General features: G+C 42.0%; 53 protein-coding genes and 1 pseudogene (2 of these 54 cut by a window edge). 20 read left to right on the forward strand and 34 right to left on the reverse strand.

Translation table 11 applies throughout. The features are described from left to right. The 11 genes from fliP to fliF all read right to left on the reverse strand — a co-directional run. Nucleotides 1–418, reverse strand: the 5' portion of a protein-coding gene (gene fliP / locus PR833_RS13865) for a flagellar type III secretion system pore protein FliP (RefSeq protein WP_014658072.1). It extends 326 nt beyond the left edge of the window; only the first 418 of its 744 coding nucleotides appear in the window; it begins with the start codon at nucleotides 416–418; its stop codon lies off the left edge, out of view. Between the two features lie 12 nt (nucleotides 419–430). Further along, the gene (fliO, locus tag PR833_RS13870) at nucleotides 431–859 is read right to left on the reverse strand and encodes a flagellar biosynthetic protein FliO (protein WP_272526224.1); all 429 of its coding nucleotides are present in this window, start codon (nucleotides 857–859) and stop codon (nucleotides 431–433) included. 24 nt (nucleotides 860–883) lie between these two features. Further along, complete coding sequence (gene fliN, locus PR833_RS13875; RefSeq protein ID WP_004918665.1) at nucleotides 884–1,300, reverse strand: flagellar motor switch protein FliN; 417 nt, start codon at nucleotides 1,298–1,300, stop codon at nucleotides 884–886. Further along, nucleotides 1,293–2,300, reverse strand: a complete 1,008-nt coding sequence (gene fliM / locus PR833_RS13880) for a flagellar motor switch protein FliM (RefSeq protein WP_004918669.1) — start codon at nucleotides 2,298–2,300, stop codon at nucleotides 1,293–1,295. The genes fliN and fliM overlap by 8 nt, the downstream gene beginning before the upstream one ends. A 5-nt stretch (nucleotides 2,301–2,305) precedes the next feature. Next, complete coding sequence (gene fliL / locus PR833_RS13885) at nucleotides 2,306–2,788, reverse strand: flagellar basal body-associated protein FliL (RefSeq protein ID WP_004918672.1); 483 nt, start codon at nucleotides 2,786–2,788, stop codon at nucleotides 2,306–2,308. Between the two features lie 165 nt (nucleotides 2,789–2,953). Further along, nucleotides 2,954–4,315 carry a flagellar hook-length control protein FliK gene (locus tag PR833_RS13890; RefSeq protein WP_272526226.1) on the reverse strand — a complete coding sequence of 454 codons (1,362 nt, stop codon included), beginning with the start codon at nucleotides 4,313–4,315 and terminating at the stop codon, nucleotides 2,954–2,956. Further along, nucleotides 4,316–4,759, reverse strand: coding sequence for a flagellar export protein FliJ (fliJ, locus tag PR833_RS13895; protein ID WP_004918676.1), 444 nt, complete (start codon nucleotides 4,757–4,759; stop codon nucleotides 4,316–4,318). A 10-nt stretch (nucleotides 4,760–4,769) separates the two neighbouring features. After that, entirely contained in the window at nucleotides 4,770–6,134 is a 1,365-nt protein-coding gene (fliI, locus tag PR833_RS13900) for a flagellar protein export ATPase FliI (protein ID WP_004918680.1), read from the reverse strand. Continuing rightward, nucleotides 6,131–6,862, reverse strand: a complete 732-nt coding sequence (fliH, locus tag PR833_RS13905) for a flagellar assembly protein FliH (protein WP_014658075.1) — start codon at nucleotides 6,860–6,862, stop codon at nucleotides 6,131–6,133. The genes fliI and fliH overlap by 4 nt, the downstream gene beginning before the upstream one ends. Next, a complete protein-coding gene (fliG, locus tag PR833_RS13910; RefSeq protein WP_036944176.1) occupies nucleotides 6,855–7,847 on the reverse strand; it encodes a flagellar motor switch protein FliG in 993 nt (330 codons plus the stop codon). The genes fliH and fliG overlap by 8 nt, the downstream gene beginning before the upstream one ends. Further along, nucleotides 7,844–9,532, reverse strand: coding sequence for a flagellar basal-body MS-ring/collar protein FliF (gene fliF / locus PR833_RS13915; RefSeq protein WP_004918690.1), 1,689 nt, complete (start codon nucleotides 9,530–9,532; stop codon nucleotides 7,844–7,846). Before fliF ends, fliG begins: the two co-directional genes overlap by 4 nt. Before the next feature lie 238 nt (nucleotides 9,533–9,770). Here fliF and fliE point away from each other — a divergent pair, with 238 nt between their 5' ends. Together fliE and PR833_RS13925 are read left to right on the forward strand one after the other, a co-directional pair. Continuing rightward, a complete protein-coding gene (gene fliE / locus PR833_RS13920; protein ID WP_014658077.1) occupies nucleotides 9,771–10,082 on the forward strand; it encodes a flagellar hook-basal body complex protein FliE in 312 nt (103 codons plus the stop codon). A gap of 675 nt (nucleotides 10,083–10,757) precedes the next feature. Next, nucleotides 10,758–10,876 (forward strand): annotated as a pseudogene (locus PR833_RS13925) (IS200/IS605 family transposase); the annotation flags it as partial. Nucleotides 10,877–11,011: 135 nt separating this feature from the next. On the opposite strand, the gene PR833_RS13930 reads toward PR833_RS13925, so the two are convergent. Further along, entirely contained in the window at nucleotides 11,012–11,731 is a 720-nt protein-coding gene (locus tag PR833_RS13930; protein WP_014658078.1) for a YadA-like family protein, read from the reverse strand. Between the two features lie 597 nt (nucleotides 11,732–12,328). On the opposite strand from PR833_RS13930, the gene def reads away from it, so the two are divergent. Continuing rightward, a complete protein-coding gene (def, locus tag PR833_RS13935) occupies nucleotides 12,329–12,832 on the forward strand; it encodes a peptide deformylase (protein ID WP_060561345.1) in 504 nt (167 codons plus the stop codon). Between the two features lie 40 nt (nucleotides 12,833–12,872). Here def and fliT read toward each other — a convergent pair whose 3' ends face one another. Genes fliT through fliD form a run of 3 tightly spaced genes read right to left on the reverse strand, consistent with a single transcriptional unit; the run spans nucleotide 12,873 to nucleotide 15,083 of the window. Continuing rightward, nucleotides 12,873–13,262, reverse strand: coding sequence for a flagellar protein FliT (gene fliT, locus PR833_RS13940; protein WP_004918700.1), 390 nt, complete (start codon nucleotides 13,260–13,262; stop codon nucleotides 12,873–12,875). Then, nucleotides 13,252–13,650 carry a flagellar export chaperone FliS gene (gene fliS / locus PR833_RS13945; RefSeq protein ID WP_004918702.1) on the reverse strand — a complete coding sequence of 133 codons (399 nt, stop codon included), beginning with the start codon at nucleotides 13,648–13,650 and terminating at the stop codon, nucleotides 13,252–13,254. The genes fliT and fliS overlap by 11 nt, the downstream gene beginning before the upstream one ends. Nucleotides 13,651–13,655: 5 nt before the next feature. Continuing rightward, complete coding sequence (gene fliD, locus PR833_RS13950) at nucleotides 13,656–15,083, reverse strand: flagellar filament capping protein FliD (protein WP_004918704.1); 1,428 nt, start codon at nucleotides 15,081–15,083, stop codon at nucleotides 13,656–13,658. A 349-nt stretch (nucleotides 15,084–15,432) separates the two neighbouring features. Between fliD and PR833_RS13955 the strand changes: the two genes are divergently transcribed. After that, nucleotides 15,433–16,515, forward strand: a complete 1,083-nt coding sequence (locus PR833_RS13955) for a FliC/FljB family flagellin (protein WP_104873398.1) — start codon at nucleotides 15,433–15,435, stop codon at nucleotides 16,513–16,515. Nucleotides 16,516–16,737: 222 nt separating this feature from the next. Then, a complete protein-coding gene (locus PR833_RS13960) occupies nucleotides 16,738–17,466 on the forward strand; it encodes an RNA polymerase sigma factor FliA (protein WP_042116490.1) in 729 nt (242 codons plus the stop codon). A 152-nt stretch (nucleotides 17,467–17,618) separates the two neighbouring features. Here PR833_RS13960 and PR833_RS13965 read toward each other — a convergent pair whose 3' ends face one another. Continuing rightward, nucleotides 17,619–18,236, reverse strand: a complete 618-nt coding sequence (locus PR833_RS13965; RefSeq protein ID WP_061064150.1) for a bifunctional 4-hydroxy-2-oxoglutarate aldolase/2-dehydro-3-deoxy-phosphogluconate aldolase — start codon at nucleotides 18,234–18,236, stop codon at nucleotides 17,619–17,621. Between the two features lie 2 nt (nucleotides 18,237–18,238). Continuing rightward, nucleotides 18,239–19,192 (reverse strand): sugar kinase, encoded by a 954-nt coding sequence (locus PR833_RS13970; RefSeq protein WP_104873399.1) that lies wholly within the window; start codon nucleotides 19,190–19,192, stop codon nucleotides 18,239–18,241. 239 nt (nucleotides 19,193–19,431) lie between these two features. Here PR833_RS13970 and kdgR point away from each other — a divergent pair, with 239 nt between their 5' ends. Further along, nucleotides 19,432–20,217 (forward strand): DNA-binding transcriptional regulator KdgR, encoded by a 786-nt coding sequence (gene kdgR / locus PR833_RS13975; RefSeq protein ID WP_272526228.1) that lies wholly within the window; start codon nucleotides 19,432–19,434, stop codon nucleotides 20,215–20,217. A 203-nt stretch (nucleotides 20,218–20,420) separates the two neighbouring features. Continuing rightward, complete coding sequence (locus PR833_RS13980; protein WP_272526230.1) at nucleotides 20,421–20,780, forward strand: hypothetical protein; 360 nt, start codon at nucleotides 20,421–20,423, stop codon at nucleotides 20,778–20,780. Between the two features lie 32 nt (nucleotides 20,781–20,812). On the opposite strand, the gene PR833_RS13985 is transcribed toward PR833_RS13980, so the two are convergent. After that, on the reverse strand, nucleotides 20,813–21,763 hold the full coding sequence (locus PR833_RS13985) for a chitinase (protein ID WP_272526231.1): 951 nt from the start codon (nucleotides 21,761–21,763) through the stop codon (nucleotides 20,813–20,815). A gap of 148 nt (nucleotides 21,764–21,911) precedes the next feature. Continuing rightward, the gene (locus PR833_RS13990; protein ID WP_004918722.1) at nucleotides 21,912–23,954 is read right to left on the reverse strand and encodes a choline transporter; all 2,043 of its coding nucleotides are present in this window, start codon (nucleotides 23,952–23,954) and stop codon (nucleotides 21,912–21,914) included. Nucleotides 23,955–24,165: 211 nt separating this feature from the next. Here PR833_RS13990 and betI point away from each other — a divergent pair, with 211 nt between their 5' ends. The 3 genes from betI to betA are packed head-to-tail and all read left to right on the forward strand — an operon-like array spanning nucleotide 24,166 to nucleotide 27,982. Beyond that, nucleotides 24,166–24,762 (forward strand): transcriptional regulator BetI, encoded by a 597-nt coding sequence (gene betI, locus PR833_RS13995; RefSeq protein WP_004918724.1) that lies wholly within the window; start codon nucleotides 24,166–24,168, stop codon nucleotides 24,760–24,762. Between the two features lie 34 nt (nucleotides 24,763–24,796). Next, on the forward strand, nucleotides 24,797–26,275 hold the full coding sequence (gene betB, locus PR833_RS14000; protein ID WP_004918726.1) for a betaine-aldehyde dehydrogenase: 1,479 nt from the start codon (nucleotides 24,797–24,799) through the stop codon (nucleotides 26,273–26,275). Between the two features lie 39 nt (nucleotides 26,276–26,314). Continuing rightward, complete coding sequence (betA, locus tag PR833_RS14005; RefSeq protein WP_004918727.1) at nucleotides 26,315–27,982, forward strand: choline dehydrogenase; 1,668 nt, start codon at nucleotides 26,315–26,317, stop codon at nucleotides 27,980–27,982. Nucleotides 27,983–28,213: 231 nt separating this feature from the next. On the opposite strand, the gene cutA is transcribed toward betA, so the two are convergent. Further along, nucleotides 28,214–28,561 (reverse strand): divalent-cation tolerance protein CutA, encoded by a 348-nt coding sequence (gene cutA / locus PR833_RS14010; RefSeq protein ID WP_004918729.1) that lies wholly within the window; start codon nucleotides 28,559–28,561, stop codon nucleotides 28,214–28,216. A 677-nt stretch (nucleotides 28,562–29,238) separates the two neighbouring features. On the opposite strand from cutA, the gene PR833_RS14015 reads away from it, so the two are divergent. Then, a complete protein-coding gene (locus tag PR833_RS14015) occupies nucleotides 29,239–30,711 on the forward strand; it encodes a DASS family sodium-coupled anion symporter (RefSeq protein ID WP_014658088.1) in 1,473 nt (490 codons plus the stop codon). A 56-nt stretch (nucleotides 30,712–30,767) separates the two neighbouring features. On the opposite strand, the gene PR833_RS14020 is transcribed toward PR833_RS14015, so the two are convergent. Beyond that, nucleotides 30,768–30,977: a hypothetical protein gene (locus tag PR833_RS14020; protein WP_053110736.1), complete on the reverse strand. Its 210-nt coding sequence runs from the start codon at nucleotides 30,975–30,977 to the stop codon at nucleotides 30,768–30,770. Between the two features lie 325 nt (nucleotides 30,978–31,302). On the opposite strand from PR833_RS14020, the gene PR833_RS14025 reads away from it, so the two are divergent. Further along, nucleotides 31,303–32,175, forward strand: a complete 873-nt coding sequence (locus PR833_RS14025; protein ID WP_272526233.1) for a DMT family transporter — start codon at nucleotides 31,303–31,305, stop codon at nucleotides 32,173–32,175. Nucleotides 32,176–32,335: 160 nt separating this feature from the next. Next, nucleotides 32,336–32,656 (forward strand): hypothetical protein, encoded by a 321-nt coding sequence (locus tag PR833_RS14030; protein WP_004918736.1) that lies wholly within the window; start codon nucleotides 32,336–32,338, stop codon nucleotides 32,654–32,656. A 48-nt stretch (nucleotides 32,657–32,704) separates the two neighbouring features. On the opposite strand, the gene PR833_RS14035 is transcribed toward PR833_RS14030, so the two are convergent. Beyond that, nucleotides 32,705–33,799, reverse strand: coding sequence for an NADH:flavin oxidoreductase/NADH oxidase (locus tag PR833_RS14035; RefSeq protein ID WP_040133020.1), 1,095 nt, complete (start codon nucleotides 33,797–33,799; stop codon nucleotides 32,705–32,707). A 596-nt stretch (nucleotides 33,800–34,395) separates the two neighbouring features. Here PR833_RS14035 and PR833_RS14040 point away from each other — a divergent pair. From PR833_RS14040 to PR833_RS14050, 3 genes are all read left to right on the forward strand, one after another. Then, nucleotides 34,396–35,712: a CitMHS family transporter gene (locus PR833_RS14040; RefSeq protein WP_272526235.1), complete on the forward strand. Its 1,317-nt coding sequence runs from the start codon at nucleotides 34,396–34,398 to the stop codon at nucleotides 35,710–35,712. Nucleotides 35,713–36,083: 371 nt separating this feature from the next. Further along, nucleotides 36,084–36,794 (forward strand): RNA ligase family protein, encoded by a 711-nt coding sequence (locus PR833_RS14045; RefSeq protein ID WP_014658091.1) that lies wholly within the window; start codon nucleotides 36,084–36,086, stop codon nucleotides 36,792–36,794. Continuing rightward, nucleotides 36,791–37,918, forward strand: coding sequence for an AAA family ATPase (locus PR833_RS14050; RefSeq protein ID WP_272526237.1), 1,128 nt, complete (start codon nucleotides 36,791–36,793; stop codon nucleotides 37,916–37,918). Before PR833_RS14045 ends, PR833_RS14050 begins: the two co-directional genes overlap by 4 nt. Nucleotides 37,919–37,974: 56 nt before the next feature. Here PR833_RS14050 and PR833_RS14055 read toward each other — a convergent pair whose 3' ends face one another. The 8 genes from PR833_RS14055 to citC form a co-directional block, all read right to left on the reverse strand. Further along, nucleotides 37,975–39,030: a 4-oxalomesaconate tautomerase gene (locus tag PR833_RS14055; protein ID WP_272526238.1), complete on the reverse strand. Its 1,056-nt coding sequence runs from the start codon at nucleotides 39,028–39,030 to the stop codon at nucleotides 37,975–37,977. A 177-nt stretch (nucleotides 39,031–39,207) separates the two neighbouring features. Beyond that, the gene (locus tag PR833_RS14060; protein WP_004918749.1) at nucleotides 39,208–40,641 is read right to left on the reverse strand and encodes an anion permease; all 1,434 of its coding nucleotides are present in this window, start codon (nucleotides 40,639–40,641) and stop codon (nucleotides 39,208–39,210) included. A 236-nt stretch (nucleotides 40,642–40,877) separates the two neighbouring features. Continuing rightward, nucleotides 40,878–41,783: a triphosphoribosyl-dephospho-CoA synthase CitG gene (citG, locus tag PR833_RS14065; protein ID WP_014658094.1), complete on the reverse strand. Its 906-nt coding sequence runs from the start codon at nucleotides 41,781–41,783 to the stop codon at nucleotides 40,878–40,880. After that, complete coding sequence (citX, locus tag PR833_RS14070) at nucleotides 41,764–42,309, reverse strand: citrate lyase holo-[acyl-carrier protein] synthase (RefSeq protein ID WP_272526240.1); 546 nt, start codon at nucleotides 42,307–42,309, stop codon at nucleotides 41,764–41,766. The genes citG and citX overlap by 20 nt, the downstream gene beginning before the upstream one ends. Nucleotides 42,310–42,313: 4 nt before the next feature. Continuing rightward, nucleotides 42,314–43,840 carry a citrate lyase subunit alpha gene (citF, locus tag PR833_RS14075; protein ID WP_004918753.1) on the reverse strand — a complete coding sequence of 509 codons (1,527 nt, stop codon included), beginning with the start codon at nucleotides 43,838–43,840 and terminating at the stop codon, nucleotides 42,314–42,316. 10 nt (nucleotides 43,841–43,850) lie between these two features. Next, entirely contained in the window at nucleotides 43,851–44,747 is an 897-nt protein-coding gene (gene citE, locus PR833_RS14080; protein ID WP_004918754.1) for a citrate (pro-3S)-lyase subunit beta, read from the reverse strand. Beyond that, nucleotides 44,747–45,043 carry a citrate lyase acyl carrier protein gene (citD, locus tag PR833_RS14085; RefSeq protein ID WP_004918755.1) on the reverse strand — a complete coding sequence of 99 codons (297 nt, stop codon included), beginning with the start codon at nucleotides 45,041–45,043 and terminating at the stop codon, nucleotides 44,747–44,749. Before citD ends, citE begins: the two co-directional genes overlap by 1 nt. Continuing rightward, nucleotides 45,040–46,116 (reverse strand): [citrate (pro-3S)-lyase] ligase, encoded by a 1,077-nt coding sequence (gene citC / locus PR833_RS14090; RefSeq protein ID WP_036943776.1) that lies wholly within the window; start codon nucleotides 46,114–46,116, stop codon nucleotides 45,040–45,042. The genes citD and citC overlap by 4 nt, the downstream gene beginning before the upstream one ends. A gap of 371 nt (nucleotides 46,117–46,487) precedes the next feature. Between citC and dpiB the strand changes: the two genes are divergently transcribed. Next, nucleotides 46,488–48,125, forward strand: a complete 1,638-nt coding sequence (dpiB, locus tag PR833_RS14095) for a sensor histidine kinase DpiB (protein WP_014658097.1) — start codon at nucleotides 46,488–46,490, stop codon at nucleotides 48,123–48,125. Then, the gene (gene dpiA, locus PR833_RS14100; RefSeq protein ID WP_272526242.1) at nucleotides 48,118–48,801 is read left to right on the forward strand and encodes a two-component response regulator DpiA; all 684 of its coding nucleotides are present in this window, start codon (nucleotides 48,118–48,120) and stop codon (nucleotides 48,799–48,801) included. Before dpiB ends, dpiA begins: the two co-directional genes overlap by 8 nt. A 65-nt stretch (nucleotides 48,802–48,866) precedes the next feature. On the opposite strand, the gene PR833_RS14105 is transcribed toward dpiA, so the two are convergent. Continuing rightward, entirely contained in the window at nucleotides 48,867–49,898 is a 1,032-nt protein-coding gene (locus PR833_RS14105) for an SEL1-like repeat protein (RefSeq protein WP_040133023.1), read from the reverse strand. 1,037 nt (nucleotides 49,899–50,935) lie between these two features. Here PR833_RS14105 and dtpA point away from each other — a divergent pair. Beyond that, nucleotides 50,936–52,411: a dipeptide/tripeptide permease DtpA gene (gene dtpA / locus PR833_RS14110; protein WP_004918766.1), complete on the forward strand. Its 1,476-nt coding sequence runs from the start codon at nucleotides 50,936–50,938 to the stop codon at nucleotides 52,409–52,411. 140 nt (nucleotides 52,412–52,551) lie between these two features. Here dtpA and PR833_RS14115 read toward each other — a convergent pair whose 3' ends face one another. The 3 genes from PR833_RS14115 to PR833_RS14125 form a co-directional block, all read right to left on the reverse strand. Then, nucleotides 52,552–53,040 (reverse strand): DUF4822 domain-containing protein, encoded by a 489-nt coding sequence (locus PR833_RS14115; protein ID WP_014658099.1) that lies wholly within the window; start codon nucleotides 53,038–53,040, stop codon nucleotides 52,552–52,554. A 180-nt stretch (nucleotides 53,041–53,220) separates the two neighbouring features. Then, on the reverse strand, nucleotides 53,221–54,204 hold the full coding sequence (gene glpX, locus PR833_RS14120) for a class II fructose-bisphosphatase (RefSeq protein WP_036943782.1): 984 nt from the start codon (nucleotides 54,202–54,204) through the stop codon (nucleotides 53,221–53,223). Nucleotides 54,205–54,331: 127 nt separating this feature from the next. Then, a complete protein-coding gene (locus PR833_RS14125) occupies nucleotides 54,332–55,255 on the reverse strand; it encodes an AEC family transporter (protein ID WP_040133024.1) in 924 nt (307 codons plus the stop codon). A 556-nt stretch (nucleotides 55,256–55,811) separates the two neighbouring features. Between PR833_RS14125 and PR833_RS14130 the strand changes: the two genes are divergently transcribed. Beyond that, nucleotides 55,812–57,671 carry the 5' portion of a DUF2339 domain-containing protein gene (locus PR833_RS14130; RefSeq protein ID WP_213537941.1) on the forward strand. Its footprint extends 930 nt past the window's final position, so only the first 1,860 of its 2,790 coding nucleotides appear in the window; it begins with the start codon at nucleotides 55,812–55,814; its stop codon lies off the right edge, out of view.

A 57,671-nucleotide genomic window follows, 5' to 3' on the forward strand; every position in this document is an offset into this window, starting at 1 on the left:
TAAAAGTACGAAAGGGGGCTGTGCCGCGTTCTAAAGCGGTTTCTAAACTGATTTTATCTTCACTAAATGGCTGATAAGCTTCACGATAGGCTTGGTCGGCAACAGGCGACATCACAAAAAATGTGAGAAATAACGCAAGGCCTAATAATACTTGGTTTGGTGGCGCAGAAGGGGTTCCAAGCGCATTACGCAGCAAGCCTAGCACAATGATAATGCGCGTAAAACTTGTCATCATCAATAACAGTGCAGGGATAAAACCCAGCAATGTTAGAAAAAGTAAGGTTTGGACAGGTAACGACCAACTTTGCCCACCATCGGGTAATGTTCGACTGATTACAGGCGGTAATGATGCTAGAGCTTGCATAGGCAGCATCAATAATAACGAAGCGATCATTGCTGGGGATTTCACAGAAAACATGAGCGCTTCCAGTTAGTTATAATTAGAGAGATTTGAAGCCGCATGGTTGGCGGCATCTTGTTTTTTCTTTAGGATAGACTGAAATGTGAGTGGCTCAGTCACTGAAGTGAGTGCAGTTTCATTTTTAGCTGGGCATTGATGGAGTAAATTAACAGATTGTGCCGTGACACCAAGCACCAGCCATTCGTTATTCATTTCAACCACAATAACACGCTCTTTATTGCCTAGTGAGCAACTCGATTTGACTTTTATTAATGAGGGTTTACCTAAATTTCTAGGCGCAAAACCAAGTTTTTTCACTAGCCAAGCACCGGCCAATATCAACAAAATGATGCCACCTAACGCCCCTGAAACTTGCACTAAACTATCGCTATTGCTAATCGCAGGGGATATTTGGCTGCTAGGTTGTTCGGTCTGGCTGATAAAAGGTGTTGTTTTCATTTCAGTCTAGTCTCCGCTGTCTTATTAACGACTTAAACGGCGCATACGCTCTGAAGGTGTAATGATGTCCGTGATACGGATACCGTAATTATCAGAAACGACTACAACTTCACCTTGTGCAATTAAGTAACCATTAATGAGAATATCCAATGGCTCACCGGCTAATCCATCGAGAGAAACGACAGAGCCTTGTGACAAACTTAATAGCTTTTTAATCGTCATTTTTGTGCGCCCCAGTTCGACAGAGAGGCGAACGGGGATATCCATAATAAGATTGATATCAGAAAGCTGATTGAGTGCATTTTGCCCATCAAGATTTGCAAACGCCTGTGCACCGGCAGAGGCGGATTCCGCTTTCTTTTGTTGCTCCAGTGCCTCAGCCCATAAGTCCTCACTGTCGTGATTGGTTGATGCATCAGGAGAATTCTTCGCCTCACTCATTGGTACTTTCCTCATCTAGAGTGTTTAAAACAGGGTTAATCAAATGTTCTACACGCAATGCATATTGGCCATTTTGGGTTCCGTATTGACTGGTCAACACAGGCACGCCATCAACACTAACGATGAGGCGATCTGGCTTCTCAATAGGGATAACATCCCCTTTTTGCAATTGCAGTAAGCGAGATATCCGCAGTGGAATATCGACAAAATTTGCGACTAGCTCTAACTCTGAGCGCTTGACTTGGGTGACTAAATTACTCACCCAAGCTTCATTTTCTTGATGTCCTTGCTCCACAGGTGGGTTAATCAACCGTTCACGTAACGGTTCAATCATGGCAATAGGGATACAGATACTGAATTCACCAATGGTATTTCCTATCTCGACTAAGAAAGGTGTCGTGACCACGATGTCATTAGGCGATGTCGTAATATTGGTAAACTTCACCTGCATTTCGGAACGAACATATTCCACATCAATATCAGCGATAGGCCTCCAAGCATCACGGTAAGCGCTTAAAGCCAATTTCAGCATACGATGAATAATGCGCTGCTCAGTATTGGTAAATTCCTTGCCTTCTGAGCGAACAGGAAAACGTCCATCGCCACCAAATAAGTTATCGACCGCGATATACACCAGCGCAGGTTCGAATGTGAATAATGCCGTGCCGCGTAACGGTGGCATATGAATAAGGTTCAAGTTTGTAGGAACAGGTAAGTTACGAGCAAATTCATGATAAGGCTCGATTTTTATGCCACCAACAGTAATGTCAGGGCTACGGCGTAACATATTAAACAACCCCATACGGAATTGGCGTGCAAACCGCTCGTTAATAATTTCGAGTGATTGCATCCGCTCCCGAATAACACGACGTTGGGTATTCGGGTCGTAAGGGCGAACCTGCTCTTTGTCTTTAGGTTGTGTCGCTGATTCATTTGACGATGGTGCGTCATCATTGAGCAACGCATCGATTTCAGCCTGAGATAAAATATTATCGCTCATCTGAATTACCGCAAAATAAATGTCGTAAATAACACGTCGGTGATCTCCTGATCGTTTTCGCCGGGGATCACAGTTGGAGACAAAGTTTTTTTAATGGCTTGCATTAATTGCAATTTACCGTCATGAGTACTGAGTGCTTTCGGCTTCTGCTCTGATAGCAATAACAACAAACGGCTACGGACTTCAGGTAGAAAATCATGCAGTTGCTTGCGTGATTTCTCATTTGCTAATCGTAACGTGATATTGATATACAGAACCCGATCGGGGGATTCGTTCAGTCCCGGAAGGTTGACGGTAAAAGGTTCTAAATCCATAAAAATAGGTTGGGATAGCTTAGGTGATTTCTCTTCCTCATTAACTGAATTTGCCGTCTGTTGCGTTGTCCACCATGTATAACCACCAAAACCCGCACCGGCAATGGCGAGAAGGGCGAACAGCACGAGCAACCCTTTGTTTGAATTCTTAGATGTATTGCTTGAAGACGACATGTTAGCAAAATTCCTATTTATGAAGACCAAACCCACCTCGGGGTTTTTTACTTTGTTATCTTTAGCATTATGGCTTGATTGAGCCAGACTAAAGGGGGGAAAAACGAAACAAAAAGGGGGTAACTCGGCGCTTTAATTACGAAATCACCACCTCTCGTTTAAAAATTAAGCGAATGTATCGATCCCACCTCGTGTGCGAATGGTGGAAGTCGTCGGTGACACTGCCGCCATCTCAGTACTTGTCACGCTGCTAAGCGTTTGTCCGCCATACAGATTTTTTTCGTGACCTTGCTCTGAGTGCGTATCCGCATTCGATTGACCACTAAAGTTATCTTGCCCAACCGAGCCTTGAGCCAAATGGATGCCACTTTCTTGTAACGCATTACGTAAGATTGGCATCATGGTTTCCATCGCGGCACGTACTTGACTGTGAGGCGACACAAAATGCATAACGGCTTGGTTATCTTCAATGCGTAGGTGAACATTTAACGAGCCAAGCTCTTCCGGATGTAAGCGAATTTGTGCATGTGAGACCCCTTGGCGTGAGAAAAACAGCATATGTTGGTTCAATTGCTGTTGCCAGGCTTCACTGCCTAATGGTACTCCCGGCTGCATGGGGATAACGGGCACATTCGTCGAAACTATTTGAGAACTGTTAGGCAGCGGCGTTAAGCTGACCGTTTGAGTGGGTGATGAAGGTGCCATTTGAATGGCATCACTGCCCGTTGTCGGGGTAAATGCCCCTTTAATTAGGGCGCCGTTATCTGCCGTCGCAAAGGTAGGTACGATGGAGCTTGGTGCCTCTTTATCCGCCAGTTTTTTATTTAATGGCATAAAGTCTGAGGATAAGTTTTTGGTTAAGCTCTCGCGGCCTTCATTGAGTGAGAAAAGTGGTTGATCTTTACGCGGCTCTCGCTCATTTTTAATGAAAGCCCCTAATGATGGCGATTCTTCTTCGCCGGCTAATTGCATTTGAGCACTTAGGTCAATTGGCTCATCCATTGTTGCCATCGCCACCAACGAGTCATTTAAAGGTTGAGTTTTTTGGGCAAATGGCACTAAAGCCGCTCGCTGACCATCAGCAAATTTTGTTGTTGCTGACGACAGGGTTTGCTGATCAACGGCATTTTTCAGGTTAGCTAACCACACTTGCTCAACAGCGTCTGATTGCGCCAATAATTGCAATTGTAAAGCAGGTTGCTCGCTACCGTTGCGTAAGTGGCGGCTATAATTTAGTTGCTCAATTGCCTGCTCTGCCTGTTCCTTTTCTTTTCCCGTGGATGGCTCATGGGCTTTGGTTGTTAAACGCTCATCAGCACTTGCAGGTTTTTGATTAGCCTGCTTGTCCATCGTTGGTTCAGACGTAGACGCTTTTTGTGGCGTGGGTTGCTGGCTTTCCAACGCGGCTTGAAAAGGCACCACCGCCTCTTGGTTATCATCAGCACGTGATTGATTTGGCTGCGTATGGCCGTTTTTAGCGCCATTTGCTGCCGTAATGGCTGGAGAGCCTGTATTATTGACGTCCATTTATTGATTTCTCCGTAACATTGCGCGCTGAGCATATTCATCCATCTGCTTTTGCTCTAGGCGGTTTAAACGTTGGTTTTTAGTTTGCTCAGCACGTTGAATTAAAGTGTCGAATGCATTGACGCGTTGCTGTTTTTCTTGCCAATGGCGGTTAGCTTCGCTAACACGTTGCTCCCATAATGAAAGCTGTTGCTGCTGTTGCTCAATGGTGAGTTCTAATGTGACTAAAAACTGCTGGTAGTTTTGCCATTTATCAGCATCTATCCCACTGTGCAGTGTTTGGTTTAATTTTTGTCGATATTCAGCCTGATAGTTCTCTAACATATTGAGTTGTTGAGTCATTTGTACCTGCGTTTGTCGAACTTGGGCCAACACCTTTGCGGCTTCTTCAGAGGCCTCAACGGCTAAACTCAATAATGTATCTAACGCATTGTTTTTACTCATTTAACCCTCATTACTCATTTGGAACAGCATGCACCAATTGTTCGCAAGCACTTTGATAATCGCAGCGCTCATCAATGTCTTGTTGTAAAAACTTCGACATACGGGGGTAATATTGGATTGCCATATCTAACAGCGGATCACTGCCTGTTGCATACGCACCCACATTAATCAGATCGCGGTTGCGTTGATAACTGGAGGTGAGCTGCTTGAAGCGTTGGATTTGGCGATAATGTTGTTTATCAATTAACTCTGTCATCGCTCGGCTGATTGATGCCTCAATATCGATAGCCGGATAGTGGCCTGATTCCGCCAGTGATCTTGATAGCACGATATGCCCATCGAGAATGGCGCGGGCAGAATCTGCGATAGGATCCTGTTGGTCATCCCCTTCGGTTAATACGGTATAAAAAGCGGTAATAGAGCCACCATTTTTGCCGTTACCTGCCCGTTCGACTAATGCAGGTAATTTGGCAAAAACAGAAGGTGGATAACCTTTTGTTGCAGGAGGTTCACCGATGGCTAAGGCAATTTCTCGTTGAGCCATACTGTAACGGGTGAGGGAATCCATGATCAGCAATACGTTTTTTCCTAGGTCACGGAAGTACTCGGCAATCCGTGTCGCATAAGAAGCCCCTTGCATACGTAATAGTGGCGAGACATCGGCAGGTGCCGCAACCACAACGGCACGTTTTAAGCCCTCGGCCCCTAAAATATTTTCGATAAAATCTTTGACCTCACGACCACGCTCACCAATCAAGCCAACCACAATAATGTCCGCCTGAGTGAAACGCGCCATCATGCCGAGTAAAACACTTTTTCCGACCCCTGAACCTGCAAATAGCCCCATGCGTTGGCCTCGCCCAACGGTCAGTAAGGCGTTAATGGCGCGTACGCCCACATCCAAAACACTATGGATAGGCGTGCGTTCTAATGGGTTAATAGGAGGCGTGATCAATGGCGCCCGTTGCTTGGCGTCTAATGGGCCTTTTCCATCGAGCGGTGTACCTTGCGCATCAAGAATGCGTCCTAATAGTTCATCCCCTAATGGCAACAAACGACTGGTTTGTCCATCATCACCGTTAGTTTGTGCATAGACGCGCGCGCCCGGCGCAATACCTTCTAGGTCAGCAAGTGGCATCAATAGCATGCGTGGGCCATTAAAACCGACAACTTCACAAACTACTTCGTCATGGCGATCGTTAATGGCTCGTTCGACAAAGCAGGTGGCGCCTAATGGCATCTTGATCCCTTCTGCCTCCATGACTAACCCGGTTATTTTTGTCAGTCGTCCATAGCGGCGTATCATTGGGATCCCTTTCATTCGGGATTCAAAACCTTCAAGTGCAGCAATCCAGCGACTCATTCGTACGGTCATGAGAGTGTCTCCGGTGCGTAGAGGCGGCATAGCTCTTGCCAGCGTGTTGCCACTGTCATATCGATTTCGCCATCTTCAGCGACGACACGACAACCACCAAGATGCAGCTTCGGATCGCCAACTAAGCGCCAGCCATTCAAATTCAGCAGCGAGCCTAAATGTTGCTCGATCAATGCTGTGTGAGCTGGGTTAACGTGTAGTTCAGGTTGCCCAGAAAACAGCGGTTTTTGCTGTAACAAATGGCTGATCTCTTCCAGCAAGGCCGTGCCATCACAAATGGTGGATTGACCGAGCACTTGTTTTGCGGCAGTTAAAGCAATTTGTAAAAGCTTAGTGGTGATCACCGTATCGAAACTATCTAATGAATAATGAAATTCAGATAGCAGCTTTTGCCATGTATCAATAATTGGTTGCTCTTGAGCCAGTGCTTGCTGGCGGCCTTGCTCTGTACCTTCTCGTTGACCTTGTTCAAAACCAGCTTGATAGCCTTCTTTTTTACCTAGCTCATAACCTTGTTGGAAACCTGTTCGTTGAGCTTCTTCTTTTAAGTTATCAAGAATATTAATTTGTTCGAGTACCTCTTGGGGTTCAAGACATGGTACTGCTGGTTTGGTTGGCTCAGGGAGTTCCTCCGGTGAAGAGACACCGGAGGCGTTGAGATCCCATTGATTCAGTTCGCGCAACTGCCAAGGTTGCCATGCTTCTGGATTAATCGGGGATTTAGACATAGACATCGTCTCCACCACCGATGGTGATCTCGCCTTTTTCTGCTAGGCGACGGACAACCATAAGAATAGCTTTCTGCTCGTTTTCCACTTGAGACATGCGTACTGGTGAACGGGATTCCAAATCATCGCGCACAATTTCAGCCGCACGAACAGCCATATTGTTGAGGAAGTGGTCGCGTAGAGCTTGATTGCAGCCTTTGAGCGCAATAACCAGAGAGTCGTTGGAGATCTCTTGTAGGATGCGTTGAATACTGCGATTGTCGACTTCGATAAGGTTTTCAAATAGGAACATTTCATCAATAATGCGTTGTGCCAATTCACCATCGTAATCGCGCATTGCGTTGATAACGCTTTCTTCTTGCTGATTTTTCATTAAGTTAATAATTTCAGCCGCTGTTCTTACGCCACCCATTTTGCTGCGTTTGAGATTTTGTCCATCAAGCAGATTATTGAGGACTTCCGTCAGCTCTGCTAAAGCAGCAGGTTGCACACCACCAAAGGTTGCGATACGCAACATAATGTCATTGCGTTGACGCTCTTCGAACAGTTCTAAAACATCGGCCGCAAGGTTACGCTTAAGGTGAACTAATATGGTTGCGATAATTTGTGGATGCTCATCACGAATAATATCGGCCACAGTTTGTGGCTCCATATAGTTAAGACTTTCAATACCTGATGTGCTCTCTTGCTTATCGAAAATATCTTCAAGTAGGCTAGCTGCACGCTCTTCACCCAGCGCTTTAACCAGTACCGAACGGAGATAATCATTGGTATTGATATTTAATGCCGCAAATTGAATCGCCGATTCTTCAAACTCAGTGAGCACTTCTGCTAACTCATTGTTAGAGATTTGGCGCATGTTTGAAACAGCCATACTTAGTTGCTGCACTTCTTTTGGGTTCAAATGCTTAAAGACCTCAGCGGCCTGATCTTCGCCGAGAGTCATTAGCATCACGGCACTTTTTTCGGTTCCACTTAACATTATTGTGCTTTTCCTAACCACTGACGGATAACCATTGCCACGACTTGTGGATCTTTTTCAGCCATTTCACGAATACGCTGACTTTGGATCTCTGCACTCACACGTTGGCGAGTTAAGCGACGACGGGTTTGTTCGTCCATATCTTCATTAATTTCTTCATCGACCACGAGAGGGGTTTTAGGCTGAGCCGCCACAAACACTTCTGCCGCCGATTGGGCTTGTTGAGTTTGACGATATTTCACCCATTGTGGTTTGACGCCGAAACGCCACATCAACCAAGCAATGATGGCTATCAAGATGATTTTGCCGTAATCCAACACTTGAGCGATAAATTGAGGGTTTTCAAGCATGGATGGTTGTTCTTCAACGACAGTATCGTTGGTAAACAATGAGTTAGTGATACTCAGTGAATCGCCGCGTGTGCTGGAATAGCCCATCGCTTCACGGGTTAACGACTCAATTTGCTGCATCATTTCTGGTGATAATGGTTTCATCTGTTGTGTGCCATCTTCACCATCTTGCGGTAAATAGTTGATGATCACAGCTACGGATAGTCTGTCGATAACGCCAATTTGACGTTGGGTATGGCTAATTTTGCGATCGACTTCGTAGTTTGTGGTTTCATCACTTTGTGAAAGGCTAGAGCCATTATTAGAAGGGCTATTTTGTGCCGAATTTGCACCTTTATTATCGGTAGAAATAGGGGCACTTGGCGCACTTGGTGGCTGATTAGATAGCGCACCTGGCACACCACCTACACCACTGGTATTGTTTTGCGAGCTTTGGCTATTTTGGCGAGAGCGTACGGCTGCGCTATTTGGCGTTTGATTAGGCTTATACTCTTCGGAGGTTTGTTCAACCTTCGAAAAATCCATTTGTGCCGTGACTTGGGCATGCACATTAGCGCGCCCCACTAAAGGCGAAATGATGTCTTCAATGCGCTGTTTTAGATGGGATTCCATCTCTTTGGTCATTTTAATTTGCGCATTGTTGGCAGATTGTTGGCTATTATCATTATTTGTGAGCAAGCGACCCGTTTGATCAACGATGGTCACGTTAGCCGCCGTTAGGCCAGAGACACTGCTTGATACCATATGGACAATTGCCGTGATTTGTCCTTCGTCTAGCATGCGTCCGGGCAATAAGCCGACGGTCACCGAAGCGGTGGGGAGTTTCTGTTCACGGACAAATAATGTCGGTTTGGGGATAGCTAAATGCACTCGTGCATTTTGAACAGGACTGAGTGATTCAATCGTGCGTGATAATTCACCTTCTAATGCACGTTGATAGTTAACTTGCTCACTAAATTGGCTAATCCCAAACTGCTCTTTATCTAATAGTTCAAAGCCTGTATTGCCACCTTTAGGTAATCCTGATTGTGCCAATTTCAGACGAAGTTCATGAACTTTTTCGGCGGGTACTAAAATTGCACTGCCGTTATCCGCAATTTGATACGGTACGTTCATTTGGGTTAATTGGCTGACAATATCACCGCCATCTTTTGCGCTGAGATTGCTTAACAATACACGATAATCCGGACTGCGTAGCCAAAGAAGTAGGGCGACAACGACGGCAATCGCTGCGGCGCCAGCAATCATTAATGGGATTTTTGGGGATGCTTTGAAGCGTGCTGCAATAGATGCAAACCCTTTTGAAGCTTCTCCCGTCTCTTTCGATGCGGCACTCATAGATATTCCCTGCCTTGCAGAATCAACAGATGAAAACACTTTTGGCGAAACAATGTTATTCCCTCTTCGTAACGTCACTTTTTTACGCTGCTATTATTGATGACTCTGATAAATCTAATGACGGAATCAGCCTATCATTTTGGTGTTATTTATCGGCTTCAAGTTAAAAAGGCTGTGTTAGGGTATGCAGCTATATAAAACAGCGATGGTTGTTCGCACAGACATTGAAGAGAAGAAAATGACAATCCAAGCAATTGAAGGGGTGTTGTCGCAGCTACAGACAACGGCATTACAGGCCGCAAACCATCAAAAACCGGTGGTTGAACCCGTTGGATTTGCCGATCATCTGGTTTCAGCGGTTAATCAAATCAATACCGTGAGAAACCAATCGGCAAAACAGATAGAAGACTTTACATTAGGTAAAAGTAATGTCTCGTTAAATGATGTTATGGTGGATATGCAAAAAGCCAGCTTGAGCCTACAAATGGGGATCCAAGTGCGTAATAAGTTGGTTGCGGCGTATCAAGAGGTGATGTCGATTCCTGTTTAGCTGTCGCCCTCGCTCGTCACCTTTTTCACCTAACGGTGTTGTCCACACTCGTTCGCCCTAGTGACATGCTTATGTATGCTCCTAGGGTTTCTTGCCTTTGCTATTTTGTCGTAACACTTATGTTATAGCGCTAGCTCCTCACTGTTTGCACCCTCGTGTGTTGGCGACGCTCGCTCGCCCTCGTTACATACTTGTGTATGCTCTAGAGTCTCTTTCTTTTATTACTTTGTTGGAGCACAAAAGTCATAGAGCTAGATATTGGGTCAATTATACCTTGCAAAAGAAGGCACAGAGGTATTGGCTCCGCGAGTGAAAAACTTAAATGAAACGCTACATTAATAAATTAAAGATAAGCTATGTCATCATATATTGGGTTGAGGGATTAATTTACGTGTTTTTTTAGACAACTACTCTGTTGATTAAATTGTTTTGAACATTTTTGGGGTGGATAAATAAATATTTTAACTGTTTCTTTTTACTTTCAATTGAAGCAGAAAGTTGAGAAGGCGCTCAGTAAATGGAAACAGTTCATTGTATATAGAAAACCCCAGCTAGGCTGGGGGGCCGTAAAGCTTTCAGTTTTGAATAAGATATAAAAACCCCTTTTGATTTGTTAAAACATCTTGCGGCCTGGCAACGGGAAGAGTCAAATAAGAAATCAAAAGGGGGGTTCCAATGGGAGACGAAAAGAGCTTAGCGCATACACGATGGAATTTGCACCCAAATATAGAAGACAAGTTTTTCACGGTGAAAAACGTAGAGCGGTAGGCAGTATTTTAAGAAAGTTATGTGAGTAGAAGAATGTCAGAGCCGTTGTGCGCCTGTTAGGGCGCGGTAGGTAACAAAGCCTTATCGGCGCATATTAAAAACCTCCGGCTACGCCGGAGGATATTTTTTACTTAAGCATAAATATCATCAAAAATGATGAGTTACCAACCAATGGCGATACCTGCACCAACAACCGCACTATCGGCATTATTCCATGCGATAGAGCTACGCAGATTCAGATCCTTTTTTAATTGGTATTGTGCTCCAGCAGCAATAGCATTGCCATTACGGTAATGACCCAAGCCAATGCCAGCACTAAAACGTGTATTTAACGAATAAGGGATATTAGACATAGCTGCCACAGAAGCGATACCTGAGTTGGCCTGTTTTTCCATTTTAGTGATTTTTTTATCTAGCTGGGTAAAACGTACTTTATTGAAGGCTTGTGTGTTATCGAGATTTTGCTGGAAATGGGCAAACCTATTTTGATTTTCAGCTTGGATTGTACTGTGTTGTGAATCGAGTAACTCAAGCTTATTGTCTAAATCACGGTGATGCTCAATCAATCGGTTATCAATATAATCATTGTTAATATTAATCGACTGTTGGATCTTTTCATCAATCTCCGTGATCGTCGGCGTCACTTTTTTATCTTGTTTGATGAGTTGTTGATACACTAACTCTTCTAGGGTAGGTATTTCGATATTTTTTGCTTGTTCTGCCCTGTAATGTTTGAATAATTCAGCGGCTTTTTGGAACTCAGCTAGTGACTCAGCGACATCGAAGGCAACCTCTGTTGCGCTCGGAAATAGGGGGGCCGCCTGTGCTGAATGTGAAAGTGCTAATACCGCCATTGAACTCGCCAATAACGTTTTTTTCATGTTGATATCCTTATTAATGAAATAAACGCCTCTAATTTTTGCTTTTATTACATTCAAAAAGAGGCATTAATTTATATTAGAGTTAATGGCCACTTTTGAATATTCTAATATTACTCTCAATGATATCGTAAAAAGTGATTTGGTATGAATTAAGCGCGGTTTTATACACTTTATAAATGATAAAATAAAAGCAATATGCCATGATATTTTAATTTTACTATTATCATAAATAACGGAGATTAAAATATTAGCATTTTGAATGTATTTTCTGAGATAACGATTTTTATTAATTTATATTATTAATTAATCATATGGTTAAAACCTTAGCATAGTTAGGGTTGCTAAGCTGCGATGGGGCGACGATAAACGATGTAGCAATAAAAATAAGCGGCTATTATTTTTAGTGTTTTTTTCTAGATAACATGTTATTTTTCTGTGAAATTATAGGGTGTTTTATTTTTAGGTTAACCTAGTTGATCTTGATGTGATTTTTTTAGCTAGTGGGTAATGCCATTTTTTGCATCTTATCGTCAATTTAAAAAGACGATAATGCGTAATAGTTTGAATAAAGAGTATGACAGATAGGATTTTTGAGATATGGCAGTAAGAGCTATTATTGAGATACCCGATGAGCGGTTACGCGTTAAATGTGACCCAGTCACCGACATTGCGGCAGTACAGCCATTAATTGATGATTTATTGGATACCATGTACAGCACCGATAATGGTATTGGCTTAGCAGCGACGCAAATTGGCGCAACATTATCGGTGATGGTGATTGATATTTCTGAAAACCGTGATCAGCCTATGGTATTTGTTAACCCTGAAATTATTGAAAGTGAAGGGGAAACGAGCTACCAAGAAGGTTGTTTATCCGTGCCTGAAATTTATGCTGATGTGGCACGTTTTAAGCGCGTAAAAGTTAAGGCGCTAGATAGAGACGGGAAGGCGTTTATCACCGATTCTGATGAATTTTTGGCGATTGTAATGCAGCATGAAATTGACCATTTGCATGGAAAGGTTTTTCTTGATCATTTATCGACCTTAAAACGCAATATGCTGTTGAAAAAACTAAAGAAACAGCAGCGTTTAAGACAGTAATCGATCCATAAGTGTCAGGTAGGCCGCCTGACACACATGGCTATTCAATGGGTTTTATTGTTATTGGCGTATCTGGCTCATTAAATTGGCCGTAGCTATTATTGAGTGCTCGTTTTTGGTCCAGTTGCTTCATTTCTTTACTTAAAAAATCTAAGTGCTGTTGTAAATGCGTTTTCGTGATCTGCTCGTTCTCAATAATTTGATGTAATAACCTAACCAACTCATCGGTGATGGGTTGGTGTGCTTCAAACTCATGAGTTAGCTGCGTTAAATTTTCGACGGCATAAACATATTCTGTTTCGTGGGCAACTAACTGTTCCCACTGTTGTGCTTCTGCGAGTGCGACTAAATTTTCACTTAATGCTAAGACATCACGATAGATTTCATATAAATCGGTAGGTTTTTTATTATTCACCTGGTTATCTTTCATCCACATTTGCCCCGATCTGTTGCCAAGCTGACGCGATATCGGAGAGTAATTGGTAAACTTCTTGGATATAAGCCACATTATTTTCAAGATTAGCATTTAATAGGCGCATGATCATATAGTCATAAAGACTTGCAAGATTATCGGCGATTTCACCTCCGGCCTCATGGTTGAGCGCCTGTTTTAGACCTGTGTCAATAATATCGATTGCTTTAGAAAGTTCTTTGCCTTTTGCAGCGATATTATTTTGTTGCATAAAAATTTCAGCACGTTTGAGGGCGCTTAACGCCCCTCGATAGAGAATGCTAATCAGTTGGTATGGGGTCGCATTGGCAATTTCACTTTCCAAATCGACTTGTTGGTAGGCTTGTTTTGCTTTTTGCTGATACATAATTATTAACCTAACAGTCTGCCTAATGAGTTACTGGTGCTATTGAGTGAATTCATCATTTTATCTAAATTTTGGAATTGGCGGCGGTATAAATCCATGGTGTTTTCAATCTGCTTATTAGTTTGTTCAATACGCTTATCAAGGCTTTTCTTTTTCTTTTGTACGCCATCAGTCGCGTTATGCAGTGTGCCTTCGCGGGCATCGAGGGTATCTTTTAAGAAATTAAAGTTCTCGGTTGCAAAGCCCGTCTCTTTACCATCCCCCATAAAGAAACTTTTGACGCTACCAGGATTCTCTTTTAACGCTTTTTCGAACTTTTTATCTTCTATCTCTAATGTGCCATCAACTTTTTGTGTGATCCCCATTTTATTTAATAAATTAATTTCACCACTATCTTGTGCTGAACGTATTTGAGTACGTAATTGGCTTTGAATTGTGCGTAATGTCGAATCACCGATGAGTGGGCCATTGGTTTTATCTGGGGCGGTTCCTTTCGTTGTTGGCGTATATTTGGTCAATTCTTTGGCTAAATTCTGGAATTCGTTATAGGCGTCTACCCACGCTTTAATTTTTGCTTTAGCGGGCTCAATATCTTCAGAAATGATCAAATGGTCAGGTTTTTTGTCTTCACTCTCTTTTTTCAATGTCAAAGTGAGCCCAGGAAAGAGATCTTTTGCTTCATTGCTTTGTGATTCAAGTTCAAAACCATCAATATTTAGCAAGGCATTTTGCGGGGGAACTTTTTGCTCCATGCCGATGTTTTCTTTATCTTTTAAAACGACATTTCCACCACTGTCTAGTTCAGACTCAACATTCAGTATTTTAGCGAGCTCGTCATCACCTTCAACTTTGATATTAATACGGTGTTCAGTACCTTCTTTTTTGGAGGTAACGACAAGATGATAACGATTACTTTTATCTTTGATCACCGCGGCGGTGACCGTTTTATCTGTTTTATTGATAGCATCAGCGATTTCAACCAAAGAGGTGTGTTCATTATCAAGTTTGATAATAATGGGATCTTCTTCAGCAGGCTGAGTGATAGTGATAGTTCGCTCTGCGTTACCGTTACCTAATAATTTTTTATTATCATCATGGCCTTTAGTCGCAATAGTTTGTGCTTTCGCAAGTTGAGTGACTAGGACATCATGAACCCCAGCTACGGCCTTGCCATCTGTTTTAACGTCGAAGCTTTTATATTCACCGTTCACTTTGGTGGTGCTGATATCATTGTATTTTTTAAGATCTTCCGCCGCTTTTTTTAATTTTTCTAGAGATGACTGCATCTTACCAAAAGCGCTAATCTGTGCATCATAGCTGGCTTTTTGTGCCGTTAATGGCTCAAGGCGACGTTTTTCCATCGCTTCAAGTTGGTCCATTTGGTTATTTAAGTCTAAGTTTGCCCCGATACCGAGTGTCGATATACCAGCCATTGTTCTCTCCTAAAAAATTATTCTCATTTACAGGGTTATCGGCGAGAAGAACGGAAATCTTAGACTAAGTCGATAAATAATGATGGCAGGAGTTGACCCTACAAAACAGGGTATTTATCTCTATTGATAATCAATAATTTAAAATTTGCGGTTTATAAATTTATTTTGACAAAATAATTTACCGCTTGGAGCGGGGCGGTAGCTGGGTTTCTCGCTTTGAGATAAAAAATTTTTGTCGAAATCCCTAAAGCCCTTTTTTATGCCGCCGATAATGGTATTGCTGGCAACAAACTGTAAAGCCTAACAGATTGGCTAACTTTATTATTACGGAATAACAAGGACATATATTATGGCACAGGTTATCAACACTAACATCCTGTCTCTGACAACTCAGAACAACCTAAACCGTTCACAAAGCGTACTGGGTACTGCAATTGAGCGTCTATCTTCAGGTTCACGTATCAATAGCGCAAAAGACGACGCAGCAGGTCAAGCGATTGCTAACCGTTTCACTGCTAACATCAAAGGGTTGACCCAAGCTTCTCGTAATGCGAGCGACGGTATTTCAATGGCGCAAGTTGCTGAAGGCGCAGTTAACGAAATCAACGAAAACTTGCAACGTATCCGTGAACTGACTGTTCAAGCAGCTAACGGCAGTAACTCTGACAGCGATATCACTTCAATTCGTGATGAAGTACAACAACGTCTGGATGAAATCGACCGTATCTATCAACACACTGAATTTAACGGAACACAAATTCTAAATGGTGACACTGTTTCTTACCAAGTGGGTGCGAAAGATGGTCAAACTATCAGCATGGAAATGCAAAAAATGGATCTTGATACACTAGGTATCAAAGATTTCAAAGACAAAGTTGAGAAGGTTTCTGCGGCTGCAGCTGGTCCAAAAGAGCCAGCAGGTAAAGGCACTGCAATCACCGTAGATGCTGATAGCTATGCTGTTGGAACCGCTGGCGGCGCAAAAATTGGCACTGCTGAAATTTATGCAGATAAAACAGATCCTGCTAAATTCTATATCAAAGATACAACAGATAATAAATGGTACGCAGCGACTAAAGACACAACAACTACTCCAAGTAAAACTGAATATGTGAAAGGTGCTGAGATCACTGGTCTAGGTGGTGGTACTGCTGCAAAATCTGACGCATTAGATACTTTAGATACTGCACTGAAAAATGTGGATTCATACCGTTCTAAACTGGGTGCATTCCAAAACCGTATGCAATCTACTATCAATAACCTGAACAACTCAGTCAACAACTTGAGTGCGGCACGTAGCCGTATCCAAGACGCTGACTTTGCAACAGAAGTGTCTAACATGAGCCGTGGTCAAATCCTGCAACAAGCAGGTACTTCAGTTCTGGCACAAGCAAACCAAGTTCCACAAGGTGTTCTGAGCCTGTTACGTTAATTCGTCACGGATTAATATCAGTGATTGAAGGCCAGACGTTGTTCTGGCCTTTTTGTTTATCATTCAGGCATCACATTATATATTCACAGTGTAATTGTCTTCGCTAAATTTATTTAGGTTAGGATAAATAGCACTAATTTACCTCATTACTCTACGGATTGAATTATTGTGCAGCTAGCATAATGAATACCTTTATATAAGTTTTAAAGGGTGATTCCGGTTGTGAGTGATTTGTATACTGCCGAAGGTGTAATTAATAAAAATAGCCTATGGGAGCGTTATTATCCCTTAATACGACATGAGGCCCTAAAATTACAAGTGAGATTGCCTGCGAGCGTCGATATTGATGATCTTATTCAAGCTGGCGGTATCGGGTTATTGCATGCGTTAGAGCGCTTCGATGCTTCTCAAGGAGCATCATTTGCCACTTATGCAGTGCAGCGTATTCGCGGCTCCATGCTAGATGAATTGCGCAGCCGAGATTGGGCACCGCGTAGTGTGCGCCGACAAGCTCGTGAAATGGCTAAAGTCATTGGAGAATTAGAGCAATCATTGAGTCGCAGTGCGACGGAAAGTGAAATTGCCCAAGCACTCAATATTGACGTTACAGAATACCGTCAAGCCTTACTTGATACCAACAACAGTCAACTTTATTCCTATGATGAATGGCATGAAATTCATGGCGAAAGCTGTGAGCCTGCTATTGATGAAAGTGATGGAGGCAATCCATTAAGTTTACTGATGGAGTCTAATCTACGCGCACAAATCATTGAGGCAATTGAGCAGTTACCAGAGCGGGAGAAACTGGTACTTACCCTCTATTATCAAGAAGAATTGAACTTAAAAGAAATTGGTGCGGTTTTGGAGGTCGGAGAGTCGCGAGTCAGTCAGCTCCATAGCCAAGCCATAAAACGTTTACGCGGTCGTTTAAAATCATTAACGGAGTCGTAGGCTATTTACGATTAAAAGAGCAGACAGGGAAGTGGCTAGCTAAAGGATGAGAGTATCAATAATGTGACTGTAATTTATTGCGTATTATCGCTACGCTTCTATAAGTTGGCGCTCTTGACTTAAGATAGTGTAAAGAGCGCCAGAGGCGTTGGTTAAAGGCTCGCAGCGTCAGCAATTAATTGGCCTAAAGCTTGCCAATTTTCATTATCGATCAGCTCATTAGGCACCATCCACGAGCCACCACAAACTAATACAGATGGTAGTGCTTTATATTCTTTGATATTTTTGGGATTGATCCCACCTGTTGGCATAAAGTTAACAGGATAAACCGCGCTCATCGCTTTTAGCATCGCTACGCCACCAGAAGCTTCTGCTGGGAAAAACTTCACTGTGGTTAAATTAAATTCTAATGCCTGCTCAACTAAGCTTGGGTTATTGAGCCCAGGGATAATAATGACATTTTTTTGTTGGCAATAAGCGACGATTTTAGGGTTAAAACCTGGACTTACGATAAAATCCACGCCAGCGTCAATGGCTTGATCAACCTGTTGCGTGGTCAATACCGTGCCCGCCCCAATAAGAATTTCGGGGTGTGTTGCTCGCATATTTTTAATCGCTTGTACTGCGGCGGGAGTGCGAAAGGTGACCTCAGCACAAGGTAGACCATTTTCCATTAGCGCTTGTGCGAGAGGCGCGCCATGTTCCGCCTTGTTGATTGTGATCACTGGCACCACACTGATTTTTTTTAGTTTTTCGATTAATTGATTCATGTTTAGATCCCTTTGATATTGTTTAGCTCTATGATAGGCATCGCTTCACGCGGAATAATGGCGCCTCGGTGTTGGATCACGGTTCCTGCAAGTAAATGGCCTGTGCGAGCCGCTTCTTCAGGAGAGCCACCTAGAATTCGACAGGCAAGATAGCCTGCACTGAAAGAATCGCCAGCGGCGGTGGTATCAATGACGTGAGTCACTTTATTCGCAGCCACTTCGAATTGTTGATCGTGAATGATGATATAGCAGGGTTTTGCTCCGCGTTTAATAACGATCTCTTCAACACCCTGCTGCTGTGCACGTGCAATGGATTGGCTTTCTTGCTGATCACCATACAGCAGTTGCTCATCATCAAAAGTTAAAAATGCAATATCAGTCAGTGATAACATTTGTTGGTAGGCTTGCTGTGCCGCCTCGACAGAAGGCCATAATGCAGGGCGATAATTATTGTCAAAAATGACCTTAGCACCTGATTGGCGAGCCGTTGCTAACAGTGTAAACAGTAATTGGCGAGCGGGTTCAGGTAAAATGGCTAAGCTAATCCCACTTAGATAGATATATTGCTGTTGATTGAGTAATTGTTGAGTTCGCTCGGCGGTTTGCTCATTCAACCAAAATTTGGCCGCTGAGTTATCACGCCAATAAAAAAAACGGCGCTCGCCATCCTCTGATGTTTCAATTAAATACATACCGGGAAGGTGTTTTTCGGCGATCACGACATGGTCGGTATAGATCCCTTCGGCTTGCCAACTTTCTCGCATTTGTTGGCTAAAGGGGTCTTGACCAAGCCCCGTTAAATAGCGAGTGACAACACCTTGTTTGTGGGTTAAACGTGCAAGGTAGAGTGCACTATTTAGGGTGTCTCCGCCAAAAGTCTGCTTAAATAATTCCCCTGATTTTTGTAACTCAACCATACATTCGCCAATCACGGCAACTTGCAAAGCTGTAGCCATTTTTACCACCTATCGTTTTTATTTTTTATAACTGAATTGAGTCAAACCTCATTAGCTAACAGCATTAAAACCTATTTTTTAGACAAGTTCAAATAAAAATGAAACGCCGTTTTAAAAATATCAAATCACCGTTCTTGTTTTTCATGAAAGTGATCTTTATGCTGTTGAGTAAACATAAAGTCAGCACATCAAACCATCTGATATGGCTATCATATTGATTTGAATAAATAGGAAGGTGAATGGTGGATAAGGTCACGCAAACGGATGCCGTTTCGTCAGTAGTAAAAGTATTCAGTATTCTCAATGCATTAGGAGAACAAAAAGAGATTGGTGTGTCTGAGCTTTCACAACGACTGCTGATGTCAAAAGCGACTACCTATCGTTTCTTGCAAACCATGAAACAATTAGGTTATGTGGCACAGGAAGGGGAAGCGGATAAATATTCATTGACGCTTAAACTATTCGAGTTGGGTGCTAAATCTCTAGAGTATGTTGATTTAATTGAAATTGCTGATAAGGAGATGCGCCATATTGGACAGTTAACCCATGAAGCGCTGCACCTTGGTGCTTTTGATGATAATGCGATTATTTATATTCATAAAATTGATTCTAGCTACAACTTGCGCATGTACTCACGGGTTGGACGGCGTAATCCATTGTATTGTACTGCGATCGGTAAGGTGCTTTTAGCATGGCAGGATGAAGCAACAGTAACAGGTATTTTAGCGCAGATTGAATTCGTCAAAAAAACCGATACAACACTATTGAGTATTGAGGCGTTAATGGCTGAATTAGCGGTGGTGCGAGAGCAACATTATGCAGAGGATAGGGAAGAGCAAGAGTTAGGGTTACGTTGCATTGCCGTACCTATTTATGGCCGCTTAGGGCATGTGATAGCAGGACTATCAATCTCCTTTCCTACAATTCGTTTTGATGAACAGCAGTTGGAATATTATATCCGTTTGCTAAAGGCTGCCGGACGTCAGATTTCAGAAAAAATGGGATACCACGCTTATCCGTCATAGTCAGGGTTTAAACCAGTTATTTTTCATTGAGCTTTATATGATTGACTATTTGATATTAAAGTTTAATTAAATCAATCGTTTGATGCTTGGTTAAACTATCACTTATTTGCGGATAAAAAGACCAATCACGCGAGTTTTTACTGATAAAACTCGCCATCTCATTTGTCATATTTATAATTTTGGCATTATTTTGTAATGAAAATATGATGATGCTTAAAAATTTATTGATATTTAGCCTATTTATTATGTCTCCCCAAGCCATAGCAACGGATTATACCTTCACAGAAAAAGCGCCTGCTGACCGTGTGTATGATGAAGATTATCAAGGTATTGATGCTATCAAGCAGCAGCAACGCTTCATGTTTGATCCAAACAAGAAAGTCGCTGAAGAGGAGCGCAGCTATGAATATTTACTTACTCAAAAACAACAAAATGATGCGTGGGATAGTTGGGGTAATGATGTCTGTCATCGCTCTTTCACCACGATGGGATGCACTAGTGAGCCAGCATGGTTGCATGATCCGCAACAATTGAAGCACATGATTGAACAAGCAGGAAAATAAGGTGAGGCAATGTATCGCCTCACCTTGGGCCGTTATTTCAGTGCGTTAGTGAAGCGTTCCGTGTATTCAAAATCTTTGGTTTGCTCGGGGTTACCTGAATAAGAGGCTGATGCGGACTCGCCGACGCCGACCCTATCGCGAGTTGAGCTCCACATTGAAATTAAGTTCACACCATTAGTTTTTGCAAAATTACTTAATGTATTGATATCGTTAAAATTAAACATAGACCTATCATCATTAAGGCCGATCATCGGTGTGACTTGTACTAAATCATACAGCTCAGCATCTGTCAGTGTAGGGTAGTAGGTTTTTAATTGATTTTTTAGACTGGTTGCCACATCTACGGCGGCCTGCCCCATATTTTTATCCGTTCCTTGACCATAATCCATCGCCATACCATTCACTTTCATTTTTAAACCTGCGTTAACCGATTTTTGTACTAGCGCTAACCCTTTTTCGACAAGGCCATACGGCATAACAGGTAACGTTAGGCTCAAGGTGATATCAGGGTTATTTTTCACGATGGTTGATAGTGCGGTAAAGGTTTTATCGGCATCGTATAAATCATTTTCAAAATCAAAATCCAGTTGTGAGGCACCAAGTATATCAATGACTTCTTGGTAAGTTGCAATCAATTGGTCAACAGTTTGCCTTGCAGAGACATCATAGTTAGCCGCACCTCCGAATGACACAATCACTTTGATATTGGCTTCAATTAACGCATCACAAAATGGCTTAGCCCAAGCGATAGGCATACTCGAATATGCTCCCCATGCGGCATTATTATTAGGATCAGCGGTTAAAAAAGCCAAGTAAACACCATCAACGCTGTGACTAATTGCAGCTTGGCTATATTTAGGGTTTGGTTTGCCGTTAGGAGAAAGCGGGTCATTCCAAATCGCATCAACGGTCACATCCAAATAAGGGGCAAATAGTGTCTTGTTCATCATCATTTCTCCTTGAATAGGGGGAATTTTAGCCATCTGGCATCGCGCCATTAATGAACAAAATACGCCATATTTATTGGTCAAATGATGAACAGATTAATCACTTGTCATGAAATTTATTTCAAAAACACGTGTATTGTTGCAGCTTAAAAAGGGGCCTAATGGCCCCTTTGCAGTAAAACGATTAATTAGTTTCAGGAAAGGTTAATGTTGCCCCTGGCGCTTCTCTGCTTAAGTGAATGAAATTAAGATGTTTTTCATATTGATCTAAAATATCACTGATCACCTGTTCTTTGGTGTAATCCATTAAATCATTGCTTTGTGTTCCCTCCCAAAGGAAAGTTTCTAGGCGATAGTAATGGGATTTACCTGAACGTGCGCGGTAGGTAAAGGCGGGAACAGAGTAACGTTGCGGCCAAATTTGATAGATAAAGTTCTGTTCTTCCCCTAAATCAACCACGAGCTCTAGGTGATTTAAACGCTCATCTTCGGCAGGGGGCAGAATATTAAATTCCACATTAGCGCCGCGTAGTGATAGCTCTTTTGCCACTTCTTGCATGGCAGGCGTACACACTAGATCCAACATACGTTGAGTGTAAGTGGTACCGGGGAAGTTCATCACACGGCCCAACCGCTGTTTCCAATTTAACTTACCATTGCCATATAAAGGCGCTGGTGCATTGGTGGTGAGTGAACTGACGCGCCTGAAATCTTCGACTTTTAGCGATTTATACAGCCCCGCCATAATAAAAAAGATCACAAAACTAAAAGGTAACCCCATGATCACGGTCGTATTTTGTAGTGCGGCAACCCCATCGGTCATCAACATACCTAGGGTTAATAAACCAATCGCCACTGACCAGAAAATACGTAACCAGTTAGGCGCATCATTATTGATATCGCTTAGGTTTGAGGTGAAATTCCCGAGTACGAGTGACCCAGAATCCGCAGAGGTCACATAAAATAGTAGGCCAGTGATCGTTGCCACCGATGCGGTCAAACCAAACCCGGGATAGAGCTCTAGTAAGGAGTAAAAGCCTTTTTCAGGGGCGGCAAGCACCGTTTCTGCCAATTCTTTGTTGCCATGAATGATTTCGTATAAGGCGCTGTTACCAAAAATAGATAACCAAAGTAGGGTGAACACGAAAGGGATAATCAGCGTGCCAATGACAAACTGGCGAATTGTCCGTCCACGGGAAATTCGTGCGAGGAATAAGCCCACAAACGGCGACCATGCAACCCACCAAGCCCAGAAAAATAGCGTCCAGCTATTCATCCAATCTGTTGGTCTATCAAAAGCAAAGCTGTTAAGCGTCATTCCCATAAAGCGATTAATGTAATCACCCACGTTAAGCACTAACGCATTGAGTAAAAATTCCGTATCACCAACAAACAAAATGAATAAAATCAACCCTAATGCGAGCAAAACATTCAGTTCGGATAAGATACGGATCCCTTTATTAACCCCAGATGTGGCGGAAATAACGGCCATAATGACCGAAAGTAAAATCAGGCCACCTTGTACGCCAAGCCCTTGGGGGAGATCAAACAGGACTTTTAAACCATAGTTAAGCTGTACCACACCGATACCTAATGTGGTCGCAATACCAAAAATTGTACCAATAACGGCGGCAACATCGACAGTATGGCCGATTGGCCCATAGATACGTTTACCAAAAATAGGGTAAAGGGCAGAGCGAATGGTTAAAGGCAAGTTATATCGGTAACTAAAGTAACCGAGCGCAATCCCCATCAGCGCATACATAGACCAGCCCGTCAGGCCATAGTGGAAGAGAGTCCACACCATCGACTGACGAGCTGCTTCTAATGTTTCCCCTTCGCCAGTGGGTGGCAGCATATATTGCGTGACAGGCTCGGCAACAGAGAAAAACATTAGGTCGATACCGATCCCTGCCGCAAACAGCATGGCAGACCAACTTAATACGCTAAATTCAGGTTTTGATTGCTCCGGCCCTAATTTGATATTACCAAAGCGTGATGTTGCCACAAATATCACAAAGACAATATACAGTGTTGCGGCTAACAAGTAGTACCAACCAAACGTTTTTGATACCCATCCGAGTGTTGCGACGATCCATTGGTTGGCGGTTTCTGTCATGAGTATGGTGAAAAATGAAAATGCTAGTATTAGACCAGCAGAAGTGAAAAAAACCACAGAGTTTAATTTGTCTTTCTGCTGATTTTTTGGACTATTTTGAGTTGTCATCGGCAGTTTCCACAATTTTACTTATTCAAAAGTTAAAAGTTACATTCTTTGCTAATTAATTGAATTAATTGCAAAGAGTTGTTTTTTTACATCTATCTTCCTCCTAATTTTGTAAAACAATTGTGATAAAATATAGTTAATATTGATTGAATGTTCAATTAAAAAAAAGTTTAATAACAGGGTTCACTGTATTTTTTTGGGTCTAGAGGTTATGCCGAAAATAGGAATGCAATCGATACGTAAGCAGCAGTTAATTCAAGCCACACTTGAAGTGATTAATGAAGTGGGCATGCAAGAGGCCAGTATCGCGTTAATTGCTCGAAAGGCGGGTGTATCAACAGGGATCATCAGCCATTACTTCCGCGATAAAAATGGTCTGTTAGAAGCCACCATGCGTCATATTCAGTACCAACTTGGGATCGCCGTGGCAATGCGTTTAAGAATGCTGAGTCATGCCCAACCTAAACAGCGCATTCAAGCCATCGTTGAAGGTAACTTTGATTCTTCGCAAATCAGTGAGGCGGCGATGAAAACATGGTTAGCCTTTTGGGCAAGTAGCATGCATCAACCGAATTTAAATCGGTTGCAGCAAGTGAATGATAGGCGATTGTATTCCAACCTAACGTATGAGTTTGCTCGAGTACTCGATAAGCACGCCGCGCGTATGGCCGCAAAAGGGCTGGCGGCGTTAATTGATGGGTTATGGTTACGTAGTGCATTGAGTAATGAAGCTTTTCCATTACAGGATGCGTTGACCATCACGAATGAGTATATCGATATGCAGCTCAGTCGGTCGCGGGATAGCTAAACCAAAAGAAACGTTTTAATAGGAGGGAGATATTATGCACGAACCACAATTACATAAACTTTATATTCATGGTGGTTATGTAGATAGCTCACAACCGGAATGTGGGCAGTTTGATGCAATTAACCCAGCGAACGGTGAAGTGATCGCTCGTTTACAATCGGCGACACATGAAGACATCGATTGGGCGGTGGAAAGTGCCAAACAAGGGCAAAAGATATGGGCATCAATGACGGCAATAGAGCGTTCACGCATCTTACGTCGAGCAGTTGATATTTTACGTGAACGTAATGACGAGTTGGCTCAGTTAGAAACATTAGATACTGGCAAGCCACTTTCAGAAACGCGTTATGTGGATATTGTGACGGGGGCGGATGTTCTCGAATACTACGCCGGTTTGATCCCCGCTTTAGAAGGCGAACAGATCCCATTACGCGACAGTTCATTTGCCTATACGCGCCGTGAGCCGTTAGGTGTTGTCGCTGGTATCGGTGCTTGGAATTACCCTATCCAAATCGCACTTTGGAAATCTGCTCCTGCTTTAGCCGCAGGTAATGCCATGATCTTTAAGCCAAGTGAAGTGACCTCATTGACCGCACTCAAATTAGCGGAAATTTACACAGAAGCTGGGCTACCTGCCGGTGTGTTTAATGTGGTGACAGGAGGAGGCGCTGATGTGGGCCTATGGCTGACGGAGCATCCGGGCATTGCCAAAATTTCCTTCACAGGTGGCGTGCCTACAGGTAAAAAAGTGATGGCAAATGCCTCTGGGTCAACTCTAAAAGATGTCACGATGGAGTTAGGGGGGAAATCACCACTGATTATTTTTGATGATGCAGATCTGGATAAGGCTGCTGATATTGCCATGATGGCTAATTTTTACAGTTCGGGGCAAGTTTGTACTAATGGTACGCGGGTCTTTGTTCCAGAACATTTAAAAACGCAATTCGAAGAGAAGATCCAACAACGTGTTGCACGTATCAAAATAGGCTCGCCTATTGATGATGAAACCAATTTTGGCCCGCTAGTGAGTTTTGCTCATATGGAAAATGTGTTGCGTTATATCGAAATTGGTAAACAACAAGGGGCGAAACTGCTTTGTGGAGGTGAACGCCTCACAGAAGGTGAGTTTGCTCAAGGCGCGTATGTATTACCTACGGTATTTACCGACTGTTCTGATGATATGCAAATCACTCAAGAAGAGATTTTTGGCCCTGTGATGAGCATTCTCAGTTACCAATCTGAAGATGAGGTGATTGAACGCGCGAATAACTCGCTATATGGCTTGGCAGCGGGGATCGTGACTTGTGATTTATCCCGCGCGCATCGTGTCATTCATCAATTAGAAGCCGGAATTTGTTGGATTAATACATGGGGTGAATCACCCGCGCAAATGCCTGTCGGGGGCTATAAGCACTCAGGGGTTGGCCGTGAAAATGGCTTAGTCACACTACAAAATTATACTCAAATCAAATCAATACAAGTCGAACTTGGGGAGTTTGCATCCGTATTTTAATTTCTTATTTTTAATTTGACTGAAACAGAGGAGATAACAATGGTCTATGACTACATTATTATCGGTGCTGGTTCAGCCGGTAACGTTCTTGCTACCCGCCTGACAGAAGATTCTGATGTTACTGTGCTGCTCCTTGAAGCTGGAGGACCGGACTACAGGTTCGATTTTCGTACACAAATGCCAGCGGCATTAGCATATCCATTACAAGGTCGACGCTATAATTGGGCCTATGAAACTGATCCTGAACCTTACATGAACAACCGCCGTATGGAGTGTGGGCGCGGAAAAGGGCTTGGGGGGTCATCGCTGATCAATGGTATGTGTTATATCCGAGGTAACGCATTGGATTTTGACGGGTGGGCGCAAACTCCAGGTTTAGAAGACTGGAGTTACCTCAATTGTTTACCTTATTTTCGCAAAGCGGAAACGCGGGATATCGGTGCAAATGATTATCATGGTGGCGATGGTCCTGTCAGTGTGACTACGCCTAAAAATGGTAATAACGTCTTGTTTCATGCCATGGTTGAAGCGGGGGTTCAGGCTGGCTATCCAAGAACAGATGACCTAAATGGTTATCAACAAGAGGGCTTTGGTCCAATGGATAGAACGGTAACACCAAAAGGGCGTCGTGCGAGTACGGCTCGAGGTTATCTCGATCAGGCTAGAAAACGTAAAAATCTGACCATTATTACCCACGCCACTACAGATGTTATTGAATTTGAATCGAAAAAAGCGGTTGGCGTGAAATTCTACCAAGGGAGCAGTAAAACTGCCGTGCATGCCAAAGCCCGTAAAGAGGTGCTTTTGTGTGCTGGCGCCATTGCTTCACCTCAAATATTGCAGCGCTCAGGTGTAGGGCCAGAAGATGTGCTCAAAGAGTTTAATATCCCCGCGGTGCATGTGTTGCCTGGGGTAGGGCAAAATTTGCAAGATCACCTTGAGATGTATTTGCAATATGAGTGTAAGCAGCCCGTTTCGCTCTATCCAGCATTAAAATGGTATAACCAACCCGCTATCGGTGCGGAGTGGTTGTTTAAAGGAACGGGTATCGGTGCTAGTAACCAATTTGAGGCGGGCGGATTTATCAGGACAAGTGATAAGTTTGCATGGCCAAATATCCAGTTCCACTTTTTGCCTGTTGCAATTAATTACAACGGCAGTAATGCAGTAAATGTACATGGTTTCCAAGCTCACGTAGGCTCTATGCGTTCGCCGAGTCGAGGGCGTGTGAGGATAAAGTCAACGGATCCTTACCAACACCCGAGTATTTTGTTTAATTACATGTCGAGTGAGCAGGATTGGGAAGAGTTCCGTGCCGCCATTCGCATTACCCGCGAAATTATGGCTCAGCCAGCATTAGACCCGTACCGAGGTGAGGAAATTAGCCCCGGTAAACATGTCCAATCAGACGACGAGCTTGATGCTTTTGTCCGCGAGCGCGCTGAAACGGCATTCCATCCTTGTGGCTCTTGTAAGATGGGATACGATGAAATGGCGGTCGTTGATGGTGCAGGTCGTGTACATGGCCTTGAAAATCTAAGAGTGATTGACGCTTCAATCATGCCTTTGATTATTACAGGTAACTTGAATGCAACGACAATTATGATCGCCGAAAAGATGGCGGATAAAATCCGTGGGCGTGAACCCTTACCGGCAAGTCAGGCTGATTATTATGTTGCAGGGGATGCCCCTGTTCGCCAGCTATAGTTGCATTAATCTATCAATGGCCCCAGCCAGCGAAGGGGTCATTTTTTCGACCGACCAAAAAAAACCATCGAAAAAAGCCCTCAATAAAGAGGGCAAATAAAGCGAAAACGAGAACTTCTGTATAGCATTTATTTTTTACTTACCATAGCAGACCAGTTAGCGAATCTATCGGTAACGCCATGGAGAGTGGAATATTGAGAACAACCTCACTATTTAACACCATGATGACGCTTATTTGACTGATTTAACTAACCACGCCAAATATCCACTGTCGACCTGATCCAAATCGAGGCTAATCAATTCAGGAGTTTCGTATGGGTGGATTTCCTTGATAGCAGAAAACAATTCAGCTTGGTTTTTATTAGTAGATTTAATGAGTAACAGTACCTCTTTATCTTGTGCGATCTCGTTCTTCCATTGATAAATGGAGGTTATCTCAGGCAGCAATGAAACACAGGCCGCCAAGCGTCTATCTAATAACTGTTGAGCAATCTTGACCGCATTATTTTGGCTGTTTGTTGTACATAAAATAATGCAAGGTTGGTGCTCTTTATAACAATTTACATCATGCTTTATCATCTATATTTCCTTAGAATAGTTATCTAATTTAGAGTGTCCATGATTAAGATTAGATTAAATAACCACAATATGTATGAAGTTTAATCAAGTGATAATTGTAATGTAGTGGTAAATAGTTTCCTACTAGACTATCTAATAAGATATAAGGTTATTAAAACATCTAAGTACGTATTGATGAATAGCGTGTTATTTGTACATTTAACTCGAAATTTTTGAATTTGTTATTTAATGCTATTTAGCAAAATTAAGATTATTTGTATGAATAATTCGATTCAGCCTGCATTTTTACCTATTGTAATATAAATAAATCATTGGGTTTTGTATATTGTTGATGTTTCAACGTCTATTTTAAATTAAATAAACAATGTTTTTTGTATGGTTAATTATTTAAGATAATGAACGTGCTTTTTATATGAATGTTATACATTGTCGTTGTCGTTTATAAAATAAAAGTTAATATTATGATGGTTCCTTGTTAAATGCTATTAGTAAATTGTTGTAATTACTAATTACTCTTTGTTACTAAATTTAAAACGTTTTTTATATGTAAAAATAGCTATGTCAATGATAACGATCAATGTCTGTCAAAGATATTTAGTTAACATATTTGTAATGATAAAAAATATATTGCTAAGAATTTTTTATTTCCATCTTAAAAACATGTATGGATGCCCGATATGAATAAACTGACCCCATTAAAACCTATACCTACATTGATAGCAGTTGCAATCACACTTATTATTTGGTTCCTAATCCCTGTTCCCGAAGGTGTTAATCCCGATGCTTGGCATCTATTAGCACTCTTTGTTGGAACGATCGCCGCAATTATTGGTAAAGCCCTTCCTATTGGCGGTGTTTCCATTATTGCCATTGCTTTAGTGGCTGCAACGGGAGTGACTAATCCAAACTCCACAAAGGATGCGATAGCGGATGCATTAAGTGGTTTCTCAAATGACCTGATTTGGTTAATCGGTATTTCTATTATGGTTTCAATGAGCCTAAATAAAACCGGATTAGGCGCGAGGATTGGCTATTATGTTATTTCCTTATTTGGTAAAAAAACATTAGGTATTGCTTATTCACTGGCGATTGCAGAAACAGTACTTGCGCCAGTGACCCCAAGTAATACTGCGCGTGGCGGGGGGATCATTCACCCTATTATGCGCTCCATTGCGGATAGTTTTGGCTCTAAGGCCGATGATGGTACTGCCGGTAAAATAGGGCGTTATCTCTCTTTGGTTAACTATAATATTAACCCGATTACTTCAGCGATGTTTATTACCGCGACGGCGCCAAACCCTTTAATTGTCAGTTTGATTGTCAGCGAAGCTGGAGGAGCAAATGAATTAACTTGGTCAATGTGGGCGCTAGCAGCATTTGCACCTGCTTTGGTGTCGTTAATTTTGATGCCGTTAGTTATCTATTTCATGTATAAACCTGAAATTACGTCAACCCCTGATGCGCCTAATTTTGCAAAACAGCGTTTACAACAATTAGGCCCAATTTCATTACCAGAAGTTATTACGCTTGGCGTGTTTGTGCTATTACTGGTGATGTGGGCAGGTGTACCCGAACACGTATTTGGACCTGCTTATAAGATTAACGCAACAACGGCCGCATTTATTGGACTGGGTATTTTATTAGCCACGGGCGTCATCAATTGGGATGATGTATTAAAAAACAAAGGGGCTTGGGATACCGTTGTTTGGTTTGCTGCTTTGGTGATGATGGCAAGTTTCTTAGGTAAGCTAGGTTTAATTAAATGGATGTCCATCTCAGTAGGGACTTCAATCGATAATATGGGATTGAGTTGGGTTTGGGGAGCATTAATCCTTGTGCTTATCTATGTCTACTCACACTACTTCTTTGCGAGTACAACCGCCCACATTACCGCGATGTTTGCTGCTTTCTTCGCGGCTGGTTTAGCGCTTGGCGCTCCACCGATGTTACTCGGCTTAACCTTAGCATTCTCCTCTTCTTTGATGATGTCTCTGACCCATTACGGCACAGGAACTGCCCCCATTATTTTCGGTTCAGGCTACGTAACACTCGGCGAATGGTGGAAAGCCGGATTTGTGATGAGTGTCGTCAACCTTATTATCTGGATTGGTTTAGGCAGTATTTGGTGGAAAGTCTTAGGTTTCTGGTAATTCATTACTCAAACAAAAACCGCAATGGCCGGAGAAGATCCCGGCCATTTTTTTGTTTAGTAGGATGTCAACAGTAATACAATAGCGGTAGAGATACACGCCGCTAACATCACTTTAGACCAACTGAGATTGAACGATGAGTTCATGGCATTTTTCCATAACAAGCTAATTTCAGCAGGATGAGCATATTTGCGTGTATTAATAGCGCTTTTTATCTGACTAATTTTCTCTGAATCGCTATATGGATGTTTATGTGTGATTGACATATCGACCTACCTTTTTGAGCTGATGTGTAATGTGCTCACTGCATCAAGCCATTGATTAATTATCTATTTGCATTATGTCACTCCAAAATTTCAGAAAAATTGACCAGTTTAATGGCATATTTCCCCATTTATTCGATGAGAAAACAGTCAATAGGAAGGAATAGTGATTGATAACTGTATTTTATTAATGTCATTGGCGTGTTAAGAGGAAATGAAGAGGTTTTCAAAGCCCTATTTAATCAAGGAGGCAAAATAGAGATTGGCATAAATAGTATAGACAGTATGATGATGACAATAATGTCGTGATTGATAGGTAAAATAAAATATGCAGTCGCAAAGGAAAGCCGAACTATTTTTAGTGCTGACCACTTTTATTGCCGCATGGGGATGGATTTTTTCTCGTGAAGCTGTACAAGGCATGCCAATATTTGCTTTTTTAGGTAGTCGTTTCTTATTGGCGGCGATCATTCTAGCCCCTTTTTGTTGGGGGAAACGCCATCATATTCGCTTGCAACAACTACCGAGTATTTTGATGACAGGGGGATGGATGGCCCTCAACGTCGTTTTATGGATTTATGCCGTTGCTACAACAGACTCGCTAGGTGAGGGCGCGTTTATCATGAGCCTAGCCATGCTGTTTGTGCCATTAGTGGGTTGGGTGCTTTTAAAAATACGGCCGACACGTTATTTTTGGCAAGCGTTACCTGTTGCAGTATTAGGCTTAGCGTGTTTAACCCTGTTTAAGGGGCAAGTTCAGTTTAAGAGTAGTCAACTTTGGTTTTTAGCTGCCGCAATCGTTCAAGCCATTTATTTCTGCTATACCAGCGTCTATGCGCGTAGTGTTCCTGTTTTACCTTTAACGGCTATTCAGTTGGCTTGTACGGGCGTGGTTGGTTTGACGTTATCTCTTTTATTAGAGGAGTGGCCAACCACGTTAGCGCCATCGATATTGATGTGGTTTATTGCCAGTGTGGTGATAGCAACTAGCTTACGTTTTATTTTGCAGTTGATTGGGCAAAAAAATACCACTGCCGCGAACGCTGCCATTATTATGATTTTAGAACCGGTGATGACCGTGTTTGTTGCTGCCATTTGGTATCATGAACGGATGCCAATGATCCAAATAATAGGTTGTATTCTTATTTTAAGTGCTCTCTTTTATTATCGATGGCGCTCTTTTCGTGCATTATCAAAATAAGACTTTTACTAAAAATAGTCCTTATAATAGAGATTTTTTAAATTAAAGCAGCTATTATTATTTACATGAGAAAGGTATGGGTAATTAATCTAAATATGACTCTCTTATTTAAATTTTTTAGATTAATAGTAATGCAAACTAAATTTATAATAGGCTAAAGATGAAAAAGATCGCATTAATTTTGGGTATGGCAGGCATTATGACATTATTAGCAGCATGCTCGGACGATAAAGCCGAAATCGCTGAATCTAAAAAAGTTTTTGTGAGTGATTGTGTGAAAGCGTCTGGGAGTCCAGCCGGTGAAACCGCAGATGCTATTAGCGCAATTTGTGCCTGTGCATATGACAAAACAATCGAAAAATACGGTTTGAAAGAATATAAACGTATTGAAGGTGAATTAGCGAAATCAGCAACAGCAGAAGCTGATTTTCAAAAATCAATGGTTGAATTTGTTAATCAGTGTACAAAAGCTGAGCGTTAATTAAGATATATCACAGCGGTAAGTGTCTTGTTACCGCTGTGACTATTATTATGCGCTAAATAACTTTTTATATTGATAAGGCGCACTGCGTAAATATTGTGGTGCAACACTGATATTTTGCCCTAGTTGTGCTGCCGCATGCCAAGGCCAACGAGGGTTAAAAAGTATCCCTCGACCGATTGATACAAAATCCGCTTGCCCAGTAGCGATTATCGCTTCGGCTTGATTAGGCTCAGTAATAAGGCCGACGGCAATCACCGGCATCATTGTATGCTCATGAATAGCTTGAGCGAGTGGCACTTGGTAATTGGGGCTAATAGGGATCTGCTGCTCAGACGATAACCCCCCTGACGAGACGTGTATATAATCACAGCCTAGTTCTTCGAGTTGTTCAGTAAGTTCAATGGATTCAGGAACCCCCCATCCACCACTAACCCAGTCGGTTGCAGAAATTCGAACGCCAACAGCAATATTGGGATTAACTGCATCTCTAACCGCACGAAATACATCGATTAATAGACGACTGCGGTTTTTAAAATTGCCCCCATATTCATCTTGGCGCTGGTTCGCGATTGGCGATAAAAATTGATGCAATAAATAACCGTGGGCTGCATGGATTTCAATAACATCAAATCCCGCATATTCTGCACGTTTAGCCGCATCGACAAATTGTTGTTGGATGTCGTGGATCTCTTGTTTGCTCAGTTCTCTTGGCGGGTGTGAATGACCAAAAGGCAAGTTTGACGCAGAGACCGTTTCCCAGCCATTTTGTTCTTGTTTAGAGAGGCTCTGACCACCCAGCCAAGGGAGATCTGTTGAGGCTTTTCTACCTGCATGAGCGATTTGAATACCTAAGCGTGCATCAGCAAATTGCCTGATATCTGCTAACATGTTTTTTAGGGCGGTTGCCTGTTCATCATTCCAGATACCGAGATCTTTATAGGTGATACGCCCAGCGGGGGTGACTGCGCTAGCTTCGACAATAACTAACGATGCCCCTGAAAGCGCGAGATTCATATAGTGTGAATGATGCCAAGCGGTTGGCATGCCGTCGATGGCGGAATATTGGCACATCGGTGGAACAATGATCCTGTTTTTTAGGGAAATTTGCCCCAAAGCTGCGGGGGAAAATAGGAAGCTCATCTGTCTTGTTCCTTAGTGATCATGATTAATTTATCCATGATACAAGTAAGTTCAGTATCATTTTGTGCTGTTCATGTGGTTTTTTACAGTTAAAGCTCAATTCTATTAGTCACAGAATAATGCAAGTAGATAAGTATAAATTTGAGAACTATGTGAAAAAGTATAATTTTCTGTCTGTTTCTCCTCATTGTGAAAATAAAACACTAAAAAAAAATAGAAAACATAAACTAGTTTGATAATTAAAAATAATTACCCTCTTATAATCGCCAGCTTAGCAATTAAGTAAATAAAAAACAATTAATATTGGTATTAATTTTAATTAATGGTTTTAATGGTGCTAATAGCGTTTTGCTCTAAATTTTTATATTAAACGCTGATTTTTATGGCTAATTTTTAGGTTGTTATTCAGCAAAAAAATGATCTAGCTCTTGCGAAAATTAATTTTGATTTATATAAGGTCAGGGAGATAGATGTGTATTTACCGTATATTCAAAATGCATATCGCAACATTGAAAATATACAATGGAATAAATTAATACTCGTTTAAGTGTATTTAATTTTCACCTTAAAAATATAATTCTAATAAGGAACTCAATGTGTTAACAATTATCGGTATATTGATCATTCTTTCCATCGTCACCTTGCTTATGATGGGAAAAGTTAGCCCTATCATTGCAATGTCTTGTATTCCTTTTATTGGCGCCCTGATTGCAGGGTATTCAATCCCTGAAATTTCAGCTTTTTTTGAAAGCGGTATCAATAAAGTCTCTAAAGTGGCGGCGATGTTCCTGTTCGCTATTTTATTCTTTAGTTTGATGAAAGATTTGCATATTTTTGATCCTCTTATCCGTTTGATGGTCAAAATGACGCGAGGCAATGTGATCATTGTGTGTGTGATGACCACACTAATTGCGGGTGTCGTGCATTTAGATGGCTCTGGTGCCGCGACATTCCTGATTATTATTCCAGCACTGCTGCCTTTATATCGCCAGCTCGGCATGAGCCCTTATTTAATGTTGTTATTGATGTGCGCCAGTATGGGGATTATGAACATGGTGCCATGGGGTGGCCCATTAGGCCGTGCTTCTGCGGTGACAGGCATTGATGCCGCAACGTTATGGCAAAGCTTGATCCCTGTGCAGATCATCGGTATGGCTGGTGCTGTGGTATTCGCAGTAATTATGGGGTTACGTGAGAAACGCCGTATTGCCGCTGCTGCACTTAAAGGCACAAGTCCGTATCTGATGGACTCTTTATTGCCTGCTAATGAGCAAATAGCGGATGTGAATGAACAAATAAACAAGCCACAAAAGCCATGGATTAACGGTGGGTTAATTGTCGCTTCTATTATTTGTCTGGCATTTGGACTGTTATCGGCGCCTTATGTGTTTATGATTGCGTTATCAATCGCCTTGCTGGTTAATTTTCCTAATCCGAAAGATCAAATGAAGGTTCTCTCTGAACATGCCCCACAAGCGTTAGGCATGGTCGCGATTATTCTCGCTGCGGGTGCTTTCCTCGGTATTTTGTCGGATGGGGGAATGCTAAAATCGATCGCTGAAGATTTAACGGCAATATTACCAACAGAATGGGTCTCTAAAATCCATATCTTTGTTGGCATCCTCGGCGTACCGATGGATATTTTCACCAGTACCGATGCGTATTACTTTGCTCTGCTACCTATTATTCAGCAAATCGCTGAAACGGCTGGTGTAGACCCCTCTTCGGTCGTATATGCAATGGCAATTGGTAATAACGCCGGAACATTTGTTAACCCATTCTCACCAGCTGCATGGTTGGCAATGGGGCTTGCTGGAATTGATATGGGGCGCCATCTGCGCTATTCATTCGGTTGGATTTGGCTGTTTAGCTTCTTCACCTTAGCGGTAGGTGCTGTACTCGGCTTATATTAAGCCACAGGTTAGCCTTTTAATGCATCGGTGTGCCCCTTAAGATAAGGGGCACATTGTCATTTTTAACGTTTAAAATTGAGGGAAAGGGGCTAAACAGCGCGACACAGTAAAAGTGAAAGTGGGCTGATACGCGATGAAAGCCACTCCATTACCGTCATAGATTCAGATTAAATTGATAGCCTTTTACTTGACAGTTAGGCTAGAATCGGCCTGTTTTTAAATGAATTTGTTACTTTTGAATAAGTAACCCCCCATAACGAGGCCGTTCCGCGGAAGAGATATGTAATACCAACTCTTGATTTCTCACACAACACAGAGGCAAATCTTGCTAAAGGATTTGTTGTTTTTCCTATTTCTGTAGAGAAAGCATGATGAATATGCAATCAAGAAAGTATGGTAGAACGTATCACTATCCGTTCTCACCTGGCACCACCAGTGATGATCGTATCAATAGCGATTGGTGGTCGCACATCCAGAATATTGAACAACTGGTACATACCGAAAAACTCGATGGTGAAAATAATTGCTTAAGCCAATATGGGGTTTTTGCTCGCTCGCATGCTGCGCCAACACAGTCAGCATGGAGCCAACAGATCCGCCAGCGCTGGCAGTTAATTAAAAACGATTTAGGGGATATCGAACTGTTTGGCGAAAACCTCTATGCGATACACTCTATTGAATATCAACATATTGAAGATTACTTCTATGTTTTTGCCGTGCGACAAGGTGACTATTGGCTTAGCTGGGAAGAGGTGAAGTTTTATGCCGCTTTATTTGATTTTCCAACAGTGCCGGAGCTAACCCTCAAGATTGATAGGCAACTTGGGCCACAGGCTTATGCGGCTCAGCTTAGTGAGGCCGCTTCACAAGATAGCCTTTTTGGGGCTTGTGATACGTTTACTCAGCAACCTTGTAGTATGGAAGGCATTGTGACTCGCGATAGCCGCCGTTTTTTGGTCGCTGATTTTATGCAGCATGTCTTTAAATATGTGCGAAAAAACCATGTTAAAACCGATATTCATTGGAAAAGACATTGGCAGCGAGCGAAGTTAGCGTTCGAACGCCAAAAGGGGGAAGTATGAGTTGGCAATTGACTGAACAACGCGCATGGTCACAGCTAGAGGCGCAATTTGATTTTGTGCGTGATATGCGAGGCGTACCGCAAGATGCGCTGCATCATGCCGAAGGTGATGTGGCAACACATACACAAATGGTTTTAGCAGCACTCGAAGCATTACCTGAATACCAACAACTCCCTGTTTTACAGCAAAATATCGTTTGGGCAGCAGCACTGCTGCATGATGTTGAAAAGCGTACGACAACACGAGAAGATGAAAACGGGCGTATTATCTCTCCTGGTCATGCGAAAAAAGGTGAATTATCTGCTCGACGCATTCTTTATCGAGAGGTTGAAACCCCGTTTGCGATACGTGAACAAATCGCCGCTTTAGTTCGCTATCATGGCTTACCTTTATGGTTGATGGAAAAAGTCGACCCTGAGCGGGCGCTATTTGCTGCTTCTTTACGTGTTGATATGTCACTGCTGTGTTTATTAGCAAAGGCGGACGTATTGGGGCGCATATGCCAAGATCAGTCGGAACTCTTGTCTCGCATTGAAATATTTGAGCTATTTTGTCGCGAACAGGGGTGTTGGACGCAACCAAAAGCTTTTGCTTCGGCGGCTGGGCGTTTCCACTATTTTCATCACCAGCGTGGCACTACGGATTACGAGCCTTTTGAGGAGCAAGGAAGTGAAGTGGTTATGCTGTGTGGCTTGCCGGGAATGGGAAAAGATCACTTTATTGCTCAGTATTATCCGCAATGGGAAGTGGTCTGCCTTGATGAAATTCGTCGCGCGCATAAAATCGATCCTGCCGATAAAAATGCGCAAGGTTGGGTCGCTCAACAAGCGAAGGAGCAGGCGAAAGTCTTGTTACGTGCAAAAAAGGACTTTATTTGGAATGCAACTTCACTAAGTGCGTCATTAAGAGCCAGTATGATCGGTTTGTTTGCCCGCTATCAGGCGAAAATCCACCTTATTTATTTGGAAGTTCCCTACAAGCAGTGGCAACAACAAAATCGTCAACGTGACTACGCCGTGCCAGAAAAGGTAATGGAGCGTATGGCAAGTAAATTAGAATTGCCAACACCTGATGAGGCTCATCAAGTTTCTTATGTGATCCAAGGGGAATTTCAGTCACACTAGTTAGAGAAAGGTGACGCCTATAATAGATAGGCGTCATGTGTCAGAGAGATAACCGATTAAGGAACATACACATCCCCGGAAAATAGCTTTCGCGCCGTTCGAATAATGGAAGCTTGTAACCCTTCTGGGAAGTCGCCTTGCTGATTGAGCGAAACATCAAAATGACCACTGAGGTGTTCAATCGAGATATGTTGCATATCGACATTTTTTGTTAAATGACGCTTGATGACGCTATTTTCTAAGATGGTGCCTGTCGCTATTGCAATAGCGCCTGTAACAGCTAATGCACCGTGACACTTATGAGGCATAAAATAGCGAACGTTAACCGTTCCACCATGAATTGCAGGGGAAACCAGAACAGGCTTGGGGATCACTTTTTGGCTGACATCACCTAATCCCATCGCAAGGCCAGCTTGGCGGCGAATGCTCTCTAGGCGCTGCATAAACGCCTTATCCGCTTCAAGTTGAGCCGCGCTCTCATAACCCGTTTTGTTTAATTGAGGGGCGTCAATGAGCACAACTGGCATCGCCATATCGATACAACTGACTTCGACGCCATCGAAAGTATCAATGGCATGGCCCGTGGGGAGTAGTTTTCCAGTTTTTGTACCACACGCATTTAAAAATGTGAGGGCGATAGGGGCAGCATGACCAGGAACGCTTGCAATGGTGGTATCACCTTCATAAACAATATGACCATTTGGTGTTTGTACTGTGGCGTTGACGAAAGTATTCGTATTGATATTACGAATTCGGATTGTTGTTTCATCACCTGTTATAGGCATTAACCCTTTTTCGATGGCGTAAGCGCCAACGGCACAGAGAATATTGCCACAATTAGGCGCGGTATCAACAATACGTTCCGTCACTGAAACTTGAGCAAATAAATAATCAATGTCGGCATCAGGGTGGGGGGAGCGGCTAATGATTGCCACTTTACTGGTTTGAGGGCTACCACCACCAATACCATCAATTTGTAGTGCGTGGCCCGATCCCATAATAGCTAATATGAGTTCATCGCGCTCTTGGATATTCTTTGGTAGGTCATCCGCTAATAAAAATACGCCTTTAGATGTGCCGCCACGCATCAACATACAAGGTATTTTTTTCATGTATTTTCCTATTTAGAGTATTGCTCATTTATTATTTATGCTGTTGATGGCATGAAATAAAAACAATCGCTGCCGATAGCACAGCAAAATAATAGGAAGAGGGCATTTAATATTTAAATGGGATCTCATAAGCTCAGATCCCATTGTTAATTTAATTTGTATTCAGATTATTATTTTCTAAATTAAACCGGAGCTGATTAATATTTCCCACCAGCCTAAACCAATTGTCATATGTACCAGTAAACTTAAGAATGCAACGATACCACCTATAATCCACCAAGAACGAATATCGTTGTAGCCAGCACCGAAGACGATTGGTGCTGCCGCGCCTCCGTAGTGGGTTAAGCTGCCACCGTAAGCATTCGAGAAGAGTAGACCGAGGGCTAGCAGCATTGGTGGTGCACCCGCAACCATACCGACAGTTGCAAACACAGGCACCATTGCAGCGACATAAGCACCGCCAGACGCGAAGAGGTAACGTATCGCAACACTGATAAACATAATCACAAAGAAGGCGAGCATGGTTTGATCACCGAATGAGAGGTGTTGACCCATAACATTGGCTAACCATTCGAAAAAGCCAGCTTTTGTCAGTACACCAGACATCCCGATGATACCGCCGTACCAAATCAAGGTATTCCAGCCACCTTTATTTTTTAGCACATCATCCCAAGTCACAACGCCCAGAATTAATGTCAAAGCCATAACACAAATCGCAACAGTGGAAGCACTGACACCAATTTTATCGGCAAAGATCCAACCCGCTAAAGCTAATAGGAACACAATACTCAGCAGCTTTTCTCTTACCGTCATGGGGCCAAGCTCTTCTAAACCTTTTGCGGCGATCTCTTTGTTGTTGACCTTTTTTAACTCAGGTGGATAAAGCTTATAGATAATGAATGGCGTTAAAATGAGCATGATAAGACCCGGAACTGCGGCTGCAAGCGCCCAGCCTCCCCAACTCAAACTAATGCCCATAATATCGCTCATCATCGCCAGTGCTAACGCATTTGGAGCCATAGCTGTTAGGAACATATAGCTGGTGGTTTTTGTCACCATATAAACGTTCACTAAAAGGTAGTGACCTGCTTTTCGAGGGCTTTTTTCGGGATCTGAACCCAGAGCCACCGCTACACTATTAATGATAGGGAAAACAATCCCACCAGCACGCGCGGTATTGGAGGGGGTTGCAGGCGCGATAATTAAGTCAAGGATGGCAGTTACATAGCCAAGACCTAATGTCGTACTACCTAATTTACCAATTAAAACATAGGAAAGTCGTTTACCTAACCCAGTGATCACGAAAGCAGCACTGAGTGTAAACGCTGCAAAGACTAACCATGTTGTACCCGAAGCATAACCACTTAAGACCTCGCTCACTTTGACATCTTTAGTGCCAGTCACACCGATGATCGTCGCACTTGCAGCAATGGTGGCTAACAATATTACAGGTTCAGAATAAGGTTTTAGTACCAGCCCGACGATAGCGGCTAAGTAGAGACCAAATAGTAACCAAGCAATATGGGGTAGCCCCTCCGGCGTGGGAATAAGCGATATGATTATGGGAATCGCTATTAGAATAAATAGCTTCCATATTTTATCTTTTTGCATAGGCCAGTTTCCTTAATATTAATACTAAACTTAATTAATATTAAATTTTATGAACTTTAATATTATGAATTTGTTTAATGACAAATTTGGCATGCAGAGATTCGTTGAAGAGTGTCAATCTCTTCTTCAATACCAAATAAGTTATAAATTCGTTAAACTAATAATCAATATTTAATTAACATATCTTTATTAAAATGATTTTTAATTTTCCTATGTTGATTTAAATTTATTTTTTATTAATGAGTAAAATGGATCCTGTCTTTTGAATAAGGTAACCGAGATAAAAACCACGTTAAAATAAGTAAATCAGCACTTCCTCCTGGACTTAAATTTTTTGCGATACATTGATTATCGAATGATTTAATTTTTTCTAAATCAGCAGAGGTTGTTAATCCACCTTGGTCGAGTAAAGTTTGCGCTTGTGTTTTTAACCATGCTAACCCTTCCAATCCACCACGATTGGCAACATTGGTATCATCATTGTTCGCCATTAATAGGATTAACGTTTCAAGTAATGCGAGTTCTTGTGGTTTACCTTCAACAAGTTGTTTTAAATAGTAGGGGAGCGATAAATTGACGACTAATTGATAACCACTTTCAGCTTCACCGCGCGCGCCTGTCAAACCGAAAGATTGATATAACCGCTGGCCTGCTGTAGGACGGCTCGTTTTATGTTTTAGTTCCGCGGTAATGCCTCGGCACATTTGTGATACCCCATTACTAATACTCATGGCTGAAACGGGTTCATGCAGTGCTAATTGGCGACCAATAACGGTTAGTAGTAATCCAAGAGAAAATATTGATCCTTTATGGGTATTAACCCCTTTGGTGGATTGGAACATCGACTTTTCACAAGCTATACCAATAGGGCGAATAAGCGTCAAAACTTGCTCGATGGGGTACTGCTTATATTTGGCGCCTGCCAGTAAAAAGTCAGGAAAATGTTGTGCAATAGCATGAGCACTAAGATGAAAATCGGTCAGCGCCATGTCTTTATGAGCACCAGTATTGAATTTATCAACTAACCCTGGTTTGGGGGTTAAATTGACTTCTGCCATCATGGCTTGCCAGCCGAGTTGGCTGTAGTAGTGCACGATCTCTTGTGTGAGTTGCTCTGTTTGCTCAATCGTGATTGGACGCATTGGCTAGCACCTCTATCTGATGAATAATTTCACTTAATGAATGAGCACGCTCTCGCGCACAGATCTTAGCTTCTTTTTCGCAGATTAAGCAGCGTCTAGGAGGAAGTTGCAGCTCAGAGCGCGAATATTGCCGCCCTTGTGCATCAAAGACATCAAAATCCCATAGACGACCGACCGCTGATAACTCTTCTGCCTCAATTAAGGCAGTTTTAACCTCAATGGCATCGGCATCGACTGCCACTAAACATTCAGGGCCTGTTGGTAAAGCGAAAGATTGTTGTGCTAAAAGTACCCACTGCCTGCATTGAGCCACCTGTTTAAGCGCATTTAATCCCTGATTAAAGATTTGCCTGACAAGATGATTATCTTTAACAGGTCCAGGAAAAACGACAGTAAATGAAATCAGGGTTACCTGATGGAGACCAATCCATTGTTGTTGCCGAGCCTGACGAACATCACGGCTTGCCAACAATTCAGATAAAGAAATTTCAGGTTGCTCTATCGTATCAGGCAGTGGGTAAAACATGGTGTTACTCCTTAACCTGATGCACGACATCAATTACAGAGCCATCGCGATAACGAACTACTGCCACGACTTTGTCTGTAAATTCAATCGGATTAGGTTTACCCGTTAACAGTTCAGCACGTTCGCGTAACCAATCAATGGAGACCGTTTTTATGCCCTGACTTTCCAATTGCTGTTTTAGCTCAGGACGGGCAGGGTTGACGGCAATACCATGGTCAGTGACGAGAATATCGACGCTAGAGCCGGGGGTAACACAAGTGATCACTTCATCGACTAAAGTTGGAATGCGACCACGTACTAAAGGTGCAACAATGATTGACAGTTTTGATGCAACCGCGGTATCACTGTGACCGCCAGATGCACCGCGGATCACGCCATCTGAGCCAGTTAACACGTTGACATTAAAGCGTGTATCTATTTCGAGGGCGCTGAGTACAACAACGTCAAGCATATCAACAGAGGCCCCTTTTGAGTCAAAGCAAGCGTATTGATTGGCGCTGATTTCGATGTGATTCGGGTTGCGGGCGAGTGACATTGCCGCAGCACGGTCAAAACTCTGCACATCAATTAACTTGCGAATAAAGCCTTTTTCATGCAGATCAACAATCGTGGATGTGATACCCCCTAATGCAAAACCTGCACAGATGTTATGGCGACGCATTTTGTCTTCAAGGAAACGAGTGACGGCAAGTGAAGCACCGCCAGTCCCCGTTTGTAGTGAAAAACCTTCTTTAAAGTAGCCTGATTTTTCGATGACGTCTGCGGCTGTTCGCGCAATCAGTAATTCACGCGGATTAGAGGTCATACGAGTTGCATCGGCACCGATTTTGTCGGCATCCCCCACACGCGCTACTTTGACGATATAATCGACTTCATCTTGTTTGATGCTAGCAGGGTTATGTGGATAAGGGAGTAACTCTTCGGTTAGCATCACGACTTTATTTGCCGTTTCGGCATCAATTTTTGCATAACCTAATGAACCGCAACAAGCTTCACCGGTATAGCCATTGGCATTACCGTATTCATCACAAGATGGAACACCAATAAAAGCCACATCGATATTCAGTTCGCCGCTATGGATCAGGTTAGCTCGCCCACCATGCGAGTGAATCTGTACTGGTTCAGCTAATTCACCACGGGAAATGGCTTCTGCTAATGGCCCACGAATACCGGATGTGTAAATTTTGCGGATAACGCCATGGCGAATATGTTCTACTAATGGGGAATGGCAAGCACTCAACGAGCTAGAAGCCAGAGTGAGATTACGGAATCCCATCTCTGCAATCACTTGCATGACAAGGTTGATGGTCAAATCGCCGCCACGAAAAGCATGGTGGAATGAAATGGTCATGCCATCTTTTAAACCTGAACGGCGGATGGCGACTTGCAAATCATCACACAGTTTGCGATTGCGGGGTTTTTGAACTTGTTGTTGTACTTTGCCAATATCTTTAAATTGACGAGGGGCGTCGTCAGTTATATGGTCAAAATAGGCTGATACGCGCGCCTGGCGCTGTGTTATCGTTGTCATTTTCAATGCCTCACTCTTCTCGAATACCTGATAATGCCGCTCGTGAAAGCACTAAGCGTGCTCGGTCAATGACAGGGCCATCAACCATTTTTCCGTTCAGTGAAACCACACCACGGCCTTCTTGTTCCGCGGCATTGGCGGCATCAACAACGCGTTGGGCGTGATCCACTTCTTTTTGTGTCGGCGCATAAAGGTTATGAAGGAGTTCGATTTGACGAGGATTAATTAAGGATTTGCCATCAAAACCAAGTTGCTTAATGTGTGCGGCTTCTTTTAAGAAACCTTCTTCATTATTGGCGTCAGAGTACACGGTATCAAATGCTTGAATACCGGCTGAGCGTGCAGCTTGTAAAATGGCGCACCGAGCATAGAGGAGTTCAATACCGTCTGGAGACCGCTCGGTACGCAAATTGCGGACATAGTCCTCGGCACCTAATGCGATGCCAATAAGTCGGGGTGATGAGTGAGCAATGTTGACTGCCTGTGTGATCCCCATCGGTGATTCAATAGCAGCAAGCAAACCGGTGCTACCAGGTTCGCGACCACAGCTTTTCTCAATACGTAAAATTTCATTTTCGATATCAATAACATCTTGTGCTGTATCTGTCTTGGGTAAACGCACAATATCAGCACCACCGCGAACAACGGCTTCTAAGTCTGCGACGCCGAAAGCGGAATCCAGTGCATTGACACGAACAATGGTTTCAACATCCTGATATAAAGGGTGTTGTAGCGCATGATAGACCAAACGACGAGCCGTATCTTTTTCGCGCAAGGCGACGGAGTCTTCAAGGTCGAACATCAACGCATCGGCTTTGTAAATAAATGAGTTACTCAGCATTGCGGCATTAGAGCCGGGGACAAACAGCATGCTTCTACGCGTCCGAGTTTTTCTTTCCGGTGTCATTATTTGTCCTCCCAAGGCAATGCAGTGATATCACATGCTCTTGCAAGCAAGGCTTCTAGGCGCGCTCTAAGAACACATTCAAGGGCACCCTTATCATCAATAATGATTTGAGCGCCTTCAATTTCATGTTGTTCAATCAATTCAAGGACAATTTTTTCAATCGCATCACCAAACTGTTTCTCAACACTACTGCTGATTTGTATTGAAACTTCCTGCGTGTCTTCTAAGGGTTCTATTCGTACCATGACATCGCTTGATTCAAGCGTGCCTGCAACGGCTGCGTGGAGTATTTTCATAGTTCACCTGTGACTAATTCAGAATTTTCGATACGGTGAGGGGCCGATGTTGAACGGGAAGCTAACATATCCTCTAAATAGCGATAGGTTGCCTCGGGAACAATCGGCTTGATCGCCGCAAGATCTTTTTTAGCAAGCAGTCTACGAACTTGTGAGGCGGATACCGCCGTGCCGTCATAGACCATTCGCGGAAATTCAACCAGCTCAATAGGTGGATAACTAAGCGTGCGAGTTTCGAGCCAATAGCGCATGTCTTCGTTATATTGATTAGTGACTTTGCAAAAAGGCTCAGTGCCCACAAAACGGTGTGTGATCCCCAGTGCTGGTGCAATATATTGACGGAAAATTTTGATATCGATTTCGGTATAACAATTATCAACAACGGCTTTGTCCTTGATGAAATAGCAGGGAAAAGTCGCTCTTGAGATGATGTATTCAGAGCCTTTGTGGATAGTGAGATTTTCAATTCCTTTGGTGCCAGCTTCAATCAGTGCTAAGCGAACGCTATAAGGGAACCGTGAGGTATCTTCTTTGACGACAAATAAATGTAGCCAATCACAAGACTGAGCGGCTTTTTCGATTAAATAGCGGTGACCCAGAGTGAATGGATTGGCATTCATCACGATAGCACCTATTTTTTTGCCTTCTTTACGGTAGTTTTTTAAGTTTTTAATATAGCGTTTTAAGTAACAACAACTATTTTCCATTAATACCATGATATTTGGCACAGTAGCCAAAGTATGGAATCCACATTGTTGAAATAAACTTTCGTTTTGAGTTTTAGTATAAATGAAGAGATGGGTTGTATTATTTTCGTAGGCAAGGTTAACTAATTCAGTGGCTAATTTTAATGCAAGACCTTCACCACGAACATGATCACTGATAGCCACACATTTAATAACATTTTTAGCGAGGCCACCACATGCAATTAATTTATCATTGCGCGTAATTGTAATAAAAACGTCAATGCTTGAATCAATATCGAGGTCGTTCTCTTTTAAAAACTGAGCAATTTCAGCTAGTTTCCTGTTCTCATGACGTTTTACTTGGTGAAACGTTATGTTTTCGAACATATTAGTATCCTGCATCTCATATAGAGATGTTTTTAAGTTGTTACTAATGTTAAAGTTAATTAAATAAAACTCTTAATATTAATTTAATAAATAACTCATTAGCTTTTTATTTAATTATCCTTTTCGATATTAATATTAATGCTTATAGCATTATTATATTTGACCTGTTTCATGTTTCTAAAAGGAGTTTGTATTTGTTTAATGGTTTTTATGCACTTTATTATGGGATATGTTTTTTATTGCTTGGTTTTAATGGATTTAATTATTAATATGGTGTTTATTTGTTTGCTAAATCGAGTCTAGTGTGTGTTATTGGCTTGCTTTTCGTGTAACAATATTTTTACTTTTCAGTAGGTAACATAGGGTATCTCATGGCAAAAGAGCATCAACGTTCTCTATTTAGAAAAAATAAATCGATATCCTTTTCAGTGCGGGTGTTCTTTTTGCTATTACTCGTTTCTGTCGTATTGACTTTTAGCCTAGGCAAGTATTTCACCGACACGGCAGAAAACCGTTTAATGGCCAATATTCGCTCTCTTGCCATGAGTCAGGCGAAGCTAATTGCATCGATGGAAGGTATCGTCCAATCCGTCAAAACCAAAGACATTCAAAGCCTCAAAGTGATTGCAGATCAACTAAATCAAGATTCAGATTATGATTATGTGGTGATAGGGGATGAAAATTCGATGCGCTTATATCACCCAAACCAAGAAAAGGTTGGCTTTAAAATGCAGTGGAATAAACCCGGTGCATTGGAACGAGGTGAAAGCTATTTTATTGACGGAGAAGGGTCTATAGGGAATGCTGTACGCGCAAAAACGCCGATATTTGATGAAAATAATAAGGTGATTGGGGTGGTGTCTATCGGGTACCTCACCAATAAAATTGAAACTTCCCGTAGTGAATTATTTGTACAAACGGGAGCCACCTTTTTTGGGGTTTTGGTCATCTTGCTTTTTTTGTCATGGGCCTTTACTCGGTTGATCCAACGGCAAATGCTGGGGATGGAGCCTGAGCAGATCGCGCAAATGGTGGTTATGCAAAAAGGGATCTTTGAAGCCGTTTTCGAAGGGGTGATTGCCGTTGATTGTGAAGGGCGCATCATTAATATCAATCACAACGCACGCAAAATGCTCTCCCTAAGTGAACCATCTAACCATTTGGTTGGGCGCGCTATCAGTGAGTTAGTGACGCCGGCAACATTTTTTATTAATGATATCTCTACCACACAACATGATGTCATTTGTTCCTTCAATGGGTTAAATGTGATTGCAAACCGCATTGCATTACACGATGAAAATCACTTAATTGGCGCGGTCATTAGCTTTCGTAGCCAAAATGATATTGAATCTCTCAATTCCCAATTGACACAAGTACGTCAATACGTTGAGAATTTGCGCTCTTTGCGTCATGAACACCTTAATTGGATGTCAACGCTGAGCGGCCTTCTACAAATGAAGGAATATGATCAAGCACTAGCGATGATCAAAGGGGAATCTGAGTCACAACAGCAGTTGATTGATTCATTACGCAAGCAATTTGCCGATAAGCAAGTCGCTGGGTTACTGTTTGGTAAATATCACCGTGCCAGAGAGCTTGGGGTGCAATTGGTATTTATAGAAGGGTGCCAATTGAGTTCGTTACCGCCGTTACTTAGCAGTACAGAATTTTGTGCCATTTTGGGGAATCTTCTGGACAATGCGTTTGAAGCAAGCTTGAAAAATAATGAGGGTAATAAGCAGGTTGAGTTGTACCTTTCTGATGAAGGGAGCGAGTTTGTGATCGAAGTCGCGGATCAGGGCTGTGGTTTCCCTGCTGAAATGAAAGAAAGGTGGTTTGAAAGAGGTATGACAACAAAAACGGAGTCAGTCGATGGGCATGGCATTGGCTTGTATCTTGTGGCTTCGTATGTCAAAAGGTGTGATGGTGTGGTTATAATTGAAGATAATCAACCACATGGTACTCTATTCTCAATTTTTATTCCGAAAGTGAAGATGCAAAATGATTAAGATAAAAATCCTCATTGTGGAAGATGAACTCTTATTAGCAGAAATGCACGGTGAGTATATAAAATCCTATCCCGCTTGCGATAAAGTTTGGGTTGCAGGTGATTTGGCTCAGGCCAGAAAAATGATTGAATATATGAAGCCTGATCTCATCTTACTCGATAACTATTTGCCTGACGGTAAAGGCATTGATCTGGTTCATGAATTGATCCAAGAAAGAAACAACGCCGATATCGTATTTACCACGGCGGCGAGCGATATGGAAACTGTCTCAGAAGCTATCCGCTTAGGTGTGTTCGATTATTTGGTGAAGCCTATTGCTTATGAGCGCTTAGGGCAAACACTCGATCGCTATATTCAACGTAAATCAGTGTTACAGGCAGGGAGCAAAACAAATCAAAGCCAAATCGACGATATGTTTAATACTTATGCACGGGGGGAGGCCAAAGAGGAACTACCAACAGGGATTGATGCGTTGACACTCGAAAAAGTGCTCTCACTTTTTGCACAACTCGATGCGGAATATACCGCCGAGACAATTGCAGAAACAATTAAACTGAGCCGTACAACGGCACGCCGTTATTTAGAGTACTGCTTAGCTCAACATAAAATCGAAGCGGAAATTGAGTACGGCAAAGTAGGGCGGCCTCAACGAATCTACCGTGCCGTTCAAAAATAGCGGTTAATAACATCATGAAGTCTGCATAAACAAACAGCAAACTGTTTTTATGCAGACAAGCAGGATTATTTTTTAAGGTTATTTTCGAGGATCAACACTTTCTTTTCTGCTCTTTCATTTCCCTGAGAGGCAGCGAGCTTATACCAGTAAAGTGCTTTTCTATCATCCTGTTTGACGCCCATACCGTATTGGTAGCATGCTCCCGTGGCATATTGTGCGTCATTATTACCGTGTTGGGCTGCGCGAATAAACCAGTGACAGGCTTTTGCTTGGTCAGCAGGCACACCATCACCCCTCGCATAAATTAATGCTAAATTAAATTGAGCAGAAATTTCACCTTGTTCGGAGGCCAGTGTTAGCCATTTAATCGCGGATTTCACCTCTTTTTTCACCCCTTGACCATGCAAATAGAGCATACCTAAGCTATTTTGTGCGGGTGAAAAACCCAATTGAGCTGAGCGTGAAAAATATTGATAGGCTTGCTGATAATCGGCTTTATCATACATGCCAGTGGCGGCTTGATAACCCAATAAATAAAGAGCTTGGGGATTATTTTGCTTTGCCAGCGACTGGTAGATTTGTTGTGCTTTTTGGGGGTCTTCAGTAACGGCAATGCCTTTTTCATACCAGTAAGCTAGCATTAATTCTGCGGGTTGAAAATGTTGTGCTGCCGCCTTAACCAACCAAGCTTCGGCTTGTTGTTTATTTTTAGGCAATAATTTATCAACGCCGCTCAGAGTATATTCAGCCATATTTAATTGGCCTAGAGGGTCGCCTGCTTCGGCCGCTTTTTTCATCCAAAACAGCATTTGTTCTGGGCTCTTATCGACACCATTGCCTTGTTGATACAGCAACGCAAGGTTAATTTGCGCTTTTGTAAACCCTTGCTGAGCCGACAAACGATACCACTTAGCGGCCTCCGTTAACTGTTTTTCGGATTGAAGCAGCATAGCAAGGTTAAACTGAGCTTCGGCTTGTCCGTCCTGCGCACTTTTGAGCAACAGTTGTTTGTCTTGAGGGGGAGACAAAGGTGCTGCATAACTGTTAAGCGCAAAGGCACTGCAAATAACGAACAGTGACAACAAAAATTTTTTCACTGAAGATCCTTTTATTAACGTATCTACCATAAGGTTAACTCGCTGTTTTCCCTAGCGCAATAAACAATCTCTTTCAGGTGGTTATCGCAAAATAGCTATTTGTGCTGCAAAAGGAATTTCTGGTGATAAAAAAATAAAAAATTATGAACCTTTTGTATGAGCTGGTGGTCTTAGTAATAAGTATATTCTGTTTGCTTGCGTAAACATTCATATATTTACCCTCAACATTCATTTCTTTACATGAAGTAATGCAATAATGCAGCTATGAAATGGTAGTTTTACTCGAAGTAACTAAGATCCTTAAGTAGAATGCATTATGCCCAGCCGATTTGCTGGGCTTTTTTTTATCTAACTTCCTTCAAATCCCACCTGATTAGTTCTGTGAATAGATAGATGGAGTGTGGTTCCATACGACTCCCATCGGCGTGATTAAATATCAAACAACTCATCCCAAATAGAGTATCCAATAATAGATTTTTTAGTCGGACGGCACTGTCATATAACAATCTACCGAGGGAAAGATATAAGGTTATTAATTGAAATGAGCTTAAGGTAAATTTAATTATCTTAGTTTTAAAATTAGCACAAAATGCTTAACATTTACGTATCAATTGGTTAATTAATATCCAGTATTAACTGTGTAAATTAGCTATAAAAGTGACCTTATTCACGATATCGAACTATTTATGGGGTAATTAGTACTAGCTAAATCTTTATTTTTGGTGCATAAATAGCGTATATTGCTTAATTGATTTTCGCATTTCTAGCGGTATTTATCACTATCAATGTTGAATAAATAATCAAATCTGCTTTAACTCATTGAATTTTATGTTTGTGATTCATAAGCATCCTATTACACACAGTGATGTCGAATTTGAAGGTTAATGTATCGGCGGGAAGTTAGTGAATTTAACGCGTTTAACCGGACAACTTTGGATTTTTAAACTGGAATTCTTGAGACAATAACAATGCTGAGGGTATAAACAGTACCCCATTTAGCTTTTTTGCTTATGTACAGGTTGTCATAGAGGTAACTAGTGTCCACAACTAACAACAAAGAGGAAGTCAGTCTTAACGCGTTTAAGCAACCTCGCTCGTTCTATCTCATCTTTTCTATTGAACTTTGGGAACGTTTTGGTTATTACGGTCTCCAAGGGATCCTCCCTCTCTACCTAAGCCAAGTGCTGGGCATGTCAGAAACAGAGTCAATTACTTTGTTTTCTGCTTTTGCTGCATTAGTTTATGGCTTTGTTGCTATTGGGGGATGGTTAGGCGATAAAATTCTCGGCACAAAACGCGTTATCGTTCTCGGTACGTTAGTGTTAATTGCTGGTTATGCTTTCGTCGCATATTCAGGGCATGATGTCTCCATGGTGTATATCGGGCTAGCAACGATTGCTGTTGGTAATGGTTTATTTAAGGCTAACCCATCATCGTTACTATCCACTTGTTATGAAAAAGATGACCCGCGTTTGGATGGTGCATTCACCATGTACTATATGTCCGTTAACATCGGCTCTCTTTTCTCGATGTTAGCAACGCCTTGGTTGGCAAAACATTATGGTTGGGATATTGCCTTTTCCCTCAGTGTTGTCGGCCTCGTTATCACATTGATTAACTTCTTTATGTGTAAGAAATGGGTTGCCGATCATGGTTCTAAACCTGACTTTGCTCCAATAGTGATTTCTAAATTGCTAGTGACTATTGTAGGGGTTGTGGCTCTGATCGTGATTTCTACATGGTTACTGCACAATTTGGAGATCGCTCGTGCAGCATTGGGTATCATTTCGCTAGGGATTATTGTTATCTTTATTAAAGAAACCTTAGCGCTAAATGGCTCTGCACGTCGTCGCATGATTGTTGCACTTATTCTGATGTTAGAAGCTATCGTCTTCTTTGTTCTGTACAGTCAGATGCCAACCTCGCTTAACTTCTTTGCGTTACACAACGTTGAGCATGAAATATTTGGAATATTCTCTGTTGAACCAGCACAATATCAAGCATTAAACCCATTCTGGATTATTATTGGTAGCCCAATTCTGGCGGCAATCTACAATAAAATGGGCGATCACTTACCGATGCCACACAAGTTTGCTATCGGTATGTTGCTATGCTCGGCAGCCTTCTTGGTGTTGCCATTAGGTGCGAAATTTGCCAACGAGGCGGGGATAGTGTCTGCTGGCTGGCTCATAATTTGTTACGGTTTCCAGAGTATTGGTGAACTGATGATCTCAGGTCTCGGCCTCGCGATGGTAGCGCAATTGGTTCCTCAGCGTTTGATGGGCTTTATCATGGGAGCATGGTTCTTAACTAACTCTGCTGCTGCATTTATTGCCGGTTACGTAGCATCCTTGGCCGCTGTACCAGAAGGGAAGGTGACAAGTTCACTTGAATCACTATCCGTTTACAGTGATGTCTTCTTGAAAATTGGTATTGTAACGGGTGTGATTGCGATTTTGATGGTGATTACTGCTCCAATGTTGAATCGTATGACATTGGCACAAGATAAATAACGCAGTTTAACCTATATAAAAGGCCATAGACTGTGAGCTGTCTATGGCCTTTTTACTATGTCACCATCCTTTTTACTATGATGGGGTCAGGAATATGTTGTTGTAATACCATGCAAGGGAACAACCGCATACTGGGGCAATTAGTTTTTCACTTTATGCACAATATCAACGTATTTTGATTTATCATCCGGTGTTGGATAAATACGATAAGTATATTCTTCCGGCGTCACGGTGATGTTTTCAACTACGCGGGTAAATAGCACTTCACCTTTATCATTTTTCGCGGTAATTGAGCGGCTTTTACCATCGTCACTAAATGACCAGTCACCCTGCATTTTTGGCTTACCTTCTGGCGTCATCATTTTAAATGTGCCATCTGGAAAGTATTCGGCAAGTCCAAAGAAATTGGCAACTTGTTCATTGGCGGGGTCAACTTGCTTGTTATCTTGATCAAGCGCTTCTGTGGTTACCCAGACTTTACCTACCATGATATCCTCATAGCTATTGAGTTTTTTCGCGACAGACGCTGAAAACGTAGTGCTAGCGTTAGCATTTGAGTTAGCTTGAGCTGTAAAAGCAGACAGGGTTGACAGAGCGACGGCTGTGGCGATAAAAAGTTTCAATTTCATAAATACTCCATTATTAGATCATGATACAGATGATTAAAAAATATCCTTCTATAACCTAGAAGAATAATGTCAAAATGTGAAGGTGAAAATTATTGCCAATTATGTCGTCGAACTAAGTAGATTTACAAAGGCGCTTTGAAAAAGAACTGGTAGGTTTAATACCAGTTCGATCAGATGAGATTAATGGAAATGTCGGTTATTAATAATCTTTAACGAACGGTTATGACCATTAATTAGCAGCGTATTCGAGGTGTAACTGTGGGCATGATGCGCGATGCCATCCATTAACACTGTGGGGGTAATGGCTGTTGCTGCAAACATGACATCATTACTACTCACCATTGAGTCTAATGTGAGAATTTCCCCAATATTCACGCCCATTTGGCGGCAGCGCGCTGCCTCTTGCTCAGCTAAGAGTCTATTTTGTGCATTATCTCCTTTAGCTTGAGTACGAGAGACTAAACGAGCTTGCATATCACCACCTAAAGCACGTGCAATGGCGGCACTAATAATTCCTTCAGGTGCACCGCCAATACCATACATCATATCAATAGGATGTTCAGGTAAGATAGCTAATAAGGAAGCTAAAACATCGCCATCAGGGATTGCAATGACATTCGCACCAAAATTGCGAATTGTTTGCATGATATGTTGATGGCGTGGCTTATCAAGCATAGCAATTGATAAATGAGCTATCGGTTTATTCAGTGCTGAGGAGAGGTTTTCAAGATTTTTTTCTAATGGATTATTGAGATGTACTGTACCTTTGGCTTCGTAACCGACAACCAATTTTTCCATATACATATCTGGAGCCTGTAACAGAGTACCCGTTGGCGCTGCGGCTAAAACCGCAATGGCATTGTGCTCATTACAGGCGACCATACGAGTACCATCAATAGGATCAACAGCGATATCTAATTTCTGTTTCGCTGAGGGATTACCCACTTGCTCTCCAATATATAGCATGGGCGCATCGTCAATTTCACCTTCACCGATCACGACTTGACCGTGAAAATCTAATTCATTTAGGCGGTTACGCATGGCTTCAACGGCGGCTTTATCTGCTGCGTTTTTATCTTGTTTACCTACCCAATTATGCGCGGCTAATGCCGCAACCTCTGTAACGGAAGCGATTGCATAAGCTAATTCATCGCTAATTTTCATTATTTATTCCCTGAATGCGAAAAGAAATCATATATAGATATGATACTTTTTTTGTGATCTCTATGGCAAATAATCGGTGAACAAAATCAGGAAGGAAAAGCAGGCTAATGCTAGCCTGCTGAGTAGGTTAGAGCATTTCGACGATAGTAATACCGCCAATAATTGAGATGAGGGAGGCTAATGTACTGAGTAAAACTGTGCCAGCGGAGGTGTCCGTGTAAGCCTTATTACTGATAGCCAGTGCCGGTACCGCCGTTGCTGTTGGTAAAATACCGATAATAAAGGCTGATTTTAACATATCGCCCTGTAGCCCCAATGCAATACCCGTTCCTAGTATTAATGCGGCTTGCAAAAAGTTTTTCACAAAGACGTTGAACACAATCTCAACACTGATTTTCAGCTTAATACCTGAAAGTAATAAGCCAAGGAAAAACAGCGCGACACCACCAGCGGTTTTACCTAATTCGTTGACCGAATTTTGCAAAATTTCAGGTAATTTAACGCCAAATATGGCTAATAGCGCCCCTAATATAGGTAAGAAAACTAATGGCTGTGCAATCGCTTTGCCGATCGATTTAAAAATACCATTATTCTGTTGTCTGCCACTAATAAGCAACAGGGTAAAAGGAATAATAATAATGGTATAAATTAAATTTCCCAACACCATCGCAATAAGACCGGACGACCCGACCGTTGCTAATAAAACAGGTGGTCCACAGTAAGCCATATCAGGGAAGGAAACCGATAAGGCTTGCATTGCTGCATCTTTCTTATTATGACGAAAGAATAACTTACCAACCACGAAGCCAATAATATAAGAAGCGATTAAACCAACCGCCAACGCTAATAGATAATCAATATTTAGCAGTACGGAAGGTGGCGCTTGTGCAGCGGCAAGAAATAAAGCAAAAGGTAGCGCAATTTTAACCACAAAGTCTGCAAACGCTTGTGAATACTCACGTTTTATAAAACCATATTTCCCGGATAGCCACCCGACCGCTAAACCGAGGATGATTGGTCCAAGTGCAGCCATTATTATATGTAACAGCATAATGTCCTCATAATATGAAATAAAAATATTTCCAGCATATTTAAGCTGCGATTGATGGAATCGATTAATCCTAATTTGAGTATCGAAATAAAACTATTTATATGCAATCTAAATTATTTTGTATATACTTCTTTTATTGATACTCTTTCTTACATTATTAATGCGTATTTATTTTTTAATAATGTAAACATATAAATAACATAAATTTATAAAGAAAGGCGAAAAAAAGATGAGTTTTTATTAAATAACATCAATGAAAACAAAAAAAGAGTTACAGAGAATCAAGAGAGATAAAAAATAGTCAATAAGCGTATTACATTAGCAAAAAAGGCTATTTTATGGTTCCTCTTAATAAGAGTAATAGCGTGTTAGCTTGTAGGACAAACTCTTTTTGAGTTACCGTTTTTAGGCATAACCTAGCGAGCTCTTTAATTTGTAATAATTTATTACAGCAGCTTGGCAATAGCTAGAATGCTATCTACACTAGGCGAAGAGAGGAATACGCTTTTTTTGCAAATTTTTTAATCGTAGGTTTAAAGATGAGGGAAAGCTATTTGTGGATGGCTTGATACTGATAGGGTTAATAATTGCTATTTTAGCAGCTGTTTCACCTATACTTGCGATTATCGCAATAGTTTTTGCCCAGCGAGTGAAATACCAATTATTCCAGCAAAATCAACGTATTCTATCATTAGAGCAAACGCTAAAGCGCTATCAAGATAGGGAGATTAATCAGCAAACGGAGCTGAGCCCTCCAGAAACGATTGTTGCCTCTGAAAAACCACAACAATATCAAAGCGCCTCGGAAGAGCTCTCTCATTATTCTAATGAGTTGGAGCCTTTGCCTACGGCTCCACCCGTCTTAAACTCCCAAGTAACAGAAGAAGTGCCTCAACAGCAATTCCAACCAACAGTGGATGTTAATCGCGTTGTTCAACCTTCAAACAACGTTGATCATCCTTCAAACAATAAAGTGAGTGACCAAAATAATGAGGTAGTCCCTCTATTTAGTCACTTTTTTAGTTGGATTTGGAAAGGGAACCCACTAGCAAAAATTGGTATTCTTTTGCTGTTTTTTGGTATCGCTTATTTACTGAAATTCAGTATTCAAAACAACATGCTATCACCACAAGTACGCCTGATAGCGAGTGCAGTAGCTTGTTTAGCTTTACTTGGTGTGGGGTGGTATTTACGCCATAAAAAGTCTTTATTTGCCTTGATCTTACAAGGTGGCTCAATAGGCTGTTTTTACATTACCGTTTTTGCCGCTTTTAAACTGTATACAATGCTACCTTATAGTATGGCATTCGTTGCAATGATCTTGATTTGTGCAGCCAGTATTTTGCTTGCATTGTTACAACGAGCGATCAGTTTGGCTGTTTTAGCCTCGTTAGGCGGGTATTTAGCGCCTATTTTGCTATCTACTGGTGGCGGAAATCATATTCTGCTCTTTTCCTACTATTTAATGTTATCAATCGCCATTTTAGTGATTAGTGTATGGCAAGCATGGCGCCCACTTAATTTAGTTGGCATGTTCATGACCTATGCAGTCGCACTATTATGGGGAGTACAGTATTATCAAATTGACTATTATGTTTCTAGCCAACTGTTTCTGATTGCTAACTTAATTGTGTTTAATGTGTTAACACAATTATTTGCATTACGTTACCCACACGAGAAGCAATTAGTTGTCGACTATACATTACTGCTTGTTCCACCTTTTATTAGTATGGCAATGCAGTGTGCAATTTCTTGGCAAATCAGCTTTGCGCCAGCATTTTCGGCACTATTACTCGGTTTACTTTATTTACTCGCTGGGTTAAGGATCCATAAACGCTATGCTGTGGTGGGGAAAAATTTAGCATTAGGCAATATTATTATTGGTATTGGGTTCGTTACGTTGGCAATACCACTGGCGCTCACCTATGAATGGACATCAATTCTTTGGTCTGTCGAAGGGTTATTATTACTGTACTATGGTTTCTCTCAGCAAAATAAAAAACTAATCGTAATTGGGCCATGGCTTATTTCAGTGAGTGCCTTGATCTTATTAGCTGGTTTTTCCTTCAATATATGGAGCCGTACAAGTACTTATTTGGTGCCTGTCTTATTGGCAGCTTGTTTCAGTGCCGGTGCAATATTTCACGTAAAACGTGGCACATCAGAAAATTACAAAGTGCTTAGCTATGCTTTCTTGATTCTTGGCTTGATGATTTGGACTGTATGGCTCCCTGTTATCACCGATATATTATCTTGGAGCGGTGAGTCTGAAAGCTTCATCATCATGGCATTAGTCATTATTTCCGCTTGGCTATGGCGCATGTTAGCCATTAAGACTGATTGGGTGCCTTTATTGTTATGCCAATCGTTTATTTGGCTAATTGGCTATTACTATCTGGCCTTGGATTTTATTAAT

This window comes from Providencia sp. PROV189, from assembly GCF_028480065.1.
Classification (GTDB): Bacteria; Pseudomonadota; Gammaproteobacteria; order Enterobacterales; family Enterobacteriaceae; genus Providencia; species Providencia stuartii.

Coding starts and splice junctions, on each gene's coding strand:
- fliO (WP_272526224.1), bottom strand. CDS start 859: ATGAAAACAACACCTTTTATCAGCCAGACCGAACAACCTAGCAGCCAA.
- fliN (WP_004918665.1), bottom strand. CDS start 1,300: ATGAGTGAGGCGAAGAATTCTCCTGATGCATCAACCAATCACGACAGT.
- fliM (WP_004918669.1), bottom strand. CDS start 2,300: ATGAGCGATAATATTTTATCTCAGGCTGAAATCGATGCGTTGCTCAAT.
- fliL (WP_004918672.1), bottom strand. CDS start 2,788: ATGTCGTCTTCAAGCAATACATCTAAGAATTCAAACAAAGGGTTGCTC.
- PR833_RS13890 (WP_272526226.1), bottom strand. CDS start 4,315: ATGGACGTCAATAATACAGGCTCTCCAGCCATTACGGCAGCAAATGGC.
- fliJ (WP_004918676.1), bottom strand. CDS start 4,759: ATGAGTAAAAACAATGCGTTAGATACATTATTGAGTTTAGCCGTTGAG.
- fliI (WP_004918680.1), bottom strand. CDS start 6,134: ATGACCGTACGAATGAGTCGCTGGATTGCTGCACTTGAAGGTTTTGAA.
- fliH (WP_014658075.1), bottom strand. CDS start 6,862: ATGTCTAAATCCCCGATTAATCCAGAAGCATGGCAACCTTGGCAGTTG.
- fliF (WP_004918690.1), bottom strand. CDS start 9,532: ATGAGTGCCGCATCGAAAGAGACGGGAGAAGCTTCAAAAGGGTTTGCA.
- fliE (WP_014658077.1), top strand. CDS start 9,771: ATGACAATCCAAGCAATTGAAGGGGTGTTGTCGCAGCTACAGACAACG.
- PR833_RS13930 (WP_014658078.1), bottom strand. CDS start 11,731: ATGAAAAAAACGTTATTGGCGAGTTCAATGGCGGTATTAGCACTTTCA.
- def (WP_060561345.1), top strand. CDS start 12,329: ATGGCAGTAAGAGCTATTATTGAGATACCCGATGAGCGGTTACGCGTT.
- fliT (WP_004918700.1), bottom strand. CDS start 13,262: ATGAAAGATAACCAGGTGAATAATAAAAAACCTACCGATTTATATGAA.
- fliS (WP_004918702.1), bottom strand. CDS start 13,650: ATGTATCAGCAAAAAGCAAAACAAGCCTACCAACAAGTCGATTTGGAA.
- fliD (WP_004918704.1), bottom strand. CDS start 15,083: ATGGCTGGTATATCGACACTCGGTATCGGGGCAAACTTAGACTTAAAT.
- PR833_RS13955 (WP_104873398.1), top strand. CDS start 15,433: ATGGCACAGGTTATCAACACTAACATCCTGTCTCTGACAACTCAGAAC.
- PR833_RS13965 (WP_061064150.1), bottom strand. CDS start 18,236: ATGAATCAATTAATCGAAAAACTAAAAAAAATCAGTGTGGTGCCAGTG.
- PR833_RS13970 (WP_104873399.1), bottom strand. CDS start 19,192: ATGGCTACAGCTTTGCAAGTTGCCGTGATTGGCGAATGTATGGTTGAG.
- kdgR (WP_272526228.1), top strand. CDS start 19,432: ATGGTGGATAAGGTCACGCAAACGGATGCCGTTTCGTCAGTAGTAAAA.
- PR833_RS13980 (WP_272526230.1), top strand. CDS start 20,421: ATGATGATGCTTAAAAATTTATTGATATTTAGCCTATTTATTATGTCT.
- PR833_RS13985 (WP_272526231.1), bottom strand. CDS start 21,763: ATGGCTAAAATTCCCCCTATTCAAGGAGAAATGATGATGAACAAGACA.
- PR833_RS13990 (WP_004918722.1), bottom strand. CDS start 23,954: ATGACAACTCAAAATAGTCCAAAAAATCAGCAGAAAGACAAATTAAAC.
- betI (WP_004918724.1), top strand. CDS start 24,166: ATGCCGAAAATAGGAATGCAATCGATACGTAAGCAGCAGTTAATTCAA.
- betB (WP_004918726.1), top strand. CDS start 24,797: ATGCACGAACCACAATTACATAAACTTTATATTCATGGTGGTTATGTA.
- betA (WP_004918727.1), top strand. CDS start 26,315: ATGGTCTATGACTACATTATTATCGGTGCTGGTTCAGCCGGTAACGTT.
- cutA (WP_004918729.1), bottom strand. CDS start 28,561: ATGATAAAGCATGATGTAAATTGTTATAAAGAGCACCAACCTTGCATT.
- PR833_RS14015 (WP_014658088.1), top strand. CDS start 29,239: ATGAATAAACTGACCCCATTAAAACCTATACCTACATTGATAGCAGTT.
- PR833_RS14020 (WP_053110736.1), bottom strand. CDS start 30,977: ATGTCAATCACACATAAACATCCATATAGCGATTCAGAGAAAATTAGT.
- PR833_RS14025 (WP_272526233.1), top strand. CDS start 31,303: ATGCAGTCGCAAAGGAAAGCCGAACTATTTTTAGTGCTGACCACTTTT.
- PR833_RS14030 (WP_004918736.1), top strand. CDS start 32,336: ATGAAAAAGATCGCATTAATTTTGGGTATGGCAGGCATTATGACATTA.
- PR833_RS14035 (WP_040133020.1), bottom strand. CDS start 33,799: ATGAGCTTCCTATTTTCCCCCGCAGCTTTGGGGCAAATTTCCCTAAAA.
- PR833_RS14045 (WP_014658091.1), top strand. CDS start 36,084: ATGAATATGCAATCAAGAAAGTATGGTAGAACGTATCACTATCCGTTC.
- PR833_RS14050 (WP_272526237.1), top strand. CDS start 36,791: ATGAGTTGGCAATTGACTGAACAACGCGCATGGTCACAGCTAGAGGCG.
- PR833_RS14055 (WP_272526238.1), bottom strand. CDS start 39,030: ATGAAAAAAATACCTTGTATGTTGATGCGTGGCGGCACATCTAAAGGC.
- PR833_RS14060 (WP_004918749.1), bottom strand. CDS start 40,641: ATGCAAAAAGATAAAATATGGAAGCTATTTATTCTAATAGCGATTCCC.
- citG (WP_014658094.1), bottom strand. CDS start 41,783: ATGCGTCCAATCACGATTGAGCAAACAGAGCAACTCACACAAGAGATC.
- citX (WP_272526240.1), bottom strand. CDS start 42,309: ATGTTTTACCCACTGCCTGATACGATAGAGCAACCTGAAATTTCTTTA.
- citF (WP_004918753.1), bottom strand. CDS start 43,840: ATGACAACGATAACACAGCGCCAGGCGCGCGTATCAGCCTATTTTGAC.
- citE (WP_004918754.1), bottom strand. CDS start 44,747: ATGACACCGGAAAGAAAAACTCGGACGCGTAGAAGCATGCTGTTTGTC.
- citD (WP_004918755.1), bottom strand. CDS start 45,043: ATGAAAATACTCCACGCAGCCGTTGCAGGCACGCTTGAATCAAGCGAT.
- citC (WP_036943776.1), bottom strand. CDS start 46,116: ATGTTCGAAAACATAACGTTTCACCAAGTAAAACGTCATGAGAACAGG.
- dpiB (WP_014658097.1), top strand. CDS start 46,488: ATGGCAAAAGAGCATCAACGTTCTCTATTTAGAAAAAATAAATCGATA.
- dpiA (WP_272526242.1), top strand. CDS start 48,118: ATGATTAAGATAAAAATCCTCATTGTGGAAGATGAACTCTTATTAGCA.
- PR833_RS14115 (WP_014658099.1), bottom strand. CDS start 53,040: ATGAAATTGAAACTTTTTATCGCCACAGCCGTCGCTCTGTCAACCCTG.
- glpX (WP_036943782.1), bottom strand. CDS start 54,204: ATGAAAATTAGCGATGAATTAGCTTATGCAATCGCTTCCGTTACAGAG.
- PR833_RS14125 (WP_040133024.1), bottom strand. CDS start 55,255: ATGCTGTTACATATAATAATGGCTGCACTTGGACCAATCATCCTCGGT.